Source organism: Corynebacterium sp. KPL2680 (assembly GCF_040225675.1).
Taxonomy (GTDB): domain Bacteria; phylum Actinomycetota; class Actinomycetes; order Mycobacteriales; family Mycobacteriaceae; genus Corynebacterium; species Corynebacterium rhinophilum.
Map to the genome: position 1 here is coordinate 56,892 of NZ_JBEHFM010000009.1, position 45,757 is coordinate 102,648.

At 58.0% G+C, this 45,757-nt stretch carries 38 protein-coding genes and 3 tRNA genes (1 of these 41 running past the window's edge); 18 read left to right on the forward strand and 23 right to left on the reverse strand.

Annotated elements, in window-relative coordinates:
- On the forward strand, nucleotides 1-86 hold the 3' end of the coding sequence (locus ABRP66_RS06160; RefSeq protein WP_349838459.1) for a DUF3515 domain-containing protein. It extends 814 nt beyond the left edge of the window; 86 of the gene's 900 nt are visible here — the last part of the coding sequence; the start codon falls outside the window, past its left edge; its stop codon occupies nucleotides 84-86.
- Nucleotides 87-129: 43 nt separating this feature from the next.
- Here the strand turns inward: ABRP66_RS06160 and ABRP66_RS06165 are convergent, their stop codons facing one another.
- Nucleotides 130-1,197, reverse strand: coding sequence for a D-alanine--D-alanine ligase family protein (locus tag ABRP66_RS06165; RefSeq protein ID WP_284770520.1), 1,068 nt, complete (start codon nucleotides 1,195-1,197; stop codon nucleotides 130-132).
- 22 nt (nucleotides 1,198-1,219) lie between these two features.
- Nucleotides 1,220-2,218 (reverse strand): NAD(P)H-dependent glycerol-3-phosphate dehydrogenase, encoded by a 999-nt coding sequence (locus tag ABRP66_RS06170; protein ID WP_284770521.1) that lies wholly within the window; start codon nucleotides 2,216-2,218, stop codon nucleotides 1,220-1,222.
- 150 nt (nucleotides 2,219-2,368) lie between these two features.
- Here ABRP66_RS06170 and ABRP66_RS06175 point away from each other — a divergent pair, with 150 nt between their 5' ends.
- Entirely contained in the window at nucleotides 2,369-3,367 is a 999-nt protein-coding gene (locus ABRP66_RS06175; RefSeq protein ID WP_284770522.1) for an NUDIX hydrolase, read from the forward strand.
- A gap of 29 nt (nucleotides 3,368-3,396) precedes the next feature.
- Here ABRP66_RS06175 and ABRP66_RS06180 read toward each other — a convergent pair whose 3' ends face one another.
- From ABRP66_RS06180 to leuC, 3 genes are all read right to left on the reverse strand, one after another.
- On the reverse strand, nucleotides 3,397-4,185 hold the full coding sequence (locus ABRP66_RS06180) for a hypothetical protein (protein WP_284853758.1): 789 nt from the start codon (nucleotides 4,183-4,185) through the stop codon (nucleotides 3,397-3,399).
- A gap of 138 nt (nucleotides 4,186-4,323) precedes the next feature.
- Nucleotides 4,324-4,914 (reverse strand): 3-isopropylmalate dehydratase small subunit, encoded by a 591-nt coding sequence (gene leuD, locus ABRP66_RS06185; protein ID WP_284770524.1) that lies wholly within the window; start codon nucleotides 4,912-4,914, stop codon nucleotides 4,324-4,326.
- A 22-nt stretch (nucleotides 4,915-4,936) separates the two neighbouring features.
- Nucleotides 4,937-6,358: a 3-isopropylmalate dehydratase large subunit gene (gene leuC / locus ABRP66_RS06190; RefSeq protein ID WP_284770525.1), complete on the reverse strand. Its 1,422-nt coding sequence runs from the start codon at nucleotides 6,356-6,358 to the stop codon at nucleotides 4,937-4,939.
- Nucleotides 6,359-6,410: 52 nt separating this feature from the next.
- Between leuC and ABRP66_RS06195 the strand changes: the two genes are divergently transcribed.
- From ABRP66_RS06195 to ABRP66_RS06210, 4 genes are all read left to right on the forward strand, one after another.
- Entirely contained in the window at nucleotides 6,411-7,094 is a 684-nt protein-coding gene (locus ABRP66_RS06195; RefSeq protein WP_284770526.1) for an IclR family transcriptional regulator, read from the forward strand.
- Between the two features lie 216 nt (nucleotides 7,095-7,310).
- Nucleotides 7,311-7,604: a hypothetical protein gene (locus ABRP66_RS06200; RefSeq protein ID WP_284770527.1), complete on the forward strand. Its 294-nt coding sequence runs from the start codon at nucleotides 7,311-7,313 to the stop codon at nucleotides 7,602-7,604.
- Between the two features lie 233 nt (nucleotides 7,605-7,837).
- Nucleotides 7,838-10,510 carry a YhgE/Pip domain-containing protein gene (locus ABRP66_RS06205; protein ID WP_284864723.1) on the forward strand — a complete coding sequence of 891 codons (2,673 nt, stop codon included), beginning with the start codon at nucleotides 7,838-7,840 and terminating at the stop codon, nucleotides 10,508-10,510.
- Entirely contained in the window at nucleotides 10,507-12,696 is a 2,190-nt protein-coding gene (locus tag ABRP66_RS06210) for a YhgE/Pip domain-containing protein (RefSeq protein ID WP_349838460.1), read from the forward strand. Before ABRP66_RS06205 ends, ABRP66_RS06210 begins: the two co-directional genes overlap by 4 nt.
- Before the next feature lie 327 nt (nucleotides 12,697-13,023).
- Here ABRP66_RS06210 and ABRP66_RS06215 read toward each other — a convergent pair.
- From ABRP66_RS06215 to gltX, 4 genes are all read right to left on the reverse strand, one after another.
- Nucleotides 13,024-13,096 (reverse strand) — tRNA-Glu (locus ABRP66_RS06215).
- A gap of 226 nt (nucleotides 13,097-13,322) precedes the next feature.
- Nucleotides 13,323-13,395 (reverse strand) — tRNA-Glu (locus tag ABRP66_RS06220).
- 38 nt (nucleotides 13,396-13,433) lie between these two features.
- Nucleotides 13,434-13,505, reverse strand: a tRNA-Gln gene (locus tag ABRP66_RS06225).
- A 227-nt stretch (nucleotides 13,506-13,732) separates the two neighbouring features.
- On the reverse strand, nucleotides 13,733-15,226 hold the full coding sequence (gene gltX / locus ABRP66_RS06230) for a glutamate--tRNA ligase (RefSeq protein WP_349838473.1): 1,494 nt from the start codon (nucleotides 15,224-15,226) through the stop codon (nucleotides 13,733-13,735).
- 233 nt (nucleotides 15,227-15,459) lie between these two features.
- Here gltX and ABRP66_RS06235 point away from each other — a divergent pair, with 233 nt between their 5' ends.
- From ABRP66_RS06235 to ABRP66_RS06265, 7 genes are read left to right on the forward strand one after another with little or no spacing between them, the layout of a single operon-like run.
- Entirely contained in the window at nucleotides 15,460-17,922 is a 2,463-nt protein-coding gene (locus tag ABRP66_RS06235) for a choice-of-anchor M domain-containing protein (protein WP_349838461.1), read from the forward strand.
- Between the two features lie 52 nt (nucleotides 17,923-17,974).
- Entirely contained in the window at nucleotides 17,975-19,567 is a 1,593-nt protein-coding gene (locus ABRP66_RS06240) for a choice-of-anchor M domain-containing protein (protein WP_349838462.1), read from the forward strand.
- Nucleotides 19,567-21,072, forward strand: a complete 1,506-nt coding sequence (locus tag ABRP66_RS06245) for an anchored repeat ABC transporter, substrate-binding protein (RefSeq protein ID WP_349838463.1) — start codon at nucleotides 19,567-19,569, stop codon at nucleotides 21,070-21,072. The genes ABRP66_RS06240 and ABRP66_RS06245 overlap by 1 nt, the downstream gene beginning before the upstream one ends.
- Complete coding sequence (locus tag ABRP66_RS06250) at nucleotides 21,065-21,955, forward strand: choice-of-anchor M domain-containing protein (protein ID WP_284782963.1); 891 nt, start codon at nucleotides 21,065-21,067, stop codon at nucleotides 21,953-21,955. Before ABRP66_RS06245 ends, ABRP66_RS06250 begins: the two co-directional genes overlap by 8 nt.
- The gene (locus ABRP66_RS06255) at nucleotides 21,942-22,676 is read left to right on the forward strand and encodes an anchored repeat-type ABC transporter ATP-binding subunit (protein ID WP_349838464.1); all 735 of its coding nucleotides are present in this window, start codon (nucleotides 21,942-21,944) and stop codon (nucleotides 22,674-22,676) included. Before ABRP66_RS06250 ends, ABRP66_RS06255 begins: the two co-directional genes overlap by 14 nt.
- On the forward strand, nucleotides 22,673-23,593 hold the full coding sequence (locus tag ABRP66_RS06260) for an anchored repeat-type ABC transporter permease subunit (RefSeq protein WP_349838465.1): 921 nt from the start codon (nucleotides 22,673-22,675) through the stop codon (nucleotides 23,591-23,593). The genes ABRP66_RS06255 and ABRP66_RS06260 overlap by 4 nt, the downstream gene beginning before the upstream one ends.
- Complete coding sequence (locus ABRP66_RS06265) at nucleotides 23,590-25,122, forward strand: choice-of-anchor M domain-containing protein (protein WP_349838466.1); 1,533 nt, start codon at nucleotides 23,590-23,592, stop codon at nucleotides 25,120-25,122. Before ABRP66_RS06260 ends, ABRP66_RS06265 begins: the two co-directional genes overlap by 4 nt.
- A gap of 25 nt (nucleotides 25,123-25,147) precedes the next feature.
- Here the strand turns inward: ABRP66_RS06265 and ABRP66_RS06270 are convergent, their stop codons facing one another.
- Nucleotides 25,148-26,254, reverse strand: coding sequence for a CE1 family esterase (locus tag ABRP66_RS06270; protein ID WP_349838467.1), 1,107 nt, complete (start codon nucleotides 26,252-26,254; stop codon nucleotides 25,148-25,150).
- Nucleotides 26,255-26,363: 109 nt separating this feature from the next.
- On the opposite strand from ABRP66_RS06270, the gene ABRP66_RS06275 reads away from it, so the two are divergent.
- On the forward strand, nucleotides 26,364-27,467 hold the full coding sequence (locus ABRP66_RS06275) for an isochorismate synthase (RefSeq protein ID WP_284770538.1): 1,104 nt from the start codon (nucleotides 26,364-26,366) through the stop codon (nucleotides 27,465-27,467).
- Between the two features lie 10 nt (nucleotides 27,468-27,477).
- On the opposite strand, the gene ABRP66_RS06280 is transcribed toward ABRP66_RS06275, so the two are convergent.
- The 9 genes from ABRP66_RS06280 to ABRP66_RS06320 form a co-directional block, all read right to left on the reverse strand.
- Nucleotides 27,478-27,996: a class I SAM-dependent methyltransferase gene (locus ABRP66_RS06280; RefSeq protein ID WP_410762332.1), complete on the reverse strand. Its 519-nt coding sequence runs from the start codon at nucleotides 27,994-27,996 to the stop codon at nucleotides 27,478-27,480.
- Nucleotides 27,997-28,102: 106 nt separating this feature from the next.
- Nucleotides 28,103-28,915, reverse strand: a complete 813-nt coding sequence (locus ABRP66_RS06285; RefSeq protein WP_284782948.1) for a fumarylacetoacetate hydrolase family protein — start codon at nucleotides 28,913-28,915, stop codon at nucleotides 28,103-28,105.
- Nucleotides 28,916-29,030: 115 nt separating this feature from the next.
- Nucleotides 29,031-30,050, reverse strand: coding sequence for a 3-isopropylmalate dehydrogenase (locus tag ABRP66_RS06290; RefSeq protein WP_284770541.1), 1,020 nt, complete (start codon nucleotides 30,048-30,050; stop codon nucleotides 29,031-29,033).
- Between the two features lie 135 nt (nucleotides 30,051-30,185).
- Nucleotides 30,186-31,772 (reverse strand): phosphoglycerate dehydrogenase, encoded by a 1,587-nt coding sequence (gene serA, locus ABRP66_RS06295; RefSeq protein ID WP_349838469.1) that lies wholly within the window; start codon nucleotides 31,770-31,772, stop codon nucleotides 30,186-30,188.
- Between the two features lie 64 nt (nucleotides 31,773-31,836).
- On the reverse strand, nucleotides 31,837-32,748 hold the full coding sequence (locus tag ABRP66_RS06300; RefSeq protein WP_237801087.1) for a hypothetical protein: 912 nt from the start codon (nucleotides 32,746-32,748) through the stop codon (nucleotides 31,837-31,839).
- The gene (locus tag ABRP66_RS06305; RefSeq protein ID WP_349838470.1) at nucleotides 32,732-34,522 is read right to left on the reverse strand and encodes a GmrSD restriction endonuclease domain-containing protein; all 1,791 of its coding nucleotides are present in this window, start codon (nucleotides 34,520-34,522) and stop codon (nucleotides 32,732-32,734) included. Before ABRP66_RS06305 ends, ABRP66_RS06300 begins: the two co-directional genes overlap by 17 nt.
- A 127-nt stretch (nucleotides 34,523-34,649) precedes the next feature.
- Nucleotides 34,650-35,663: a ketol-acid reductoisomerase gene (gene ilvC / locus ABRP66_RS06310; RefSeq protein WP_349838471.1), complete on the reverse strand. Its 1,014-nt coding sequence runs from the start codon at nucleotides 35,661-35,663 to the stop codon at nucleotides 34,650-34,652.
- A 102-nt stretch (nucleotides 35,664-35,765) separates the two neighbouring features.
- Nucleotides 35,766-36,281 carry an acetolactate synthase small subunit gene (gene ilvN, locus ABRP66_RS06315; RefSeq protein WP_284770546.1) on the reverse strand — a complete coding sequence of 172 codons (516 nt, stop codon included), beginning with the start codon at nucleotides 36,279-36,281 and terminating at the stop codon, nucleotides 35,766-35,768.
- A 3-nt stretch (nucleotides 36,282-36,284) separates the two neighbouring features.
- Entirely contained in the window at nucleotides 36,285-38,135 is a 1,851-nt protein-coding gene (locus tag ABRP66_RS06320) for an acetolactate synthase large subunit (protein ID WP_284782929.1), read from the reverse strand.
- A gap of 302 nt (nucleotides 38,136-38,437) precedes the next feature.
- On the opposite strand from ABRP66_RS06320, the gene ABRP66_RS06325 reads away from it, so the two are divergent.
- Both ABRP66_RS06325 and ilvD read left to right on the forward strand, forming a co-directional pair.
- Entirely contained in the window at nucleotides 38,438-38,980 is a 543-nt protein-coding gene (locus ABRP66_RS06325) for a PH domain-containing protein (RefSeq protein WP_284770548.1), read from the forward strand.
- Nucleotides 38,981-39,031: 51 nt separating this feature from the next.
- Entirely contained in the window at nucleotides 39,032-40,885 is a 1,854-nt protein-coding gene (gene ilvD / locus ABRP66_RS06330) for a dihydroxy-acid dehydratase (protein WP_349838472.1), read from the forward strand.
- Here ilvD and ABRP66_RS06335 read toward each other — a convergent pair.
- From ABRP66_RS06335 to ABRP66_RS06345, 3 genes are all read right to left on the reverse strand, one after another.
- On the reverse strand, nucleotides 40,882-41,193 hold the full coding sequence (locus ABRP66_RS06335) for a transcriptional regulator (protein WP_284770550.1): 312 nt from the start codon (nucleotides 41,191-41,193) through the stop codon (nucleotides 40,882-40,884). The genes ilvD and ABRP66_RS06335 overlap by 4 nt on opposite strands.
- Entirely contained in the window at nucleotides 41,183-41,653 is a 471-nt protein-coding gene (locus ABRP66_RS06340; RefSeq protein ID WP_284770551.1) for a cb-type cytochrome C oxidase subunit IV, read from the reverse strand. The genes ABRP66_RS06335 and ABRP66_RS06340 overlap by 11 nt, the downstream gene beginning before the upstream one ends.
- Before the next feature lie 133 nt (nucleotides 41,654-41,786).
- A complete protein-coding gene (locus ABRP66_RS06345; RefSeq protein ID WP_296088463.1) occupies nucleotides 41,787-42,677 on the reverse strand; it encodes a DoxX family membrane protein in 891 nt (296 codons plus the stop codon).
- 193 nt (nucleotides 42,678-42,870) lie between these two features.
- On the opposite strand from ABRP66_RS06345, the gene ABRP66_RS06350 reads away from it, so the two are divergent.
- Nucleotides 42,871-43,968, forward strand: a complete 1,098-nt coding sequence (locus ABRP66_RS06350) for a glutathione S-transferase family protein (RefSeq protein WP_284782920.1) — start codon at nucleotides 42,871-42,873, stop codon at nucleotides 43,966-43,968.
- Here ABRP66_RS06350 and ABRP66_RS06355 read toward each other — a convergent pair.
- Complete coding sequence (locus ABRP66_RS06355; RefSeq protein WP_284782918.1) at nucleotides 43,937-44,809, reverse strand: ArgP/LysG family DNA-binding transcriptional regulator; 873 nt, start codon at nucleotides 44,807-44,809, stop codon at nucleotides 43,937-43,939. The two genes, ABRP66_RS06350 and ABRP66_RS06355, sit on opposite strands and share 32 nt — an antisense overlap.
- 69 nt (nucleotides 44,810-44,878) lie before the next feature.
- On the opposite strand from ABRP66_RS06355, the gene ABRP66_RS06360 reads away from it, so the two are divergent.
- Nucleotides 44,879-45,604, forward strand: a complete 726-nt coding sequence (locus tag ABRP66_RS06360) for a LysE/ArgO family amino acid transporter (protein WP_296088451.1) — start codon at nucleotides 44,879-44,881, stop codon at nucleotides 45,602-45,604.
- Nucleotides 45,605-45,757 lie beyond the last annotated feature (153 nt).

The following is a 45,757-nucleotide window of genomic DNA, read 5'->3' on the forward strand; positions in this document are numbered from 1 at the left end:
TGGCGCTGTACGCCCCGCAGGATTCCGCGCAGGCAGCATTGGTGGCCCTCAGCGATATCACCGCGGAGCACATTCCAGAAAGGTAAAACCAGCGTGACTGCCGTACCGCGACGTTACGCGGTACGGGCTTTACGCGGTACGGACTTGGGCGCGGGCAATGAGGACCTCAAGCAGCGTGGGATAATCCACGCCAGAGGCCGCCAACACCTGCGGGTACATGGAAATCGGCGTAAATCCCGGCAGGGTGTTTACCTCATTGATGTACAGGCCTTCTTCGGTGACGAAGAAATCCACGCGGGACAGGCCTGCGCAGTTGAGCGCCCTAAAGGCCCGAATCGCCATTTCGCGCAATTGCGCCGTGAGTTCTTCTGGGAAAGGCGCGGGAATCTGGGCCGTGACCACGTTATCTAGGTACTTGGTCTCAAAACCATAGAAGCCCTCATCGGAATCATCTATGCCCTTGAGCAGGGCCGGCACTGAGGCAATCAGCTCGCCATCCGGGTATTGCAGGACGCCGACTTCCACCTCGCGGCCGACGATCTCTGGCTCGACCAAAATCTTGTCATCGTCTTCCAGGGCAATGCGTACAGCTTCTGGGAATTCTGCCCAGTCGCTCACCTTGGATACTCCAATTGAAGAGCCCCCGCGGGCGGGTTTGACGAAGACCGGCAGGCCGAGGCTGTCTTTTTCCTCTGCGGTTAATTCCGTTCGCCCTTGGACAATAACCTCTGGTGCCACTGGCAGGCCCGCTGCGGATAGAATCTTCTTAGTAAATTCCTTGTCCATTCCCACCGAGGACGCCAATACACCAGGGCCCACATAAGGGATGCCGGAGAGCTCAAAAAGCCCCTGCATGGTGCCGTCTTCGCCATAAGGTCCATGGAGAATAGGAAAGATAACGTCGACCTGGGCATACAGCGATCCATTACTAATCGTGCGGATTTCGCCCTTGCGCGAAGGATCCGCAGAAAGCGCCAATTCCGTGCCGCGCTTGACCTCAGGCATGACGCCATCGACGATTTCTAGCCCCTCGGTATCGCCCGGCGTCCACGTGCCCTCGCGCGTAATGCCGATGGGCACCACCTCGAATTTTTCCGGATCGAGGTGCTTCATAATTGCGCCTGCAGATACGCAGGACACGGAGTGCTCGGTACTGCGGCCACCGTAAAGGACGGCCACGCGGGTCTTTTCAGTCATGGGCGATAATTTTACCTTTCTGCTACTCCGACTTCTTGGAGCGACCCATAAGGGCGATAATCATATCGTCTACCGCCATTCCCTGATGGCACACACCGTAGACGGCTTCCGTAATGGGCATCTCTACCCCAGCCTGCTGGGCCAAGCGGAAGATGGAATCCGAAGAAAACACACCCTCTGCCACTTGGCCATTGGTGGCCGCCTTCGCTTCTTCAAGGCTACCACCTTGACCGAGGCGATAACCGAAGGTTCTATTGCGCGAGAGCGTGGAGTTACACGTGGCCACCAAATCGCCCAAACCCGCCAAGCCGGAAAAAGTGAAAGGCTCCGCGCCCAATGCCGTGCCAAGGCGGGTAATTTCCGCTAGGCCGCGGGTGATCATCGTGGCCATGGTGTTATTGCCCAGCCCCTTGCCTGAGGCCATGCCGCAGGCCAAGGCGATGACGTTTTTGCAAGCACCACCGATTTCAGCGCCGATGACATCGGTATTTGTGTAGGGCCGCAAGTAGGGTGCGGCGATGGCCGCCTGTACTGCCTTGGCGCGCTCTTCGTCAGTGCAGGCGATGACCGTAGCCGCAACCTGCCCCTGCGCTACTTCTTTAGCCAGGTTGGGTCCAGAAAGCACCGCTACTCGCTGTGGGTCCACGCCTGCCGCGTCCACGATGACTTCACTCATGCGCTTTAGCGTGCTGGTCTCTACGCCCTTGGAAATGGAAACCAGCGTGGAATCCTCAGGCAATGCGGGCGCCCACCGTTCCACGTTGACGCGCAGAGACTGCGATGGCACGCCGAAGACCACGATATCCGCGCCGGAAAGCGCCTCTGCTTCGTCGTGTGTGGCGCGCAGCGCCGCGGGAAGGTGAATATCCGGCAAATAATCCGGGTTGGTGTGCGTTTTATTGATCGCGTCCGCCAATTCGGTCCGTCGCGCCCACAGGGTGACATCATTTCCTGCGTCCGCGAATACCTTGGCCAGGGTGGTGCCCCAGGAACCGGCACCCATCACCGCTACATTTACCATGGCTTCCTCCAAACGTTTTTCCTATTATTTCCACCTTAAGGCATTTTTCACTCTGGGCGTGGCAAGGATGCGGCAGGGATCTCCCGCGTGGAACAATGATCATGAGGTTAATGCCGATTTTTAACTCACCGAAGAAAGGCACGAAAAGCTATGCCGAGCGCGAAGAAGATGCACGAGACCGATAAAGATAAAAAGTCCGAAAAATTCATTTCCGGCCGGCACCAAGAAATTCCGGTGGATCCCGCCAAAGAATTTCCCCGCACTACCCTTGCCGCCGGCGCGGTAGTTTGGCGCGGCGACGCCGCGAACCCTGAAATCGCACTCATCCACCGCCCGCATTATGACGATTGGTCCCTGCCCAAGGGAAAGGTGGACCCGGGCGAATCGCTGCCTACTACCGCGGCGCGGGAGATCGAGGAAGAAACTGGGTTTCACGTGCGCTTGGGCAAGTTGATTGGCAAGGTCACCTACCCCGTGCAGGGGCGCACCAAGGTGGTCTATTACTGGGCGGCGTTCTACCTCAGCGGCACGTACACGCCCAATGATGAGACCGATGAGCTGCGCTGGGTTCCCATTGACCAGGCACAACAGCTTTTGTCTTATGACGTTGACGCCGACGTCGTCGCCAAGGCACAAAAGCGTTTGCAGTTGGCCCCCACAACGCGGGTATTGTATGTGCGCCACGCCCACGCCCATGACCGAAAGAAGTGGGAGGGCGATGACAACCTGCGGCCTTTGGATAAGAAGGGCCGCCGCCAAGCAGAAATGCTCGTGCCCATGCTGGCAGCCTTCCATCCCACCGCGATCTATTCCGCTCGCCCGCATCGGTGCCAGCAAACCGCCGCGCCGCTTGCCGATGAACTGGGTAAAGACATTGCCATTAATAAAGACTTTGGCGACGAGGCGTGGGAAAAGAACCCGGCGGCCGCCAAGAAGGCTTTCCGCCGCGTTGTAGAAGACGGCGGGGTGCCGGTCATTATCAGCCAAGGACAAACCATCCCCGGCATCATCGAGGATTTAGCGCCGCAATTCCTCAAGAAGCCGCAGGACGAATTGAAGTTTAAAAAGGCCTCGGTGTGGGTCTTGTCCTTCAATAACGGTGAATTAACCGGCGCCGATTATCTTCCCAGCCCCCTGCCGGTGCGCTAGATAGCTTGAGCCGCGCGAGCCCCTAGCCCTTAGCCGCGCATGCCGAGATTGCGGCGCACGAAAAGGATAGGGGCTAAGGCCATGAGCCCCGGCAGCACGACGAAGCCCACCACGGTTGAGCCTAGCGCCATGTGGAGAATGATGAGCGCGATACCGACCAGCAAGGTGGTACCGATGTTCCTCTTTGCGATCTCCGTGGAAAGCTTAAAGCAGGCCCCTAGGCCTAAATCAGGGCGTGCTGCCTTGACGGCTGGGACCCACCACCAGAAGAACAGGGCGAAAAGTCCGGGAATTACCAGCAGAACGAAGCCGATGCCGATGACCACGCTGGTGACGAGGTAAGCCAGCATGATGCCGCCCATGCCTTTGAACGTGAAGAAATCCCCGAACATCAAATCCTGGCCATTGACCTGCTTATTAGCGGCTTGGCACCAGATTGCAGTTGCCCACAGACAGACAATTAACAAAGCTACTACCGCGAGGGCGAGTAATAGCAGGCCCAGTACGCCGAGGGAACCGTCCAAGGCGGCTCCCTCGGTCGCCGCCTCGATGGAAATGGAGCCGCCACCGGCGGCAAAGACTACGGCGATGATGAGGTATGCAACAAAAAGGACGACCATCTGCACGAGTGGGGCAAAAAGCCACTGCGCCCAATTGCGGCCGAAATAGCGAAAACTATCGCCAAAAATGCTGACGGCATCGATGCCGCCTGTAGCGGATGGCTCACTAAAATTCCCTGGTTGCCCACCTGAGTAGGGCTGTTGGGAGTAGTGATTGTATCCATCATGGTCGCGTGACCCAGAATAAGGCGAAGTCATACCTCAGAGCATAATGGATAAACCCGGCTTTACGCTTTCGCCGCTGATATTTGTCACTCGTCCATTGCCCCACCGCTACCCCAGTTCACGGGTGCGGTGGTGTGCGCCCCCGCCAAAGTGTGGGGCGCACCTGCTGGATTATTCCGCGTGCACCGCGGGCTTGAAGCTGGCGCGAGAGTTCTCGAAACTCGTGATGGCCTCTTCATTGCGCAAGGTGATGCCGATGTCATCGAGGCCTTCCATCAGGCGCCAGCGCGTGTAGTCATCGATATCGAATGAGTAGGTGTTTTCACCAACCTGGACGGTGCGCGCCTCCAGATCGACCGTGACTTGGGTTTCCCCGGCTTCCAACTGCTTCCAAATAAGCTCGATGTCTTCTTGTTCCATCAGCCCAGTAAGCAGACCAGACTTTCCTGAGTTGCCGCGGAAGATATCCGCAAAGCGGGAGGAGAAGACAGCCTTGAAGCCGTATTCGCGCAAGGCCCAAACTGCGTGCTCTCGGGAGGAACCGGTACCGAAGTCGCGGCCGGCAAAGAGGACGGAGCCTTCTTTGAACTGCTCTTGGTTAAGTACGAAGGTGGAATCAGAGCGCCAGTTGGAAAACAGGCCTTCCGCAAAGCCTGTGCGCTTGACCGATTTGAGGTAGCGCGCGGGAATGATTTGGTCCGTATCCACGTTGGACGCCCGCAGCGGGACTCCCGTGCCGGTATGGGTGATAAATTTCTCCATTATTTCAACCTTTCTCGCGTGCTTATTTCAGGTCAGCCGGGCTGGACAGGTATCCAGTGACGGCGGTAGCGGCGGCAACCTGTGGGGAAACGAGGTGGGTTCGCCCACCAGGGCCCTGTCGGCCTTCAAAGTTACGGTTAGATGTGGACGCAGACCGCTCCCCTGGCTTCAGTTGGTCAGGGTTCATGCCCAGGCACATGGAACAACCCGCCGTGCGCCACTCTGCACCGAATTCCTGGAAAATCTGGTCAAGGCCCTCCTTTTCTGCATCAGCCTTGACCACCGCGGAGGAAGGAACCACGATCATGCGCGTATTGGCGTCGATGGTGCGGCCCTTGACCACCTCAGCTGCGGCGCGCAGGTCCTCGATGCGGGCATTGGTGCACGATCCTACGAAGACGGTGTCGATCTTGATATCGCGCAGTGGGGTTCCTGGTTGCAGGTCCATGTACTCCAAGGCTTTTTTCACCGTGGCCTTGGAATTATCATCGCCGCAGTCTTCCGGATCCGGTACGGTTTCGCCCAGCGGCAAGCCTTGGCCCGGGTTCGTTCCCCACGTGACGAATGGTGTCAGGGCTGATCCGTCGATTTCTACGACGCGATCGAATTCGGCGCCATCGTCAGTAGGCAGCGTCTTCCAGTAATCCACTGCTTTATCCCAGTCGGCGCCCTTTGGGGCGAACTCGCGACCCTTGACGTACTCAAACGTCGTTTCATCGGGTGCGACCATACCGGCACGCGCACCGGCCTCGATGGACATATTGCAGATGGTCATGCGGGCTTCCATGGACATCTTGCGGATAGCTTCACCGCGATATTCGATGATGTAGCCCTGGCCGCCGCCGGTGCCAATCTTGGCGATGATGGCCAGAATAAGGTCCTTTGCGGAGACGCCTTCCTGCAATTCGCCGGTGACTTCGATGGCCATCGTCTTAAATGGCTTCAAAGATAGCGTCTGGGTGGCCATGACGTGCTCTACCTCCGAGGTACCAATGCCCATGGCAATGGAGCCGAATGCACCGTGGGTCGAGGTATGCGAATCGCCGCACACAATAGTCATGCCGGGCTGGGTAATGCCCAGCTGTGGGCCAACGGTGTGCACGATGCCTTGCTGCTCATCACCCATTGAGTGCAACCGCACGCCAAATTCTTCGCAGTTCTTGCGCAGGGTAGAAACCTGGGTGCGCGATACCTCATCTTTAATCTCTAAGAGGTTGCCGGATTTAATACCCTCCGTCGGCACGTTGTGGTCCTCGGTGGCCAGGTGCAATTCTGGGTGTCGCATTGTGCGACCTTGCAAGCGCAGCCCATCGAAGGCCTGCGGGCTCGTAACTTCGTGCAAAAGTTGAAAGTCAATATAGATAAGGTCTGGTGCGCCCGCGTCGCCCTGCTGGACAACGTGGTCACGCCATACTTTTTCTGCCAAGGTCAGCTTCTGGTTCATAAACATCACTCCACACTTGAAATCTCATAATTTGGGACGTAGATTTCATTATATGGGAGAGTATAGCGCAGTTTCCGGCATTAAGGTACTAGATCGTGCAATGGCCATCATGATGGCCGCGGCAAACCATCCATCGACCCTTAATGAGTTATGTGAAACCACGGGACTACCTCGAGCAACGACACACAGGCTAGCCACCGCGTTAGAGGCACACCGCATCCTCGTGCGTACCCCTGAAGGAAAGTGGAAGGCCGGTCCCGCGCTTCCCGGCAACCGCGATCACATCTTAGAAGTCGCAGGCCCCATCATGGACCAACTCCTCAACCGTACCGGTGAGTCCATTCAGCTCTATGAATTCACGGGAACCACCCGCACCTGCATTGCCACCCGCGAACCCAAGTCCGGCCTACACAACGTGGTTCCGGTGGGGAGACAGCTACCACTAACCTCCGGCTCTGCAGCACGCATCATCGCCGGCTTCGTAGACTTCCCCCTCGACGCCGCGCAATTCAGCTCCGCCGATGTAGAAGCCGCCCGCCGCCAAGGCTATGCAGAATCCATCGAAGAACGCGAAGCGGGCCTAGCCTCCATTTCCGCTCCCGTCTTCGATTCTTCCGGCGTTTTTCGCGCAGCGTTATCCATCTCCGGTTCCGCTGAGCGGTTCCGCCCCTCGCCCGCCAAGAAATACGCCCACCTGCTCACCTCCGCCGCCCAAGAACTTTCAGAGCTGCTCTAGCTTCCCCAACCCCCCCACCAATGCCCTGGACCTCCCACCGGCTCAGGGCTTTAATCGCGTCTTACCCCTGTATACCCAACCCCGCCGTGGCCTATTGAAAAATATCGAAAATTTCCGGCACGCTATTGAAACCGAACTGAAAACATGATTTAATGAAAACAGAGTGAAAACGAGAAGGTCACTCCTTGACCTAAGGCACAGAAAGGATTCATGATTATGACTCACGCTACCCACACTGAACACGAGCACACCCACGGCGAAGGCTGCGGCCACGTCGCTTTCCCGCACGAGGATCACACCGACTTCGTACACGATGGCCACATCCACCGCGAGCACGAAGGCCACTGGGACGAGTGCGAGACCAACGAGCACATTGAGGCCGAAACGCACAGCGACCACACCCACGGCGAGGGTTGCGGCCACGTTGCTGTCCCTCACGGCGACCACGTTGACTACATCCACGACGGTCACCGCCACGCCGCTCACGGTGACCACTACGACGAGCACTAAGCCTCGCCAGTAAGCGCCCTGCAGCGCCCTAACGCCGCGATAATCCACCGCTATGATGCATAGATTATCGCGGCGCTTTTCTATGCAATGGACCGGCGTGAGTTAACCTTTTATTAACCCTAGCCACATTCCTGTGCGGTGCGCGATGGCCCAGGGGTGACGAAGCTGTCAATTTCACGGAAACTGCCTGCTTGACTATTAGTTAACACCGTTTCGGTGCTACGGTCTTTCGAGTGATTACTAGTTGGAAGCTTTTTCTCCAAGACTTCGTCCGCCTGTGGCGGACGCCGCAAGTCTGGGTAATTCTCATCGGATTGATGGTTACCCCTGCCTTATATTCTTGGGTCAACGTCTCCGGTTTTTGGGATCCTTACGGCAATACCGAGCACCTCAAGGTAGCCGTGGTGAACGAGGACAAGGGTGCCTCGTCAGATCTCACCGGCGATATTGACGTCGGCGGGCAGATGATGGAAAAGCTGCACAACAACGACAAGCTCGGCTGGCAGTTTATGGACCGCGGCGAAGCCGAGCACGCCGTGAAATCCGGCGATGTTTTTGCATCCATCATCGTGCCGGAGGATTTTTCTTCCGACTTTGTCAGCCTGTTCCAAGGCACGTACTCTCAGCCCACCTTGGAGTATCAGGTCAATGAAAAAATCAATGCCATCGCCCCCAAGGTCACTGACACTGGTTCTTCTACCCTCGAAACCACGATTAGCGCAACCTTTAATGAAAACGTCGCGAAATCGGTTTCCACCGAGTTGAGAAACTCTGGCGGCGACCTCAGCGATAGGATCAATAGCACCGCGGGCAATACCGCGAATTCCTTCTCAGAGACCGCCGATACTGTGGCTAATTCGCGCAATTCCTTGGCGGATGTCAACGCCACTATCGATGATGCTCGTCCCACCATCGCACAGGCGCGCACGGCGCTAGGCTCCGTGCAGACCACGATTGATGACGCGCAGCAGGCCTTAAATCAGGTCACCTCCTTGACCGACGAGGTGCAAAAGGAAGTTACTTCCTTCGCCGACGATGCCACCGCCGCCTATATCCAAGGCACGACTGCGCTTGCCGATGGCACCGCAAACGCCAATGCCAATATCGGTTCTGTCACCGGCCGGTTAAACGGCGCTCTCAACCGCGTCGATGCCGCCACCGACGGCGCCCAAGGCATCCTTGGTCAGGCTGATAAAGCCATCGACCAATTAGCCGGTGTCGCTGCCCTGCCAGCCCTTCCCCCAGAGATATCGCAGCAGATCAACCAGTCGGTTTCTGATCTGCGTGACCGCAACAATCAAAACCGCGCGGTATTAGGAGAGCTGGATTCCCTTAATAGCGATACCAACGCCACCCTTGATTCGCTGAATAAGACCTCGGAATTGCTCAATTCCATGGCCTCCCAGGCCCGCGATGATTCCCACGGACTGCGCGATGACGTGGCCAACGGCCTACCTAAGCTGAATTCTGCACTTTCTAATGTCTCCGCTACTGCTGGGCGCCTATCTGCCTCCCTCAACAGCCAAAAGGCTCTGGTTGGGCAAACGGACGGGCTTCTCGGGGGCGTCGACGGGCAGTTGACCCACGCCCAAGAAGTGGTAAAGCGCTTCTCGGTTGATCTGGATCGCGTTGAGGAAGGTCTTCGTTCCGCACGCACCGATGTTATTGCCTTGAGCAACACAGCCAATAACAACACCGTGCTGAAGTCCGTCAACGGTCTTGATACAGACCACGTGTCTTCCTTCCTCTCCTCGCCCGCAGAGATGGAAAGCCATGCAGTATTCCCTGTCACGCACTACGGCTCCGGCATGTCCTCGCTGTTTATCAACCTCACGCTGTGGATCGGTGCCTTCATGCTCCTGATCATTTTCCGCGCCGAGGTTGACCCGCAGGGCCGCCGGGATCTAACCATCAATAAGGCGTACTTCTCGCGCTTCTTGCTCCTCGGCTTTTTCGCCATTGCGCAGGCACTTATCGTTTCCATCGGTAACTTAGTCATCGGCGTTGAGCACGTCAGCGCCACCGCTTATGTCCTTACCTCTGTATTTATCAGCCTGTGCTACCTCAGCATTACCTATGGCCTCGTCTCAACATTCGGCCACGTGGGCCGCGGCATAGCGGTGGTCTTGGCCTTCATTCAGATTCCCGGGGCATCGGGCCTGTACCCCATCGAGATGACGCCGGACTTCTTCCGCGCCGTCCATCCCTTCTTGCCCTTTACTTACGGCATCGATGCCATGCGCGAGACGGTGGGCGGATTCTACGGCACCCATTACATCCGCGATATCGCCGCGCTGACTGGCATGGCGGTTGTTGCCTACCTCGTGGGCACTCTCTTAAGGCGCGGGTTGTCCAACGTCACCATGCTGGTCAATGACGAGCTGGCCAAGGGCGGGCTCGTTATCAACGAGCAGGTCCACCTGATTGGCAGCCGCTACCGCTTCACCGATCTTCTGTATGCCTCCGCGGACCGCGAGGGATACCAAAAGAGCTTGGATACCAAGTGGATGACCGCTCGGAAGAATTATTCTCAGTTGATGAAGCTCACGATCGCCATCGGAGTAGCCTTGGTGCTCGCGCTCGTGATTTGCTCCCGATTCATGCCGGACCAGAAGGCGATCCTTTTCGGCATTGCGTGCCTCGTTGCGCTGATTGCGGTCGCGGTCATTTGTTCGCTGGAATACGTAAAACAAAGTATTGCGCACGATAACCGCCTGGCGGATCTCAGCGATGAAGAAATCCAGCAGCACCTAGAGCATCAACGCCAAAACCCCAATCAGTATCGGCTAGAAGATGTCCAGTCAGATAAGCACGCGGAAATATCTTCTACCCCACAATCGCAGGGCGATACCACAGATAAGCCCGCCGTCGACGGCGAAGAATCCGGAAAGGGAGATAAGTCATGAACAATATCCTGACCATTCTCCGCGATGACCTCAAGGCCATCCGTGGCAACGTAATGACCGCCGTCATCATTTTCGGCCTCGCCATTATCCCGCTGCTATTTACCACCTTTAACGTGCTCGCCAGCTGGGACCCATTTGCCAATACCAAACAACTCAAAATCGCCGTCGCCAGTGAGGATGAGGGTCACCAAAGCGACCTTGCTTCGCTCAAGCTCAATTTAGGCGATGAAGTTTTATCCCAGCTCAGCCGCAACGACGAAATCAACTGGGTTCTTACCAATAGCGATGATGCCGTAGAGGGCACCAAGTCCGGTGAGTACTACGCTGGCATCGTCTTGCCCAAGGATTTCAGCTCCAACCTCCTCACCTTCTACGTGGAAGGCACCGAGCCAAGCAAACTTAATCTCTATACCAATGAGAAGAAGAACGCGCTGTCGACCACGATTACTCAACGCAGCGCTACCGGTGTGATTGAGAAGATCGACGAGTCCTTCACCCGCGTTGTGTCCAATGTGGGCCTTGGCGTCATTTCCTCGCTGGACCAGTACCTTGATGAGGGCGATACCCAGGCCGCGCTCAATAACGTTCACAACCGAGTCAATACCGTACAGTCGCGCCTCGATGCAGCCTCTGGCACGGTCATGGCGCTGAGTAACCTGGTAGATTCCACCATTCCGCTCACCCAGGCAGCCAATAGTATCCTGAATGAAGCGGGAAACCAGGCTTCCAGCACGACCAATGACAACGGCGAGTCACCCATCGATATCCTAAAGTCCACGCTGGATGAGTCCACTGGTTCCTTGGATGCGTCCCTTGCCGCGACGACGCAGAGCTACGAGGTCCTATCCTCACAAATCGAGGAATTGCTGAACAATGCTAGCGCCACCTCCGCGCAGACCGCCCAAACCTTCCGCACTGCCGCGGACCGCGTGGGACAGCAGACCGCAGCCTTCCAGGGCGTAAAGGACAGTATCCAGAAGGAAGCCGATAAGGTCGATCTTCCAGGCCCTGTAGCGGCAGGTTATGCGGCCGTGATGGGGCAGCTGGATGCCAGCATCGCCCAGAGCAATGCGTTGCACGATTCTTTGACTTCTACGGCCGATAACATCGAAAACGGCGGGAATTCCCAGGAGTCCAAGCAACAAACGCAAGCTGCGATTGCCAGCGCCAAGCAGGCAGTCGAAAACGCCCGCAACTCCTATAACTCCAATCTGAAGCCACAACTAGCGGCTCTGGGAGATAGCGTGGGCACGGTTGCCAACGATGTTGATGCGGTCAAGCACGATATCGCAGGCATCCGCAATACCATCTCTAATGACAACGATGCCCTCGTGCGGGCGCGCGATCTAACCGCAAGTCTATCCGGTACCTTGCAGCATCAGGCGGGTCGCTTTGGCGAACTCAGCCAAAAGATCGATGAGATCCGCGACGGCGGTGACCTAAGTCAGCTCGCCGATCTCATTGGCGATGACCCCGAGCTTCTGGCCTCTCGGATCGCTTCGCCGGTCAATGTGGACCGCCAGCCCATCTACGATGTTGCTTCTTTCGGTGTTGGTATGACGCCGTTCTACCTCACGCTTTCGCTGTGGGTAGGCGCCCTGCTCGCCTGCGTGCTGGTGCACACCAACGCCGAGCGCAAGTACTTGAAGAAGAACGAAGAGCTCGACAAGAAGGATCACTTCACTAGGAACCAAGTCTTCTTGGGCCGCTTCCTTACCTTTGGTCTCATCGGCATCGCCCAAGCCACCTTCGCCGTCCTCAGCCTGATTTTCTTCGTGGAGATCGAGCCCGAGCACCCATTCATGATGCTCTTTGCCTCGTGGATAATCTCACTGGTGTTTATGTTGATAATATATTCACTGGTTATCACATTCGATAGCGCGGGCAAGGCCCTCGCGGTTCTGCTCTTGGTTATCCAAGTCTCCGGTTCTGGCGGCGCCTATCCCCTGCCGCTTCTTCCGGAGTGGTTCCAAAATGTCAGTCCGTGGCTGCCGGCCACCTACGGCATCGACGCGTTCCGCAGCGCCATCGCCGGCATTTATGAGGCCGACATCCTCCGAGAGCTCGGCATGCTCCTCCTCTTCGCCATCCCGGCGCTTATCCTCGGCCTGTTCTTGCGCCCCGCCATGGATAACTATCACAAGCGCCTCCAGAAGGCGATTAAGAAGACGAAGGTCATGGCATAGCCTTCCCCACCTTCAAACAACGCCCAGTGCAGCCTGAGAGGCTCTCTGGGCGTTCTTTTTGTAGTGACAGGCCCATCCCCCCTTCCCTTGGCGCTCACGGGGAGCACAACCCAGCCCCATTCCCGTTGACCCCGTGAGCGCAAAGGGCGGGCTGCAGCTACAGCAGGCGCTTTCCGATGCCTCCCTCGCTGCGCCGCACTTTTCCCAATGCGGCGCAGCGAGAGCCGTTTAAACGCCGCTTAATCTAATTCTCTAGCCCCGAGAAGCGCAGAAAGAAAATGCCACAAGAAAAGGCTGCGAGCGTTAAAGCTCGCAGCCATTAGTATGTACCCCGTACGGGATTTGAACCCGTGTTACCGGCGTGAGAGGCCGGCGTCCTAGGCCGCTAGACGAACGGGGCTCGTTCGCACGTGGCAGGCGAAGCAAAAGCTGTGCTGCTTAAAGCTTGCTTGCTGCGGACTCGTTAAACAGTAAACGATGGGTAAACACAATACAAATCAGCAGATAGTACGGGGATTCGTGCCGGTAAATCCCCCAGTTAAGACCCACTTTGGTCCCGATTAAGCCGCAAGCGCACATACGGAAAATTCCTCCAACCGCAGTGGCTGGAGGAATCTTTTTATTTGTACCCCGTACGGGATTCGAACCCGTGTTACCGGCGTGAGAGGCCGGCGTCCTAGGCCTCTAGACGAACGGGGCATAGAACTAGTGAGCCTGCTTTAAAAGCATTTTCACTGCTGGCCTACCAGGACTCGAACCTAGAATGGCGGTACCAGAAACCGCTGTGTTGCCAATTACACCATAGGCCATTTGCTCACTCGCTCGGAATCGCATCCTTATCGGCTGCGCTCCCTTGCTCGCTGCAACGTGTTATAACTATAATGATCGTTGCCCAATGCGCCAAATCGCCAGCGCAACTCGCATTTTTAGGCGCTTTTCTTGAGCTAAAATAAAGCGGCGGATGACATCTGTGTAGTTCGATGTTCATCCGCCGCTGTAACGGGCTTTCCCCGTCAGGCTCCTGATGGTTCCGGTATTACTCGGAGGCCGGAACGTACGGAGTTACCTCGCGGGCAGCACGCAGGCGCGCCAAGGTGGACTCTTTGCCCAGAAGTTCCATGGACTCAAAGAGCGGTGGCGAAACCTGGGCGCCGGAAATGGCTACGCGCAGCGCGCCGTAGGCCTTGCGTGGCTTTAGCTCTAGGTCCTCAATGAGCGCCTTGGATAGCGCGGTTTCAATAGCGTCAGTCTTCCACTCCTCTACCGCCTCAAGGGTGTCAATGCCCACCTCGAGGGGTTGGACGGCATCGTCCTTCAGGTTCTTCTTGGCCGCTTTTTCATTCAGGCTGAGCTCAGCATCGGGCGTGATGAGGAAGCTGAGTAGCCCATAGGCATCGGCAAGCGTCTTAATGCGCGTTTGCACCAAGTCCGCAGCGAAGGCGAATTTCTCGCCGTCATAATCGGCCGGGAAGTCCGTGTACTCCGTCAGGTAATTGCGCAGGCGGAAAGCAAACTCCTCGGGCTCGAGCAGTCGAATATGATCGGCGTTGATGGCCTCGAGCTTCTTCTGGTCAAAGCGAGCGGGGTTACCCAGAACATCATTGACATCGAAGTTCTCAATCAGCTCATCCATGCTGAAGATGTCCTTATCCGCCGACAGGGACCAGCCCAACAGCGACAAGTAGTTGAGCATGCCTTCTGGGATGATGCCGTTATCGCGGTGATTGAAGAGGTTAGACTGCGGGTCACGTTTGGACAGCTTCTTCTTCCCCTCGCCCATCACGAAGGGAAGGTGACCAAACTCCGGGGTAAATTCCGCGATGCCAATTTCCTTCAGTACGTCATACATGGCCAGCTGGCGCGGGGTGGATGAGAGAAGATCCTCGCCGCGCAGTACGTGGGTAATACGCATCAGCGCGTCATCTACCGGGTTAACCAGGGTATATAGCGGAGCTCCGTTGGAGCGCGCCACCACGTAATCAGGCTGAGTTTCAGATTTGAAGGACATCTCGCCGCGCACAAGGTCGGTCCAGGCCCAGTCCTTGTCTGGCATGCGCAGGCGCCAGACAGGCTTGCGACCTTCAGCCTCAAAGGCATCGATCTGTTCTTGCGTCAGGTCGCGGTCGTAGTTGTCATAACCCAACTTGGGATCGTGCCCGGCTGCCTTGTGCCGTTCTTCTACCTCTTCCGCGGTGGAGTAGGCAGGGTAGACATGTCCGGCATCGATAAGGTTATTGAGCACATCTTTATAAATGTCCATGCGCTGGGACTGCCGGTACGGTTCATGCGGGCCACCCACATTGACGCCCTCGTCCCAGCCCAATCCGAGCCAGGTCAAGGAATCAATGATGGCCTGATAGGACTCTTCCGAGTCACGGGCAGCATCGGTATCTTCGATGCGGAAAATCAATTTTCCGCCGGTGTGGCGGGCATAGGCCCAGTTAAACAGGGCCGTGCGCACCATGCCAACGTGCGGGGTACCAGTGGGAGAAGGGCAAAATCTAACGCGAACTTCAGTCATGGCCACCATCGTAGTGGAGTCACAGGACACAGTCCGCACCAGCCCAAACCAGCGCCTCACCCTACCACCCAAAAGTGCGCCCCCATGTACTGTATTACACGCAAAAAGGGGTAGATGATAACGAGTTTCATTATAAACACACAGGTAAACGGGAACGGTTTCCAAAAGATTATCCAGTAATGGGAATCATTTTCTATAGTTTCGAGGTGAACTACTGACAACTGCAGAAAGGTAACGCGCTGGTGGCTTCTCCTCGTATTCGCTTCATGGCCGCATTCAGCACGATCGCGCTGATTGCCCCGGCTACCGCCTACGCCGGCCCCGACGATGGCAAACACATCGCAACCCAAACCCACGTCGATTCCCCCAAGAGCTTTTGGGAAGGAGACAACTTCCTACTGCGATCCGAATTTTCCGGCCAAACTCCGCTTATCGATGACACAGTTGCCTGGATAGGCAAAGGCTATAACCGCGAAGACGAGGACGGTAAGCGCCGCCAGAACTTTATGTATTCCCTGCCAGAAAACGGCACGCAGGACTACATCGGTCCTACAGGCACCACCTACTACACGGCTCCGTACCAAGCCTCCGCCAATCAAGAACCCATCTGGATCGGTTTCGGCGCAGACACTGGGCTTCCCGTGAAAGATTTCCGCGATAACATCGCCTTCCTCGACCTCTTAAGCGTGGATGGCCCAGGCGACGTGGAGCTTTTTACCAACAAGGACGATAAAGACGGCGCCGAGCTCCATCGCATGCTGGGCTCCTTCCAAGACTCACCGCACTCTACATACCTCAATGCCGGTACCCATACCCATAACGCCACTCTCTTTACCAAGCCCGGCCGTTATCGATTGACCTATCGCACCACCGCTCGCACGGCGGATGGGCAGCTCGTGGCTAGTGAGCCGCAAACCACCAGCTACCAAGTGGGCGGGCAAAAGCCAAAGGATGACAAGACCCCAAGCCTCAAGGAACGCTTCGATAGCTCCTCCTCCGGCGATGCCGCCGCTGCTGGTTACAGCCTGAGCATGGACAAAAAGCAGAACCCGGAAAAGGACGGTGACGATAAGCTCACCACCATTTCCTTCGATGCGGAAAATAAGGCATCCGGCACGCTTACGCTGCTTATCGATGGCTACTTCCTCACCGATCTGCCTGTCGCCGACGGCCACGCCGAGTGGGATGAGTACATGGGCCTAGACTCGTCTAATATCCAGGCGGTATTTACCCCAGAAGGCGATGCGCCGCGCTGGATCTCGCAGCAGGTGGAATTTACCCCAGGCTCTTCTGTCCACACCGACTCTTCTGATGCCGCAGAGGCATGGGAAGAAGCCGAAAATCCGCGCCAGCTGGCCCCCACCGAAGAGGTAACGCTGCAAGAAACCGGCTATACGGTGCGGATGCGCAAACAGGGCGAAGAAGGAACCAAAATCATCATCGACATGGAGGACAATAACTTCAGCGGCGTGATGACTGGTGGTCTCTATGACGACAAGAACGACGCGGAACCCACGGCACCAGTGGAAGCCCCAATTACCAACGGGCACGGAGAGGCAACTTTTACCAATGGCGAACTCTTTAAGAACACGATTGCCAAAGTAAACGTCTTCCCGCACTCCACTGTCAAGGCAGGACATGGCAGCACGGTGCTAGCTGAGCCCTTCGAATTCGGCGAAAACTACGAAGCGACAGGCGAGCTTTCTACCAGCGCGGATGACAACGCCGCTACCCCAGGCGAAAAACCTGGGTCCGGCGATTCACCCGCACCCGGCGATACGCCTGCACCATCTCAACCGCCACAGGACGAGGAAGCTCAGCGCTGCAGCGAAAAGCAGGTACTTGACCGCGGGCACGTCGATATCAAGGCACTGCCTACTGACGATGGTTTCCGCACCGTCCTACGCGATGACACAGGACAAATTGATAAGAACTCGGTAGACCGCTCGTTGGATGACGTCGTACTTGGCGTGCACAAAAACGCGCTTACTCCCCGCTCCCGACAGCTGGGTGATAAGGAGTTCGATTTCCTTGGCAACATCGGTGACCGTTTCTACCACCTGCCGCAGACGCAGAACCAAGCCATCATCTGGCCGGGGTATAACACCGAAAAATTGGATTACTCCAAGATGAAAGATGGCAAAGTCAATTTGAACCTCAAGCCCAAGCACACGCCAGAGGGCGCAGAGTGGGGCGTATATATCGATAAAACCAGGGGCGTTGGATACGACGTCCTTGCCAATTCCGCCGAAGACGATCACACGATCGAGACCACCTTCGCATCGCATAGGCATACCCACTGGGCTTTTACTAAGCCGGGCATCTACACGTTTGAGGCAACCTATACGGCAACTACTACCGACGGCAAAGAACTTGCATCCAAGCCACAGACGTTGACTTTTGCCATTGGTGATGACGCGGTGAAGTCCTGTTCTACGGCTGCGCCATCCGATGCCCCATCGGAAAAGCCTTCCGAGACGCCGTCCGAAAAGCCTTCGGACTCGGCAAAGCCATCCAAGCCCTCGAAACCGTCTAAGCCTTCGAAGCCGTCCGAGCCATCTAAGCCGTCTACTCCTGCGGGGCCATCGTTTAATCCTTGGGCTCTGGTCTTGCCTGCGGTTCTTGGCATCACCTTCAAGGCCTTCTACAACTTCTTCCGCGACAACCAAGATCTCATTCGTGAGCGCTTTGGCTGGCGCATCTAACTACTAATCCACAGCTCAGGGGACCCCCTGGCGCTTTAAAGGAAATTCAACCATGGATACCAACACCATTTCGCGCACCAGAGCTCACCGGCCTGGCAGCCGCATCATCGCGGCGGTGATTACCGCCCTCATCGCGTTTTTCGTTCCGGTCACACCGGCCTTGGCCTTCGATGAGGTCTTTGATTCCGGACATATCGACGCGTTCTACGTCACGGCACCTGATGGCCAGCTACACCTATCCATGCAGGAAGATGTCACCGGCTCGCACGTCCAGCGCCCTGGCGATGACGTGCTGCTCCAGGTCGTGGAATCGGCATGGTCCGATGCCACCGAGGCCGTTCCCGAGATTGGAGAATCGACCTACTTCCTGCCCCAAACTCAAGACCCAAATATCATCTGGCCGGGCTGGGATACTCAGCCGGCACGCGATGGCGGATTCACCAACGTTGACTTCGAATTCACCAATATCTCTGGGCCGGGCTCAGTCTATGTCTTTGAAACCTCTGGGTTCGGCAACGTCGGTGCCGTGACCAATTCCGATTCGATGGAGCTGACCAGCGGCGAGGTTATTAACCAGCCGAGTCCTGCACACCGCCACGTCAACTGGGCCTTTAGTGAGGCCGGTACCTATGAGATGACCGTTCAGGCCTCCTCTAATGGCCAAACCAGTAACGCAGTCACCTATACCTGGCAGGTAGGCGAAGGCGGAGAGGCAGTCTCCGGTCACCGTTCTGCGGGCGGTTCTGGCGATGCAGATAACTCCGGCAATGACGCTGGACACAGCAATTCCGAGGGTGGCCAAGGCGGCAACGCTGCAAGCGGCGGACAGTCCACGGATCCAGAGTGCCGTCCGGGTATTATCCCGCAGATTAAAGACGATACGGTCTCGCCGCCGCAGTGGCGCGATGCCGATGGCGCAACTTTTTACCTCTCCGATAATTCCGGCGTCGAGCTGCCAGAAGATGTTGGACCTGTTTCAGCCGGCCAAGCCTGGATGATTGGTTCTACGCAGGTCGATGGCGTGCCGTGGCTCGGTGCGAATACCCAGAGCCCCTCCATGCGCGAACACATTCCAGGTGATGTTACTTGGGAGCTCGTCGATATGAAGGGCCCTGGTACCATGATGGTCTACAGCCAGGGTGGCCTGGGCAAGATCGTCGGCGATGAATGGTTCCGCGGCGCGAACGGCGCTGTGGAAGGCAGCTACAATATCGCCCCCAATACCCACGTGCACCCTAACTGGGTCTTCGAAAAGCAGGGCACCTATGACGTGACGATCCGCCAGGTGGCCCAGACCTCTGCCGGCAAGCAAGTAGCAGGCCAAGCAACGCTGCACTTTGTCGTCGGCGGTGGCAGGCCAGATGGCTCCTTCGATAATGGCCACTTCGACCTGGGCGCGGAAGTGAACCCGGATGGCGGCGACTGTGGTGTTGGCGCCGCAGCCGGCGCGGGCTCTAATGGCTCCGGTGCTGGCCAGGATGCCGCTGGCGGTTCCGGTGCGAACGCATCCGGTAAGGGCGGTAACGCGGCTCTTGCCAATACTGGGACCCCCACCATGCCACTCGGAATCGGTGTGCTCGGCTTGGGCATGCTGTTCCTTGGCCTGGGCATCGCACGACTCGCTGTCGCGAGGGCAAAGAATTAATGCCAGTGTCCCACTACCGTTTCGTACCGCGCGGGCTGCAGGCCGTAGGGGCGCTCTGTAGCGTCTCCCTCCTCGCGGCAGGCTGCACGACCTCGGCAGCGGTGGATACCTCGGATCGCTTCAGCGTGGTCGCCACGACGCCCATTCTGGCGGATATGGCCCGCCACGTCGCAGGCGAGGATGCTTCGGTCACCGGGCTTATCCCGAGTGGAAAGGACCCGCACACCTTTGAGCCCACGCTGCGCACGGTGCGCAACGTGGCCAATGCAAACCTCGCCTTGAGCAATGGATACCTCTTGGAACCGCAATCGCTGATAGATACGCTGCACGAATCCACGGACGCACCCGTGGTGGAAGTCGCTGACTCCGCCTCCACCCGCGGCGCTACCCTCGTGCCGCTAGTAGAAGATGTCTCCCTGGATGCCATCTGGTTGGGCCTGCGCATTAGTGGTGCCGAGCAGCGCAACTCCGGCGTGGATTTCCGCATGGTCTCTGCCGAGGGGCCAGGCGATGTCGCAGCCTACGTGGTCTCCACCTTCGGTACGCCGGAAGTGCTGTTTAATAGCGCCGATGGCATCGACGCGGGCGATGATTCGGTCACCCTCCCGGCTAATGCGCACACGCACGTCTCGTGGGGCTTTTCGGAGCCGGGCATATATAAGCTTGGCTTTCAGGCCGATGGCACGGAGGTAGAGCACCTCACCGTCGCGGTAGGCGTGAACCCGCCGGAGGATATGGATGTCATTGATTCCGGCCACGTGGATATTGCCGCTGATGTGGCAGAGGGATCTATTGATTTACGCGATCAAGACCAGCATTTTGATCCCGCGCATACCACGGTAGCGGTCCCTTCCTCGGTCCTGCAGCCCATTCCGCCGGATCCCGCTTATCGCTTCTTGGGCACCCCCGGCGCGGATACGTACCTGCTCCCCCAGGCAGTCCTGGGCAAACATATCCACGGCGAAGTGGATCCACACTTGTGGCACAACGTAGACAATGCCATTGCCTATGTCGATGTCATTGCTGAAGAAATGGCGAATGCGGATCCGTCGCACGGCGCCGATTACCGCGCCCGTGCCGAGTCTTATATCGCGGAATTGCGCGAGCTGGACGAGTATGTGGACCGCGCGATTTCTTCTATCCCGCAGAGTAATCGGCACTTGGTCACCACCCACCACGGTTATGCCTACTTAGAGCAGGGCTACGGCCTTTCGGTGGCCGGGTTTGTTACCCCTAATCCCGCCATTGAGCCTTCGCCACGCGAGGTCATTGCCCTGCGCCGGACGCTGGAGAACCTGCACCTTCCTGCGGTCTTTGTGGAGCCGGTGGAGCAAGCCAGCGCCAGCACGCTGAAGGAAGCCGCCGCGCAGCAAAACGTGGAGCTGTGCCCCATTTACGGCGACACGCTTGATGATGCCGTGCCTACTTATATCGATCTCATGAAATTCAATGCTGACTCGCTGCAGCGTTGCCTACATCCTTCGAATGGAGATAACCATGCTTAACCTTGCCTCTCGTACCGTTACCCGCGCGGCCACTCGCACGGCAGCCTGCATTGTCACTGCGGGCCTCGCCCTATCCGCAACGCCCGCCTGGGCCGGCGACCTCGCGCAAGTGGTTGGCGCGGATGAAACCGTTGCGCCAGAGGGCGAAGAAAAGGTCATCGATGCCGGCCACGTTGATATCGGCACGCTGTTAGACGGCTCCGATGTCGAGCTTTTGGCCCGCGATGATGCGGGCGACTCCCCGGTGTGGCGCCACCTCGATGACCTCGTATTTTCGGTCAGCGATGCGGCCCAGCAGACGCTGCCGGATACCGAAGATTTCAGTTTCGTCGGTGCCCAATCCGGCGAGGATGTCTGGGTGGTCCCGCAGACTGAGCAGGTCGGCGTCCCGTGGCTGGGGTGGAATACCCAGGCGCCTTCGCTTGTCGATAACGCCGCTCGCGGCGTTACTATGGAATTCCTCGGACACTCCGGCCCAGGGGATTTTTCCCTCTTTTTGCAAAACGGTGGCTTTGAGGCACCCCAGCTGCTGTGGTCAACGGCAGAAAAAAGCGAGTCTGAGTTCTGGGTAGATCTCAATACGCACACTCACGCCAACTGGACTTTCACGGAGCCGGGCACCCACCAGGTGGGAATCCGGATTAAGGGTGAAACCACAAACGGCGAGGAGTTTAGTACCGACGGCGTGCTGACTTTCGCTGTGGGCGACGGCGCAGATATCCAGGCAGCCCAGGATGCGGAGTGGAGCCCAGCAGAGGCCACGACCGAGGATTCTTCCCTCCCGGTATGGGTTTATGTTTTGGTCGGCGGCGGAATCATCGTGCTGATCGCCGGTGTTGCCGTGCTCGTGAAATCCCGCAAGCGGGGCGATGGCCATGCCTAAGCCGTGCATTCAGGTGCGCGGATTGCAGGTAGCACTATCTGGCCGCACCGTTATTGAAGATGCCAATCTCGAGGTAGGCACCGGTGAATTCATTGGGCTCTTAGGCCCCAATGGCGCGGGCAAAACCACGCTGATGCGCGCCATTTTGGGTCTTATTCCTTCCTCTGGCACGTGTACCGTCACTGGCTCCGTGGGCTATGTTCCGCAGCGCCACGAGGTGGAATGGGGCTTTCCCATTAACGTGTACCGCACCGTGCTCAGCGGGCGCACCGGGCTCATCGGGTGGTTTAAGCGCCCTGGGAAAAAGGACCATGCGGCCGCCGCGGAGGCGCTGCGCTTGGTACATATGGAGGATTTTGCCTCCAGACCCATCGAGGAGCTTTCCGGCGGCCAGCGCCAGCGCGTATTGATCGCCCGCGCCCTGGCCATTCAGCCGGAGGTCTTACTACTCGATGAACCTTTTACCGGGCTCGACGCCCCAAATACCGAGGCCCTACTAGAGCTTTTCGCCGAGCTTGCGGCGCAAGGGAAATCCATCGTGATGTCTACCCACAATCTGTCGGAGGCAGCGCACACGTGCAAACGCTTGGTGCTATTTAATCGCACGGTTATTGCGGATGGCCCCGCCGATGAGCTTTTGGCAGACAAGGATCCGTGGACCCGTGCATTTGGTGTCAGTGCCTCTTCCCCGTTGCTCGCTGCGATTGGAGTAGCTGCGTGATTGATATCTCATTTATCGATTTCTTGCGGGATTTGACCAATCCCCACCTCGATTTCCTCGCCAGGGCGGTGGGCATTTCGCTCATCGCCGCCATCGTGTGCGGGGTCATCGGCTGTTATGTGGTGCTGCGTGGCATGGCCTTTATTGGCGATGCCGTCTCGCACGCCGTGTTCCCAGGCCTGGCCGTCGCCTTTGCGCTGCAAACCTCAGTCCTACTGGGCGGGGCGGTTGCCGGCGCGGTCGTCGCGGTGCTTATCGCCGCGTTTTCGCAACGCAACCACGTGCGCGCGGATTCCATCATCGGCATCTTTTTCGCCGCCGCCTTTGCCTTGGGCATGGTGATTATTTCGCGCACGGATGGCTATAGCGCCTCGCTCACCAGCTTCCTCTTCGGATCACTGACCGGCGTTTCGCGCACGGATATCACCGTCGCCGCAAGCGTCTGCCTGGTCGTCCTAGCCGTGGTCGTGGCCTTTGGTCCGCAGCTAAACGCCACCTGCTTGGACCGGGAGACCGCCCGGGCCATGGGCCTGCCGGTCTTCGCCCTGGATATCATCCTCTACCTGTGCGTGACCGCCGCGGTGGTCATTTCCGTAAGCACCATCGGCAATATCTTGGTCCTCGCCCTGCTGATTACCCCGGCAGCCACGGCGCGCCTGCTCACGGCCAACCTCACCACAATGATGCTCCTCTCTGCCATCATCGGCGCCGTCTGCAGCTTCTTCGGCATCTATTTGGCGTGGGCCATCGATCTTCCCGCGGGCGCAACCATCGTGCTCACGCTCACCGTCCTCTTCCTCATTGTCTGGGCCCTGCATCCCTTCTTGCGCTCCCGCCGCACACCCGGCCACTCTTCTCCTCGCGTGCCAGCCAACGCTTCCGAAAACTCCCCACGAAAGGAAACCATCGAATCATGAAACCCTTGTGCCGTACCGCTCTTGCCCTAGGCGCCGCCGGGTTCCTCAGCGTGGGAACCCTCACCGGTGTGGGTCTGCCCTCTTCCGTTATGGCCTCCGCGTACGCCGCAGAGGCCTGCAGCGCCGAGGACTTTATCCGCATTACCGAAGGCCACCAAGACATGGCGCTCAAGGATGAAAACGGGGATATCAGCTTTGTGGTCAAAGATGACCAAAAACGCAAAGAATACCAATCGGAAGAATTCGTGGTCGAGGTAGCGGAGAAGAACAAGCAGCCAATTTCAGCTCTCAACGTCCCTTCCCTGCCCGAGGAAGGATGGGTGCTACCGCAAACCCAGATTGAGGATGTTCCGTGGCTAGGTTTTAATACTCAGGAACTCTCCGAGGACTACCTCGGATCCAAGCAGACCGCGACGCTCAGCATGGCCATCGCATCCGGCCCCGAGGATGGCCGCATTGTAGCTTTCCAGAATGAGGGCATCGGCGAGCTCAAGGTGCGGATGGATACCGAGGACGGCACCGCCTGGGATTATCCCGGCAAGTCCCACGCCCACCCTGCCTTCGCTTTTACCAAGCCAGGCACCTACGCCGTGAGCTTTACTTTTGAGCTTCCCGATGGCTCCCGCCACCACCTGCACGCCGGATTCCTCGTCGGCGATGACGCGGATGCAGCGGAGCTATGCGGTGTCGACTATGACGAATCCGACGATGCCGAGGGAAGCGTCCCTTCGGGCGGAACCTCCCGCCCAGAACAGCTGGCCAAGGATATTAAAGGCGTAGATAAGGCTATCGCGGGCCTAGATAAGGAGCTGGAAAATACCCTGAAGGAAGGCCAAAAATTCCTCGAGGGCGATAAAAAGAAAGACAAGGGCGCCAAGGATAAATCCGGCGATAAGCCAACTAAGCAGGGCCAGTCCGAAGGATCCGGTGGCTCTGGTAAAAAGGCTGCAGAGAAAAACTCTGGTTCGAAGCAGGGCTCCAACCAAGGCTCCAAGTCTGGGTCCAACTCTGGATCCAATAAGGCCTCCGCCCACGGTTCTGGGGCCGGCTCTGGTGCTGCGTCGCGCAAATCGGGTGGGGGCTCGTCGAAGGGAGCATCGGCAAGCAGCGGCTCTCGCAGCGGTTCTAAGGCTGCACAATCCAAATCCGGCGGAAGTTCTGGCCAGAAATCTGCGGGCAAATCCACCCCGAAGTCCAAGAGCAGCAAGGCTAAGGACAGCAAATCTAAGGGCTCTAAATCTGAGAACCGAAGCACGGCGCCGGTGCCCAACGCATCTGCGGGTGGCAAGGACCACAACAATGAGGCGCTTGCCGGTGCCGCCTACACCGCCTCACTGACCAAGAGCAGCTTTTGGGCGGGCATCTTGGCGGGGCTCGGCGCATTCGCGCTGGTGCTAGGAATTGGTCTTTTGGTCTATGTCCAATTCTTCCGCAAAAAGAAGCTAGCCGGCGAACAGCCTGAGCAGCCAGAACAGCCAGTGCCGCCGCAGGCCGATGATGCCACGACGCAGATCCCGCGCATCGATTAGAGGCCTGAAAAAGTACCGTCTAGGGCTACACGCGTGTCTTGGTGGAAAGGAAGTCCCACACAACATTCGGGGTATCCGGCTGCCAAAACCACGTGTGTTCGGCAGGCACCTTGATCAATTCCACGTCCTTCTGGCAACCGTTGAAGTTCAGGCGCTCGGCACCTCCAATATCCGCTTGGGATTGAAAGGTCATATCGCAGCGATTGCGGTTGAGATACCCTCCCAAGACGGTGCGCACGGGAAGATAACCAGCTTCGTGCCGGTCGCCGCCTTCATAGGTCATCATCTGATCGTGGGTGCCGTGCATGATGAGTGTATGCATTGGCGCATCGCCGCAATTGGTTTCAACGGGGGTATAAAAAGCTCCAGAGACCATGGCAACCGCAGCAAATGTATCTTGAGCGTGACAGCCTAATACCGAGGTAAAACCTCCGCCATTGGACATTCCCATGGCGTAGACGCGGTTGCGATCCACGTGATAGTCCGCATCCACCGCATCCAAGATGCGCTTGATGAAGCGGATATCTTCGCCGTCATGGGTTTTGGCATATGGAGCTGCTTCCCAAGCGCGTTCGTAGCCCTCCGGGTAAATGATGATGGCCTCATCGGTGGCTGACGTATTGCCCATCCGTGCGTAACTAGAGAAATTTTCCGGGGAATCTCCCCAACCGCCAAATCCAAAAAGCACCGGGGATGGTTTTTCGGGCGAGTAATTATCGGGGATACGCACGAGGTAGCGGCGCTGTTTTCCTTCGTGTTCCATCTCGAGCGATTCCATAGTTCCCGGTGCAATGGCCGGATCAGGATTAATGCTGGGATCAGCAGAAGGCACAGGTGGAGTCGGCTCGGGATTACCCGAAACTGGTGGCTCACCGTCAGTAGACGGGTGCGCCTCAGCATCGCGAGGCGTCGATTCAGTGACACCTTCAGGGAGCAAATGCGAGCCGTCTGGTTCTGGAATCACGGGCTCGCCGGAGTGGTGGTCTTGTTCTGGCACAGGCGCCGGGTGCGTCGGTTCTACCGGTGATCCGGCACCTTCTTGTTCCTGCGCCATTGCCGGCACGCTTAAAGCCGCGCCTATCACTAGCAGTGAGGTCAAGAGATAGGTGAATCGAAGAAAACCTTTAGTCACAATAGCCACTTTTGTAACAATAGTTACATCGGTTGTGCCAGCAGGTGCCCACACGCTTGGCGGAGGGTAATTTCTACCAACTTTTAACGAGGCACTAAGCTAGATCCCCATGCACGAAGACAGACCAAGCACCGCCCCCGATTTCTTGCTCTCCCGAGCAACGGGGTCTGTCCGTACCCAAGGTGCGCGGGACACCTTTACCAGTGCCGAGGCCGCGGTTGACGCCTTGCGCCGAGGCGGGGCCGAGATGGTCGTAGGTGCCATCCCCTTTGATTCCGATACTCCCGCCGCGCTGACCGTTCCAGAATCAATCATCCGAGAAGACGGCCCGCTAGAACCACATGCGTTCTACCGCAATCAGACCCTCAATTCCCGCGTCGTGGGCTTTGACCCAGAGCCAGAAGAACACCTGCGCCGCGTTGAAGCGGCCATCGGCACCATCGAAACCTCGAAGCTAGAAAAGGTGGTTTTAGCCCGCGCGGTCGATATCGAATTTGCTTCCCCCATCGATCCCCGGCTGGTGGCCGCGCGCCTAATCGATCTCTCCGTCAACCGCGATGGCTTCATTGCGGATCTCTCCCCTGCAGGCCGCCCAGGGGCCATGCTGGTCGGTTCTTCGCCAGAGGTGCTGATCAAGCGCCAAGGCTCGACCGTGTCTGCATTCCCGCTCGCCGGCTCCACCCCGCGCCGAGCCAATAAAGCGGCAGACCACATTGCCAGCCAAGACCTCTTGCACTCCGCAAAGGATCTGCTCGAGCACTCCTTTGTGGTAGAGCACCTGCGCAGGGTGCTAGAGCCGCTGTGTAGCAGCCTCAATATCCCCGATACCCCGCAGCTCATACACACCAATGAGATGTGGCACTTGGGCACGCCGGTTACCGGTACCCTGCGGGATAAAGACCTCACCGCCCTGGAATTGGCAGAAGTAGTCCACCCCACCCCCGCAATCTGTGGCACGCCGACGGAAGCTGCGCAGGCGCTTATTGAGACCGCCGAGACCGACCGCGGCTTCTATGCCGGCACCGTCGGCTGGTGTGATAGCTCCGGTGACGGTGAATACATGGTAGCTATCCGTTGCGCAGAGGTTGCTGGCGATGGCCTCTCCGCCCGCGCCTGGGCCGGCGGCGGCGTGGTCGGTGCCTCCAATGCCCAGGCGGAGCTGGAAGAAACCACCGCCAAGCTCCAGACGATCTTACGGGCGCTGAGCCTTTAAACGGTGCGGATTAGTACCGCTTTGCCACGAGAACCACGTCGCTGGTGTGGTGAGCGCCTGCGCCGCTAGTTACATGGCGCGGCGATCGCCGCAAGGTCTGCACCGTCAATTCGGTCAGGTTTTCCGCCAGCCATTCCGGCATGGCGATCTCTTCTGACTCCATATCATGGTGAACATAGAGCAAGGTTCCGCCCGTGGCGACGAGCTTTTCTAACAGTGCTACTTCCCGTGAGTTGGCACGGACACTGCCATAATGCACGGTGACCAAATCAAATGGGGCGTGGCTGAATTCATCAAAGGTGGCAACCTCCGCGGCTACTCCTCGCGCCCTAGTCCGTGCCACGGCAGTCGGAGCAAAATCGATGCCGAGTACCTGCCAGCCGTGCTCGTGCAGCCACTGGGCATCGGCGCCTTCCCCGCAGCCGATATCGAGCGCGGTACCGCCTGGAAGGTCACTAACATAGTCCACCAGCGTGGCATTCGGACTCCCCGACCACACCTGTACAGCGGAGCGATAGCGCTCCTCCATTTCCTGCGCGCTGGGCGCAGACCCGCGGTGGCCTTGATGCGAATGTTCCGGCACGCCGTTCTCCTTCTAGCAAAACCTCACCAGCGGCAGCTGCTGTGGGATGAATCTACTGCGCCCTAGAGATGGTATTGCGCAGAGTACCAACCCCTGGGATCTCAATTTCAATGGTATCGCCCGGCACCATCGGAGCGGTTCCCGCGGGCGAGCCGGTAGTGATGACATCACCAGGCAGCAAAGTATATGCGGCAGAAATCTCTTCCAAGATGCCGCCCATCTTGACGATCATCTGATCCGTATTGGAATCCTGCTTCTGCTCACGGGAACCATCATGGGTCAGGTACGCATTGATCTTCTGATCATCAAGATCCAAGCTATCCAGGTCCGTTTCAATCCACGGACCCAGCGGGCAAAAGGTATCAATGCCCTTGGCGCGCGCCCACTGACCATCCTTGAACTGGAGGTCACGGGAGGAAACGTCGTTGCAGATGGTATAGCCCAGCACGTGGTCTTTCCAGTTCTCAGCCTTGATATTCTTCGATGGCTTGGAAATAACTACGGCGAGTTCGCCCTCAAATTCCACGTTGGTGGCATAATCGGGAATCTTGATGGCCTCATTCGGGCCGATAACCGCAGTCGAGGGCTTCAGGAAGATGGTGGGCGGCAGCTTATCGGAGGACTTCTTAAATACCTCCGCCACGTGGTCGGCATAGTTGCGCCCGAGCGCCACCACCTTGGTGGGCAAGGTCGGCGCCAAGAGGCGCACCTCGCCCAGCTTCCATTCCCGGCCGGTGGGCTCCGGCGGGGTAAATGGAGTGCCGGAGATTTCTTTAGCTACAAGCTCCTCCATCGGGGCGTCTTGTGGCCCGTCGATGATGGCAAAGCAAATTCCTTCTGGGTGTGCAATTCGTCCTAAACGCATAACGGCCATCCTACTAAAAGGGAGCCTTTACATGTGTGCAAAGTTTGCGGTGTTAATATGCAAAGATTATTTAGTTCCTTGCCAACACCGCATTCGTACAAAGGACTTCTTGCGCTTAAGCTTGCAGGCTCGCTGCGATCCGATCCCCTACCTCGACGGTCTTGATTGGGGCATCGCCCCGCTTGGCGATGTCCTCCGCCACCGCCTTTTCAATCTTCTGCGCATTGTCTTCATCACCCAGCTGCCGCAAAAGCATCGCCGCCGACAAGATAGCCGCGGTGGGATCCGCGATGCCTTGTCCGGCAATATCAGGTGCCGAACCGTGCACTGGCTCAAACATGGAGGGGTTCTCGCCCGAGGCATCGATATTGCCCGAAGCAGCCAACCCAATTCCGCCAGTAATAGCGCCTGCTAAGTCCGTTAAGATGTCTCCAAAGAGGTTATCGGTCACAACGACATCGTAACGGGAAGGATCCGTCACCATGTAGATGGTCGCGGCATCGATGTGGTTATAGTCCACCTCCACCTGCGGATATTCCGCCGCAACTTCTTCCACCGTGCGGTGCCACAAGTCGCCGGCGTTGACGAGGACATTGGTCTTGTGCACCAGGGTCAGGTGGTTGCGGCGCTGCGATGCCCGCTCAAAGGCATCGCGCACCACGCGCTCTACCCCGAAGCGGGTATTTTGCGAAACCTCGCTGGCGACCTCGTGCGGCGTTCCTTCCCGCAGCGTGCCACCATTGCCGCAGTACAGGCCCTCGGTGCCTTCACGCACCACGACGAAGTCGATCTCGCCCGGGTTAGCCAGCGGCGAGTGGGCCGTGGGATACAAGATAGAAGGGCGCAGGTTCACGTGGTGATCGAGTGCAAACCGCATCTTCAATAACAGGCCGCGTTCCAAGACGCCCGGTGGAACCTCACCTGGCGCACCAATGGCACCCAGCAAAATGGCATCGTGCTCGCGCAAGCTGGCCAAGTCTGCATCCGTTAAAAGCTCGCCATTACGCAGGTAGCGCCGCGCGCCCAAGTCATAATCGGTGGTTTCAATATCGCTGCGCACGGTGCGCAGCACCTTCAGGGCTTCCGCCGTTACTTCCGGCCCAATGCCGTCGCCGCCAATAACCGCTAATTTCATTAGATAGGATTCCTTTCTCACATAGTGGATTCGAGATTAGCCTACCAAAGAAAACCCACCCATCGCAGCATAATTCTGCGCGATGGGCGGGCGCGAGTACGCGGTTAGGCCAATCCGCCCTAACCTGCGCTGAGATTATTCATCCATGTCGAATTGCTGGCACGTAGCGCCAAGGGCGGAGTTGATCTCCTCGATGAGAGAATCTGGCACCTCGGACTCCACGCGCAAGATCAGCACGGCATCGGATTCCTGCTTGCCCTGCGTCAAGGCTGCGGCGATGATGTTGATGCCCGCAGCACCCAGCTTGGTACCCACGGTACCCAGCGCGCCTGGGGCATCGGCATAGCGGAAGAACAGGTTGCGGCCCTCGGCCCGCATATCCACGCCACGACCGTTAATACGGACAAACTTTTCGGTCCCGTCAATACCGATGAGCGCACCGGTAAGCGAGGAGGTCACGCCCTCCGCGCTAATGACCTTGACCTGCAAGGAAGAACGGTGGCCCTTGGATTCTGGGTTGGTGGATACCGAAACCTCGACCCCGCGGCTTTCGGCAATCTTCATCGCGTTGACGAAGGTAACCGGCTCTGAGGTCACGCCGCTAAACAGGCCACGGACGGCGGAAAGGCCCAGCACGTCCACATCCTCAGTGGACAGCTCGCCGCAGGCCTCAATCTCCACGGCGACGGGAGCCTGATCAAGCAGGCGCCCTGCGGTAAGGCCCAGCTTGCGGGCAAGGTCGAGCCACCCGGCTACCTCTTCGCCTACCGTACCGCCAGAGACGTTGACCGCATCAGGAACGAACTCGCCGGCCAAGGCCTTGAGCACCGAGGCAGCGACATCGGTACCAGCGCGGTCCTGTGCCTCCACGGTGGACGCACCCAGGTGCGGCGACGCCGTGACCTGCGGCAGCTTAAAGAGTGGGGAATCCGTGCACGGCTCCGTGGAGTACACGTCAAAACCCGCACCGCGGTGGTGGCCCGAGGTAATAGAATCTGCCAAGGCCTGCTCGTCTACGAGGCCGCCGCGGGCGGCGTTGATAAGAATCTGGCCTTCCTTTGCCTTGGCCAGAAGCTCCGCATTGAACATTCCGGCGGTCTCCGGCGTCTTGGGCAGGTGAATGGTGACAAAATCTGCCTGCGCCATCAGCTCTTCCAGCTCGACCAATTCCACGCCAAGCGCTGCCGCACGCGCCGGATTGGCATAAGGATCGTGGGCAATAATCTTCGTTTCAAAGGCGCTTAACCGCTGGGCAAAAAGCTGACCGATGTGGCCGAAGCCGACGATACCAATAGTCTTGCCGTAGACCTCCACGCCCTTAAAGGAAGAGCGCTTCCAGTCGCCCTCGCGCAGAGATTGATCCGCCGCTGGAATCTGGCGGGCAGTGGCCAAAAGCAAGGCAATCGCCTGCTCGCACGCAGAGTGGATATTGGAGGTGGGAGCGTTGACCACCATGACACCCTTATTGGTGGCGGTGTCAATATCCACGTTATCCAGTCCCACGCCCGCGCGGCCCACAATCTTGAGCTTGGGCGCTGCTTCTAGAACTTCAGCGTCGACCGTGGCGGCAGAGCGAACGAGCAGCGCATCTGCTTCTGGAACCGCCGCAAGCAATTCCTCGCGGTTCGGGCCATCTACCCAGCGCACCTCGACGGAATCCCCCAACGCCGTCACTGTGGATTGGGCCAATTTATCGGCGATAAGAACTACCGGCTTCGACATATCATCCTTCGTTTCACTTCGTTGTGCATTACGCGACAATAACCGCGTGTGAAGGAAGTGTAGTTCAGTTTGGGGTGCCCTGCCGTATTTTTTCCTTAAATTCTTTCACGTGACCGAATTCCGGGCCCAAAGCGATAAGCGAGCCCTCATCGAGCCCTGCCACCATGGCCATACTCCGCTTATCTTCCAGCGGATCCGCCGTCGGCATCACCAAAACCGAGCCACCATAGGCCGCGGCAGTAATGACATTGGCTACCGGACTATCCGCTGTGGCCACGATATTGGGCGCCATCTGGCCATCGCGCCGCGACTGTGCCGGGACGGCCGGCAGCTTTTTGCCATCATCGTCAGGTTCGCCCTCATAAGGAATCCAGGCAGGACGCAACTCAACGTAGGGTGTTTTATCCAGCCGCGCGATGTCCTTGACCACCTGGTTCGGCGAGGCAACCACCTTGGACTCGTACTGGAAGGCCGTAAAATCCCCCAGCGCTTCATGCGTTCCCGGATCCTTGATGACAGTGAAATCACCGCTGGATTGCGTCCACGGGATATCGCCCACGATGACGAGTCGTTTTACCTCCAAGTCTCCGACCAAGTTGAGGATGTCACCGCGGCGCGAGCGATCATATTCCACGGCCGGCAAGTGCTGGTTAATCGCCAACGTTGCCGCGCGCAACACGGATTTATCATCGGGCGCAAAGAGCACCATGGAATCTGAATCATCGAAGAAAGTCCGCGCGGCCTCGATGCCACTCGGATCGTCGATGATGTCCAGTTTGCCGGCGAATTTGGGATCGATAAGGCGGTTTTGATTCTCTGACTTGGCGCGCTCGAGCTCGACATCGGACTCGGAGAGATCCGACAGACCTCGCTTGACCAGTTTGGGTTCCTGCAAGGCATCACCGCAGCCAACAAGTACGAGGGAGGCTGCGATAACCACTGCAGCCGCCCGATACCTCTTAGCGGCCAAACGCATGTGGCCCCTCTTCACCGCCGGCCAGGTTTGCTTCATCGACATCTCGAATGACGGGAATGCCTAAGGTTTCTTCCACTAGATCCACGAAGCGATGGCGACGATCAGCCAAGAATTCCTGAATCTTTGACTCCCTTAGGTTAGCGACATCGAGGTCGTGCGATGCCAGGACGGCATCAAATTCCTCGTCTTCCATGATGGACTTGGACTGCACGCGAGGCAGGTAGCGGTTCGGCGCGAACCCATCGAGGACGACCTCTGTGCGCTTGCCCATCGGGGTGTAGTTCATGACCGAATGGGCCAAGACCGAATCCACCCCGTGGCGCTGGCACCAATTCAGTGGGAATAACGGGAAAAACCCGGGCTTCAACTCTTCAAAGGTGTGGCGAGTAAATTCACTGCCCGTCCGCCAATCCTTCGCGCCGCGGGCCATAAGCAGGGCATAGATTCCGTGCCATACCCCATCGTTTTCATCGACCGAGAGCAGGCGGGATTCCCGAAATCCTGCATCCGCGACCGTCTTGGGAACATCATCGGTGGCCCCGGCAACCCACTCGGTCACCTCATCCACATCGCGGGCAGCGCGCAACGGCACCGCGGAAGAACCGTAGAGCTCACCAAAGACGCCGCACCAGAACCACTGGTCTATGCGATCCCATGCCTGCTGGCTAGACAGGGCCCCGGACCGCTTTGCCAAGCGCGCGATAATGACTGCTAGCGGCACGATCTGTTCCGTATAAGGAACCTGATCGAGGCTTAAAATGCGGCGCTGCGCCAAGAATTCGGCAACCTCGTGGAAGGTGATGCGCAGGTCGTGCGCGGCTGCCTTGTACTCGGACAGGGACAGCTTCAAAATGTCTTCCCGTTGTCCACCGGCATTACCCTTTTCCCCTGTAATCAAGAGGGATACCGCGGAAAGGAACTCATTGCGGCCGATGCCATCGAGGGCGGGAGAATCCCGCAGGTCCTTTTCCACCTGCTGCCAATCGTTAGCAAGGTGGAAGGTCGGATCTTCGGAAGCAAAGACGGCGGTTAAGAGATCGAAGACATCCATCTGCAGGCCGGCCGAGTTCGCCTGGGCAAAAATAGAACCGATTCCAGAGCGCTCCGTTTCGCGGGATAGCCGGATCATCGGGATGTCATAGCCCGCCAAGGGGCGCACGATGCGGTTATTGAACGCGGCAAGCTCGGCGCTGCATTGCTCGTGTGTGGCGGCGAGCTCGAAAAGCATGCTGGTGCCTTCCTCGCTGAGTAGCGAGGCCACGGGGATGCACATATTGTCCAGCCCATCCTGGCGGCAGGTAATAGCCCCATCAACGTCGGGGCCGAAGTGCGAGCAGATCTCGCCGTTTTGGTCGACGGCGAAAATGGCGTCATCGGCAAGCAAGTCCCCGCTTACCGCGGCGCGGACGTCGATGAAAAAGCGGCGGTGGACCTTCTTTTTCCGGAAGTCAGTGGTCTTGACAAAACCCTCGCCATTAAAGCAGTGGTACAGGGAGGTAAGGCGCTGTTGGCCGTCCAAGAGCAGCAACCCGGGCTCGACACCAACCTCGGGCGCACCCGCCAGCACCCTGGGGCGGAAACGCATCTTTTCATTGCGGGCATCTAGGGCCATCAGCGCGCCGATGGGGTATCCACGCAGGACCGTAACGATAAGTGAGCGGATGCGGTCTTCATCCCAGGCGTAGCTGCGCTGGAAATCCGGAAGCTGGATATCGCCCCGGTCAATCCGCGAAAAAAGGTCCCTGAGATCATAGCTTGGCGTCGTAAAACCCATAGGGCCAATACTACCCGCAACACCTCCGCGGCACCTCACAGACTTAGGTGCTGCGACAATGCTCAGCAAAGGCACAAAAGCGGCCCACGGGGAGTTTCCCGCGGGCCGCAGTGACTTCAGCTAGTGACTAGGCAGTAGCGTCCAATGGGTTCTTGACCCAGCTCATGAGATCGCGCAGCTTGGTGCCGGTCTTTTCGATCTCGTGCTGCGCAAATTCTTCGCGCATTTCTTCCAGCTCCTTGTTGCCGCCCTCAACGTTGGCGAGCAGGCGCTTGGTAAAGGTTCCATCCTGGATATCGGACAGGACTTCCTTCATGCGCCGCTTGGTATCAGCGTTGATGATGCGTGAGCCGGAGATGTAGCCACCAAACTCAGCGGTATCAGAGACCGAGTAGTTCATGTTGGCAATGCCGCCCTCGAACAACAGGTCCACGATGAGCTTCATCTCGTGCAGGACCTCGAAATAAGCCATCTCTGGCTCGTAGCCGGCCTCGGTGAGGACCTCGAAGCCGTTGCGGATGAGGAACTCGACACCACCGCACAGGACGGCCTGCTCACCAAAGAGGTCGGTGACCGTCTCCGCCTCGAAGGTGGTGGGGATAACGCCCGCGCGGGCGCCACCGATGGCAGCGGCATAGGACAGGGTCAGGTCATGACCCTCGTTCTTCGGATCCTGCTCGGTGGCGATCAAGCAAGGAACACCCTTGCCGTCTACGAACTGGCGGCGGACCAGGTGGCCAGGGCCCTTAGGCGCAACCATGCCGACGGTGACGGACGCAGCCGGCTCAATCAGCTTGAAGTGGATATTCAGGCCGTGACCGAACAGCAGTGCATTGCCGTCTTCCAGGTTCGGGGCGATGTGCTCTTCGAAGATCTCCTTCTGGGAGGTATCCGGCGCCAGCAGCATAACGACGTCGGCCCACTTGGATGCCTCCGCGACGGACTTGACCTCGAAGCCAGCCTCCTCTGCCTTGGCTGCGGACTTAGAGCCCTCGCGCAGACCGATAACAACCTCAACGCCGGAATCGCGCAGGTTCTGGGAGTGGGCGTGACCCTGGGAGCCGTAGCCGATGACCGCTACCTTGCGGCCCTGGATGATCGACAGGTCAGCATCATCGTCGTAGTAGGTATCAATAGCCATTTCAAATCCTCAATTCTTTGGTAGGAAAAGCTGTAATGAAGCGTCCTAACGCAGAGTATATATCACTGAGCGGGACAATGTGTTCACATCGTGAGATTTTATTTACTTTTTGGGAGCCGTAGCCTTCGGGCCGCGCCCCAAGGCTACGTGGCCCGATTGCACGAGTTCGCGAATACCGAAGGGCTCGAGGACTTCAAGCAGCGCCGCGAGCTTGCCCGGCGTACCGGTAGCTTCCACGACAACCGATTCCTTTGCCACGTCGACCACGCGGGCGCGGAAGATATTCACCGCATCCACCACCTGTGCGCGGTTGGAATTATCGGCCGCTACCTTCACCAGCATGATGGCGCGAGCAACCGTGGAATCTTCCTTGAGTTCCACGACCTTGATGACCGGAATGAGCTTATTGAGCTGCTTCGTTACCTGCTCAATGATCACTTCAGAGGCATCCACAACGATGGTCAGCCGGTTAATTCCCGGGGTTTCCGTGTGCGCGGAGACCAGGGACACCAAGCTGTAGCCACGGCGACTGAACATTCCCACCACGCGGGCGATGATGCTTTCTACATCCTCAACTAATACCGATAAGGTATGCCGAGTTACCTCGTTTTGCGTCATGGTTTATGCCTCCTGAATGGTTTCGTCGATCTCAGCCGGGGTCTCCGCGGCGGATTCAGCTTCATCAAAAAGCGGGCGCAGGCCGCGGGCGTACTGGATTTCCTCATTGGAGGCACCGCCACCGATCATCGGCCACACCTGCGCATCTTGGCCGACGATGAAGTCAATGACGACTGGCTTATCGTTAATTGCCTGCGCGCGCTTAATGGCCGGAACGACTTCTTCTTCGCTCGTGACCCGGATGGCTTCACAACCGAGCGCTTCGGCCAAACGGACGAAGTCCGGGGTGAAGGCGTTTTCTTCGCGCAGCTTGGTGTGCGAATAGTGCTGATCATAAAACAGCGTCTGCCACTGCCGGACCATTCCAAGGTTGCCGTTATTAATGACGGCAACCTTAAACGGGAAGCCTTCCAAGGCTGCAGTGGTAAGTTCCTGGTTGGTCATTTGGAAGCAGCCATCACCATCGATGGCCCAGACTTCCTTATCTGGACGCGCTGCCTTTGCACCCAAGGCAGCGGGAACGGCATAGCCCATGGTTCCAGCGCCACCGGAGTTGATCCAGGAACGCGGGTGTTCAAAGTCCAAGAACTGCGCGGACCACATCTGGTGCTGGCCCACGCCCGCACAGTAGATAGCTTCCGGCCCCACGGTTTCACTGAGCTTTTCCAAGACGAATTGTGGATTCAGCAGGCCATCATCGGTGGGCTCATAACCGCGTGGGAAACGCTCTTGCATGCCGCGCAGGTAATCGTGCCACTGTTTCACCTCGGTGGCTGGCTGCACATCCTTCTTGCGGTACTCCTTGCTAAGCGCGGTCAAGCACTTCTTGGCATCGCCGACGATGGGAACTGTAACTTCCCGGATCTTGCCAATCTCAGCTGGGTCAATATCGGCGTGGATGACCTTCGCATTTGGCGCGAATGTTGAGGTATCGCCGGTCACGCGGTCATCGAAGCGGGCGCCGATGGCAATGATGAGGTCAGCACGCTGCATCGCCGCGACGGCCGGAACTGTGCCGTGCATGCCCGGCATCCCCATGTGCAGCGGGTGAGAGTCCGGAAAGGTGCCCAGCGCCATCAGGGTGGTAACCACCGGGATATTCGTGAGCTCCGCAAACTCCAGCAGCTCTTGGGAGGCATTAGCTTTAACGACTCCGCCGCCGACATAGAGCACGGGCTTTTCCGCATGCGACATCAATTCCACGGCCTGAGCTACCTGCCGGTGGTGTGGCTTGGTGACTGGCTTATATCCTTGCAGGTCAAGCGTTTCCGGAAAGCGATAATCCAAAAAGCCGTTTTGCACGTCCTTAGGGATATCCACGAGCACCGGACCGGGGCGGCCAGTGGAGGCCAAGTGGAAGGCAGCCGAAATAGCAGAAGGGATCTCTGAGGGATCCGTCACAATGTAATTGTGCTTGGTAATCGGCATGGTGACACCGCGGATATCGGCCTCTTGGAAGGCATCGGTACCCAAAAGGTTACTGCCCACCTGGCCGGTGATGGCGACGATGGGAACGGAGTCCAAGTTGGCATCGGCAAGCGCCGTAACCAAGTTGGTCGCACCGGGACCGGAGGTAGCGATGCACACACCCACCTTTCCGGATGCCTGCGCATAGCCCTCGGCGGCGTGGCCGGCGCCTTGTTCATGGCGGGTTAGCACGTGGCGAAGCTTGGTTGAACCATGCAGTGCATCGTAGAGCGGAAGCACGGCACCGCCTGGAATACCGAATACGAGATCGGTGCCCAGATCTTCCAGCGTGCGGACAATTGCATGAGCCCCACTCATTCGCTCCGCTGACGCAGCTGTCTTTGCAGCGGCCGCGGAAGCAGGCGTGGGCGAGGATGTCGTTACCACGGTGTATGTGCTCCTTGGGTTGGTCTGTCATGGAAACTGATCATCGAAAACGCCCTAGTTACAACTAAAGCCCCCGCGGGCCGGTGGTCTGCGGGGGCGAAAGCGTCGACGTTCAGGAAACGTCGCGGTCACCGCCGCGCTCGTACCACCTGAAGTCGAATCATGATCATATTTCCAACTATATACCGATAGAATTATATCTGGAAGCCGTTACCCCCTTTTGGGAAAAGTTTCTCATATGATGAAACGCGGCGAAAAAATGGTTCGCTTCCCCACCACATGGTCAATTAGGCTGGCTGACTATGACCCCACCAGCACAGGACAAACAACCTCGTCAGTCCACCACCCAGGCAGAGGTCTTCACCCCTTCCCGCGACCACATCTTGGGCATCTTAATTTTGTCCACGATCGCCTTATTAAGCATTGGCTGGGCGCCCAAATACCTGGGGTGGCTGCTGATTATCCCCGTAATCGGCCTCTGGTGGGTCATCAAGGCCCGCACGCGGATCTCTGAGAAAGGCATTTCCATTTCTTATGCGTTCCGGAAAAACGTTTCCATCGCATGGGATGATTTCGCCGGGATTGGCTTCCAGCGCGCCCGGGCCTTCGCGCAGACTAAAAATGGTGCGAAACACAACCTGCCTGGCGTAACCTTCAACTCACTGCCCCGCTTGGCACAAGCATCCCGCGGGCGCATTCCCGATGCCCTCACCCAGGGCCGCGAGGCAGCCGACGACAAGGTCGTCATCGTGCACCGCGACGGGCAGCAGATCCTCTTAAGCAAAGAGGAATATGCTGCATACCTAGAAAAGCACCCCGAACTTAAAGATTCGGCAGAAAACTAAATCTACTTTCTCCCCCATTTGACCAATCCATAAGGAATAGTGACTTAATCCATGTTCCCACTGCGCTCTAAAGTAACTACCGTCGGACGCCAAGCCTCCGGTGCGCGTGCCTTGTGGCGCGCTACTGGCACCAAGGAAAACGACTTTGGCAAGCCCATCATCGCTATCGCCAACTCTTATACGCAGTTCGTCCCCGGCCACGTGCACCTAAAAAACGTTGGGGATATCGTCGCCGATGCCGTCCGCGAAGCCGGTGGCGTACCCAAGGAGTTCAATACCATTGCCGTGGATGACGGCATTGCCATGGGCCACAGCGGCATGCTGTACTCCTTGCCCTCGCGCGAAATCATCTCCGATTCCATCGAGTACATGGCCAATGCGCATACTGCCGATGCCCTCGTCTGCATCTCTAACTGCGATAAGATCACCCCGGGCATGCTCAATGCCGCAATGCGGTTGAATATCCCCACGATCTTTGTCTCGGGCGGACCTATGGAGGCCGGCAAGGCCGTCGTGGTCGATGGCGTTGCCCATGCGCCGACTGACCTGATTACCGCTATCACCGCATCCGCGAATGATAGCGTTTCCGATGCTGGCTTGGCCCAGGTGGAAGAATCCGCCTGCCCCACCTGCGGTTCCTGCTCCGGCATGTTTACCGCTAACTCCATGAACTGCTTGACCGAGGCGCTCGGTTTGGCGCTTCCTGGCAATGGCACCACGTTGGCCACCCACAGTGCTCGCCGCGATCTCTTTGAAAAGGCCGGTTCCACCATCGTCGATATGTGCCGCCGCTACTACGGCGAGGAAGACGAGTCCGTCCTGCCGCGCAATATCGCGACCAAGGAAGCCTTTAGCAATGCCATGGCCCTCGATATGGCCATGGGCGGATCCACTAACACCATCCTGCACACCCTTGCCGCAGCGCAAGAGGGTGAAGTGGACTTCACGCTGGATGATATTAATGACATCTCCTACCGCGTCCCCTGCTTGTCCAAGGTCGCGCCCAACGGCACCTACCACATCGAGGATGTACACCGCGCCGGCGGCATTCCGGCTATCTTGGGCGAGCTGCGCCGCGCGGGCCACCTCAACCTCAAGGTGCACACCGCGCTCTATGACAATGCGGAGCAGTGGCTCGATGATTGGGATATCCGCAATCCTCGCGTAACCGATCAGGCCCGCGAGCTCTACTACGCCGCTCCAGGCGGCGTGCGCACCACGGAGCCGTTCTCCCAGTCCAACCGGTGGGATGAACTGGATACGGACGCGGTCAATGGCTGCATTCACGATGCTGACCACGCCTTTTCTTCCGACGGTGGACTGGTGGTCCTGCGCGGCAACTTGGCGCCGGACGGGGCCATCGTCAAGGCCGCCGGCGTGGAAGAAGAGCTGTGGACCTTCTCTGGCCCAGCCCGCGTGGTGGAGTCCCAAGAGCAGGCCGTGTCCATCATCTTGAATAAAGAAGTCCAACCTGGCGATGTGGTCGTCATTCGCTACGAGGGTCCGTCCGGTGGCCCCGGCATGCAGGAAATGCTGCACCCGACGTCCTTCCTCAAGGGTGCCGGCTTGGGCAAGGCCTGCGCCTTGATTACCGATGGCCGCTTCTCCGGCGGCACCTCCGGGCTTTCCATTGGCCACATTTCTCCTGAGGCCGCCCACCAGGGACTCATCGGGCTCATTGAGAACGGCGACACTATTTCCATCAATATCCACGAGCGCGAGCTCACGCTCGACGTGGACGATGATGTTCTGGAGCGCCGCCGCGCCGCGCAAGAACAACGCGAAAAGCCATGGACGCCTGTAGACCGCAACCGCCCCATTACCAAGGCGCTGCGCGCCTATGCCGCAATGGCGACCTCCGCAGACCGCGGCGCGGTGCGCGTGGTAGACGGCTACGTGAACTAACGCGCCATCTCTTGAATGGCCGCGAGGTGGGCATCGAATGCTGACTTGCCAGTAGCAGTCAGCATGACCCACACGGTGTCCTTATCGCGGGAAGACCCGTACTCGCGAAACCGGCTGATATAGCCTTCCTTTTCTAGGGCGGTTAATTGTTTGGATAAGGTGGCGGCCGATTGGTCTACTTCTTCCCGCAGCGCCGCGAAGCGCATCTCGCGGCGCACCTGTCCCTCCACCGCACCCCGCGCGTTCAAAACTGCGCAGATTTTGAAGCGATTGAGCGGATAGATAACCGGGTCAATGTCACTGAGCACTGCGGCCCTCTCCTTGCCGCGCTGCAACGTCCAAGGCACGAGATTGCAGCACCCAGACCATTGCCGCTGCCCACAAGACCATGAAGATTACCAATGCCCACGTGTGCTCACGCAGCATGTTCGTAACAAACATCGGGACAAGTATTACTGCCATCCCCGCGTAGTATTTCTTATCAGCCTTGGGCTGGGTATACGGATCCTGGCGATAGCTGGTCCGCACCTTATTTTGGTAATGAAGCAGCGCCCACACCAAGAGTCCTATAAGAACAAAGTAGAAAATGAGAAACGCGACGGGGTGCATCACCTCCGCGAATACGGTCATTCCCACATAGAACGCTGCCAATGCAATCACTAGGAGGATATTTTGCACCAGCCGCTTACGCTCAGCCCCTTGATCCTGCAGGCTGTCATTAAACTCGAGCGACTTCTTTAGCTCATCTTCCATCTTTTCTGCCACCATCTCAAAATCCAGCTTTGCTTACTTTCCTTTATGGCAATCCTTTCACTTTCCATAGTGGAAAGCAAGGGTACAAAGAAAATCCCCACCGCATTGACTGCGGCGGGGATCCACTCACGCGGTAGCGAATAACAGGCTAAGCAATGGGGTTTACGGCCGCGCCGAAGAACCACACGGCGACCAGGATGGCGATGCCAACCACCACAAAGACCCACGACGTGCCCAGCGGGCGCCGCGCCCAAGAGCGGCCAAAGTCCAAGGAAATGAAACCAGGACCGGTAAATTGCAGGCCAATCGCGATAACGAAAAGTACCAGGGACAGCCATACCGAGTCCGGCCAGTCAAAGACTTGGAGACCGGCGCCTGAATCCGCCAGCTCGTGCAAGGCGGCGAAACCGGTAACGACCAAGCCAAGCATTGCTGCCAGCGGGCTAATCAGACCCAACAGTAGAAACGCGCCGGCAATCAGCTGCACGGTCGGCACCGCAAGGGCAAACGAATTGGCCCAAGCGTACTCAGAGTAGTCGCCTTCTAGCCCGGAGACACCCGCGCCATCGCCCAGCGAGAAGAAGGTGGATACTCCGGCAATAATGAGGTAAGCACTCATAGCCAATCGGACGAAGAAGAGACCAAAGTCAATGGTGCCGCGGCGCCCATAGTGCTTATAGCCCTCTTTGTCCTCTTGCTCCTGCTGTAGCTTGCGCTCTTGTTCCGCCTGCTCCTCTGGGGTCAGGGCAGCACCTTCAGCCGCGAAACCTTCGGTCTGCGCCGCCGCCGAGGGATCTAATACCTGGGTATCCTCACCGGTAGATTGATTGCCCCCTTCCTGTCCAGCCTCATTAGCGGCAGGATTGGGCATAACTTCCGTCTCCGCCGCCTCCTGCTTCTGTGGCCGAATCTCTTGCGGTTCGGCGCGCCCTGCGCGCGCGAAGACATCGGGGTTATCCCGCTGCACAGAATCGTAGGCTGGGACGTTGAGATCCTCATCTAAGGGGTTGGCTTTATCCGGTTGCTGCTTATCGCTCATATGACCAATTTAAGACACTTGCCTGCAGTTTTGCGGTACCGTTAACGGCGCGCCGCAATTGTTCCCCCACCTCCCTCCCCCTGGCCCGCAACTTGTTGTAACATCAACAATGTCATGTAGTTGACATATAAACATTAATTGCCGGCGGGACACTTCCCCGCCTTATCAATCCACCAGAATTGGGAGTGAATCGATGACTTCACACGACTCCGATTGGGCAGGAGATGCCCGCAATGCTTCACCAGACGGCGAGTTTATTCGCGATACCACCTATATCGAGGATCGCATCTCACCTGCGGTATCCGAGGTAACCGCACAAGATGATGACACCTTTCATTGGCCGATGGAGGCTGGCCGCTACCGCTTGGTTGCCGCCCGCGCGTGCCCGTGGGCACACCGCGCGGTCATCGCCCGCCGCTTATTAGGTTTAGAAGATTCCATTTCCCTAGCCCTCGCCGGGCCCGTACACGACGCGCGGTCCTGGACATTCGACTTAGATGAGGGCGAGGTAGACCCGGTTTTGGGCTACAAGCGCCTGCAGGAAGCCTACTTCGAGCGCTTCCCGGACTATCCCCGCGGTATTACCGTACCCGCCCTGGTAGAAGAATCAACGGGCCGCGTGGTCACCAATGATTACCCCTCTATGGTGCGCGATTTTATTGAGCAGTGGACGGACTTCCAAGCAGAAGGCGCCCCGGATCTCTTCCCAGAGCAGCACCGCGAGGAGATGGAAGAGCTCAATGAGTACATTTTCCACGGCATCAATAATGGCGTGTACCGCTGCGGTTTTGCCGGTTCGCAAGAAGCCTACGAAGAGGCCTATGACCAGCTGTGGGATGCACTCGATTGGGCCGAGAAGCGCCTAGGCACCCAGCGTTATATGGTCGGCGATCACATTACCGAGACCGATATCCGCCTATTTGCCACTCTTATACGCTTCGACCCCGTGTATTACTCGCACTTCAAATGCTCGCGCCACAAGATTCAAGAACTGCCCAACCTGCGCGGCTACCTGCAAGAACTTTTCCAGTTGCCAGGTTTTGGTGATACCACCGATTTCACCGAAATCAAGCAGCACTACTTTGCCACTCATTCCGAGATCAACCCCACCCGCATCGTTCCGGTGGGGCCGGATATGTCCTGGTTAGCAGAGCCGCACGACCGCGACCGTTTTGGCGGCCAGCCCTTCGCTCCTGGCGTGCAACTGCCAGGTCCCATCCCCTCCGGCGAGGAAGTAAAGAACCCAGAAGACTTCCAACTTAAGCTCTTCCCAGCGCCGCAGCCGCGTTAATCACCGACCGCGTCAGATCGCTTAAGACCTCGGATTCTAGGCGCCAGCGCTGCCAGTAGAGGTCGATGTCGAGCTGGTGGTCATCGAGAAGCAACAGCTCTTGCGATTCCACCAGCGGCTGGGCCTGGGCCTGCGGCAATAGCCCCCACCCCAGGCCCACGCGCACGGCCTCCAGGTAGCCTTCCGAAGAGGGAATTTGCGAAACCCGGGCGCGCACAACATGGGAATCAATAAAGCGATCCCGCATAGCATCATCAAGCACCTGGTCATTGGGGCCATAGCCCACCAGCGGCATCGTCTCCCAGGTCAGTTGGCCCGCGTGGAAGCGCTCCGCGATGTGCGGGGCGGCGACGGCGAAATAGCGCATGATCCCCAAAAACGTGGAATCGCACCCGGATACCGGCGAATGTTCCCTCGTCACGGCGCCTAGAACATCGCCGCGCCGCAACATCGCCAGGGTGCGTGCCTCATCCTCAATGCGGATGCGCAGTGCAACGTCACCCCGCTGCGCGGTATCGCTTAATACCTGCGTAAACCACGTGGCCAGCGAATCGGAGTTGATGGCCACCGACAGGGGCACGCGCGCTAGGCGCTGGCCTAACCGCGCATCGGTTTCTGCCTGCACCAACGCCATACGCCGGGCCGCTTGCACCAAGATCTCCCCGGCCTCCGTCGCCCCCACCGGGTTCGCCCGCCGCACCAGCACGCGACCGGTACTCGCCTCCAAGGCCTTGATGCGTTGGCTCACCGCAGACGGAGAAATTCCCAGGACCGAAGCGGCAACCTCAAAGCTTCCTTCTTCCACGATGGCCAGCAAGGTTTCCAAATGTACGGGGTTCATGAAGCTATTCTAAACCATATGAAGATAGATTAACTGGACTTATTTACGGCTTGGATTCACACTAGAGGCATGTCCATCGTGCTAGCTGGTTTTGTGCTTGGTTTATCGCTCATTGTGGCCGTCGGCCCCCAAAATGCGATGCTGTTGAAATACGGTATCCGCCGCGATCACATCGGGCTCATCATCGTGGTGTGCGCGCTTTCCGATGTCATCCTTATTACCTCCGGCACCGCCGGTGTCGGCTACCTGGTGGAGCGCTTTCCCACTGCACTTGAGGCGCTCAAGTACATCGGCGCAGCCTACCTCGCCTTTTTCACCTTCACCTGCTTCCGCGATGCCTTTAAAACCAAAGGCGAGGCCATCGACGTGGAATCCACTTCCCCCAATTCCACCGAGGAAGTCGCGACCTTCGACGGCGACAGCGACTCCTCGGGTGGAGCCGGCACCGAGCATGGCTCTGTAGCCACCGCTACCACCACCCAACGCCAAGAGATCAAGCGCTCGCCCTCCTGGGTCAAGCCGCTGCTTACCGCGCTGGCACTGACCTGGCTCAATCCTGGCGCCTATGTCGACGTTTTGGTCATGCTCGGCGGCATCGCCAACCAGTATGGAGACCCCGGCCGGTGGCTTTTCGCCGGCGGTGCGATTGCCGCCAGCTTTACGTGGTTCCCCGTCATTGGCTTTGGAGCAGCCCGCTTCTCCCACGTCCTCTCCCGCCCCGAGGTATGGCGGTGGATTAACGTTGGCATCGGCGTCATCATGATTGGCCTGACCCTCAAACTCCTCCTGCTTTAACCCCCAGCCCAGATTGTTCCAGCGGGCATAGGGGGCAGCGGCAAGCACAAGGCATAGAAAATCCCTCCCCGGGAATTGAACTGGCCCCCGAAAGTTGGACTGGTTTAATTCTAGGTGATGAGGGGTTCAAGGGTCTGATTCCGATATTGCATC

What these genes read in the sequence shown, in the direction of transcription:
- ABRP66_RS06165 (WP_284770520.1), bottom strand. Translation starts at nt 1,197, where the DNA reads ATGACTGAAAAGACCCGCGTGGCCGTCCTTTACGGTGGCCGCAGTACC.
- ABRP66_RS06170 (WP_284770521.1), bottom strand. Translation starts at nt 2,218, where the DNA reads ATGGTAAATGTAGCGGTGATGGGTGCCGGTTCCTGGGGCACCACCCTG.
- ABRP66_RS06175 (WP_284770522.1), top strand. Translation starts at nt 2,369, where the DNA reads ATGCCGAGCGCGAAGAAGATGCACGAGACCGATAAAGATAAAAAGTCC.
- ABRP66_RS06180 (WP_284853758.1), bottom strand. Translation starts at nt 4,185, where the DNA reads ATGACTTCGCCTTATTCTGGGTCACGCGACCATGATGGATACAATCAC.
- leuD (WP_284770524.1), bottom strand. Translation starts at nt 4,914, where the DNA reads ATGGAGAAATTTATCACCCATACCGGCACGGGAGTCCCGCTGCGGGCG.
- leuC (WP_284770525.1), bottom strand. Translation starts at nt 6,358, where the DNA reads ATGAACCAGAAGCTGACCTTGGCAGAAAAAGTATGGCGTGACCACGTT.
- ABRP66_RS06195 (WP_284770526.1), top strand. Translation starts at nt 6,411, where the DNA reads ATGGGAGAGTATAGCGCAGTTTCCGGCATTAAGGTACTAGATCGTGCA.
- ABRP66_RS06200 (WP_284770527.1), top strand. Translation starts at nt 7,311, where the DNA reads ATGACTCACGCTACCCACACTGAACACGAGCACACCCACGGCGAAGGC.
- ABRP66_RS06210 (WP_349838460.1), top strand. Translation starts at nt 10,507, where the DNA reads ATGAACAATATCCTGACCATTCTCCGCGATGACCTCAAGGCCATCCGT.
- gltX (WP_349838473.1), bottom strand. Translation starts at nt 15,226, where the DNA reads ATGGTGGCCATGACTGAAGTTCGCGTTAGATTTTGCCCTTCTCCCACT.
- ABRP66_RS06240 (WP_349838462.1), top strand. Translation starts at nt 17,975, where the DNA reads ATGGATACCAACACCATTTCGCGCACCAGAGCTCACCGGCCTGGCAGC.
- ABRP66_RS06245 (WP_349838463.1), top strand. Translation starts at nt 19,567, where the DNA reads ATGCCAGTGTCCCACTACCGTTTCGTACCGCGCGGGCTGCAGGCCGTA.
- ABRP66_RS06250 (WP_284782963.1), top strand. Translation starts at nt 21,065, where the DNA reads ATGCTTAACCTTGCCTCTCGTACCGTTACCCGCGCGGCCACTCGCACG.
- ABRP66_RS06255 (WP_349838464.1), top strand. Translation starts at nt 21,942, where the DNA reads ATGGCCATGCCTAAGCCGTGCATTCAGGTGCGCGGATTGCAGGTAGCA.
- ABRP66_RS06265 (WP_349838466.1), top strand. Translation starts at nt 23,590, where the DNA reads ATGAAACCCTTGTGCCGTACCGCTCTTGCCCTAGGCGCCGCCGGGTTC.
- ABRP66_RS06275 (WP_284770538.1), top strand. Translation starts at nt 26,364, where the DNA reads ATGCACGAAGACAGACCAAGCACCGCCCCCGATTTCTTGCTCTCCCGA.
- ABRP66_RS06280 (WP_410762332.1), bottom strand. Translation starts at nt 27,996, where the DNA reads ATGGAGGAGCGCTATCGCTCCGCTGTACAGGTGTGGTCGGGGAGTCCG.
- ABRP66_RS06285 (WP_284782948.1), bottom strand. Translation starts at nt 28,915, where the DNA reads ATGCGTTTAGGACGAATTGCACACCCAGAAGGAATTTGCTTTGCCATC.
- ABRP66_RS06290 (WP_284770541.1), bottom strand. Translation starts at nt 30,050, where the DNA reads ATGAAATTAGCGGTTATTGGCGGCGACGGCATTGGGCCGGAAGTAACG.
- serA (WP_349838469.1), bottom strand. Translation starts at nt 31,772, where the DNA reads ATGTCGAAGCCGGTAGTTCTTATCGCCGATAAATTGGCCCAATCCACA.
- ABRP66_RS06300 (WP_237801087.1), bottom strand. Translation starts at nt 32,748, where the DNA reads ATGCGTTTGGCCGCTAAGAGGTATCGGGCGGCTGCAGTGGTTATCGCA.
- ABRP66_RS06305 (WP_349838470.1), bottom strand. Translation starts at nt 34,522, where the DNA reads ATGGGTTTTACGACGCCAAGCTATGATCTCAGGGACCTTTTTTCGCGG.
- ilvC (WP_349838471.1), bottom strand. Translation starts at nt 35,663, where the DNA reads ATGGCTATTGATACCTACTACGACGATGATGCTGACCTGTCGATCATC.
- ilvN (WP_284770546.1), bottom strand. Translation starts at nt 36,281, where the DNA reads ATGACGCAAAACGAGGTAACTCGGCATACCTTATCGGTATTAGTTGAG.
- ABRP66_RS06325 (WP_284770548.1), top strand. Translation starts at nt 38,438, where the DNA reads ATGACCCCACCAGCACAGGACAAACAACCTCGTCAGTCCACCACCCAG.
- ilvD (WP_349838472.1), top strand. Translation starts at nt 39,032, where the DNA reads ATGTTCCCACTGCGCTCTAAAGTAACTACCGTCGGACGCCAAGCCTCC.
- ABRP66_RS06340 (WP_284770551.1), bottom strand. Translation starts at nt 41,653, where the DNA reads ATGGTGGCAGAAAAGATGGAAGATGAGCTAAAGAAGTCGCTCGAGTTT.
- ABRP66_RS06345 (WP_296088463.1), bottom strand. Translation starts at nt 42,677, where the DNA reads ATGAGCGATAAGCAGCAACCGGATAAAGCCAACCCCTTAGATGAGGAT.
- ABRP66_RS06350 (WP_284782920.1), top strand. Translation starts at nt 42,871, where the DNA reads ATGACTTCACACGACTCCGATTGGGCAGGAGATGCCCGCAATGCTTCA.
- ABRP66_RS06355 (WP_284782918.1), bottom strand. Translation starts at nt 44,809, where the DNA reads ATGAACCCCGTACATTTGGAAACCTTGCTGGCCATCGTGGAAGAAGGA.
- ABRP66_RS06360 (WP_296088451.1), top strand. Translation starts at nt 44,879, where the DNA reads ATGTCCATCGTGCTAGCTGGTTTTGTGCTTGGTTTATCGCTCATTGTG.